Genomic DNA, 57,226 nt, shown 5'->3' on the forward strand with positions numbered 1-57,226 from the left:
GGGGCGCCCCACCGCGGCCGCCCGGCCGCGCGGGGGAGGGGGGGGGGGCCCCGCGGCCCCGCCCCCCCCCCCCCCCCCCCCCCCCCCCACAAGCCTCCTATGCCTCGCGGGGGACGCGCCGTCAGCCGAGCGGCTCGATGCCCCAGGTGCGGGTGACCGACTGCCCGGGCTCCAGTCGCACCAGCGCCTCGCCGGTGGCCAGCGCGTTGGGCGGGCAGGTCATCGGCTCCACGGCCAGCCCGCGCCGGCGCCGGTCGCCGGGGATCGTGTCGCCGGTGTAGAGCTGCAGGTAGCCGTAGCCGGCGTCCATCCAGACGGCGGCGCCGCGGCCGTCGGGGCCGGTCAGGCGCACCCACGCCCGGCCGTCCTCGTCCCGCTCGAGGTCGGTGAACGCCGCGTCGACCACGAGGTCGCCGATCGTCCGGCCGGCCCGCAGGTCGTAGGCGGTGCCCTCGACCGGCTCGGTGCCGGTCGGGATGCCGCGCTCGTCGGCGGCCAGTCGGGTGCCGCCGGGGGCGACCAGCCAGCAGTCGTCGACGTGCGCGCCCGGGCCGGCGGCCAGGTAGGGGTGCCAGCCCTCCCCGTAGGGCAGCGGGACGTCGCCCTCGTTGGTGGCCGTGGTGGTGACGGTGAGCCCCTGCTCGTCCAGCCGGTAGCCGACCTGCAGCCGCAGCGGGAACGGATAGCCCGGCTGGGGGTGCAGGAGGTGGCCGAGGGTGATCGCGTCGTCCGAGCGGTCGAACACGGTCCAGGCGACGTGGCGCACCAGACCGTGGATCGCGGTGCCCTTGGCCGGCTCGGTGAGCGCGAGCTGGTGCTGCGCGCCGTCCCAGGTGTAGACGCCGTCGCGCACCCGGTTCGGCCAGGGCGCCAGCAGGTGGCCGCGACCGTCGTCGGCCGTCTCGTCCTCGGCGAAACCGTCGAGCAGGTCCCGGCCGCCGGCGGTGTAGCCGCGCAGCCCGCCGCCGACCTCGACGACGGTCACCTCGGCGCCGGGACGGCGGAGCACGTACTGCTCTCCGGTGGGACGGACGGGCACGCGGCCTCCTCGGCAGACGGGAATCGGGCGGCGGCCGCGGCGGGTCGCCGTCCCGAACCTAGACTCGACCAGGCCCCGGCGACCCGGGAGCCGGGTTCCGAACGAGGAGTGTGCATGGCCGTCCGAGCCATCCGGGGTGCGACGCAGGTGGACGCCGACGACCGGGAGCAGGTGCTCGACGCCACGCGCGAGCTGGTCAGCACGGTCATGGAGCGCAACGGCCTGACCGCCGACGACATCATCAGCATCCTGTTCACGGCCACTCCCGACCTGGTCTCGGAGTTCCCGGCGCTGGCCGCCCGCGAGCTGGGCCTGGGCACCGTGCCGCTGATGTGCGCCACGGAGATCGACGTGCCGCACGCGCTGCCGCGGGTGCTGCGGCTCATGGCGCACGTGGAGACCGACCGCCCCCGTGACGAGGTGGCGCACGTGTACCTGCGGGGTGCGGTCGCGCTGCGCCGGGACATCGCGCAGTGAGCGGCCCGGTGACCGGTTTCCGGGGGCAGGTGACCCTCGACGGGCCGTCGGGCACGGGCAAGTCCAGCGTCGCCCGGGCGGTGGCGACCCGGCTGGGCGCGGCCTACCTCGACACCGGCGCGATGTACCGCGCCGCCACCGTCGCCGTGCTCGACGCCGGTGCCGACCCCGAGGACGCCGAGATGGTGGCCCGGGTGGTCGGTGCGGCGCGGATCGAGGTCGGGACGGCGGCCGACACCGAGGTCGTGCAGGTCGACGGGGTGGACGTCGCGGTGCGCATCCGCGGCGCCGAGGTGACGCGGGCGGTGTCCGCGGTCTCGGCGGTGCCCGCCGTGCGCCGCCAGCTGGTCGACCAGCAGCGCGCGCTGGTGGCCGCGGCCGACGCCGTCGTCGTCGAGGGGCGCGACATCGGCACCGTCGTCCTCCCCGAGGCGACCTGCAAGATCTACCTGACCGCCGCGCCGGAGGCCCGCGCCCAGCGCCGGGCCGCCCAGCTGGGCGTCAGCGACCCCGCCGAGGTGGCCGCGCTCGCCGCGGACCTGCGGCGGCGCGACGAGTACGACAGCAGCCGGGCCGACAGCCCGCTGCGCCCGGCGGCCGACGCGGTCGTCGTCGACAGCACCGATCTGGACCGGGAGGCCGTCGTCGACCGCGTCGTCGCGCTGGCCTGCTCGGCGGTCGGGGTGGGGGAGAGCTCATGAGCGAGGGCACCGGCGGGCCACTGCCCGTCGTGGCGATCGTCGGCCGGCCGAACGTGGGCAAGTCGACGCTGGTCAACCGGATCATCGGCCGCCGCGCCGCCGTCGTGCAGGACATCCCGGGCGTCACGCGCGACCGGATCTCCTACGAGGCGCTGTGGAACGGCAAGCGCTTCACCGTCACCGACACCGGCGGCTGGGACCCCAAGGCCTCGGGCCTGGGCGCGTCGATCAGCCGGCAGGCCGAGTTCGCGATGAAGACCGCCGACGTCATCGTGTTCGTCGTCGACAGCTCGGTGGGAGCCACCGACACCGACCTGGCCGCCGCCCGCATCCTGCGGCGCAGCGACCGGCCGGTCATCGTGGTGGCCAACAAGGTCGACGACGAGCGCAGCGAGGCCAACGCCGCGGAGCTGTGGTCGCTGGGCCTGGGCGAGCCGCAGCCGGTCAGCGCGCTGCACGGCCGCGGCAGCGGTGACCTGCTGGACCTGGTGCTCGACGCGCTGCCGGAGGCGCCGCGCGAGCAGGAGGAGGAGGGCGGCCCGCGCCGGGTGGCGCTGGTCGGCCGGCCCAACGTCGGGAAGTCCAGCCTGCTCAACCGGCTGGCCAAGGACGAGCGGTCGGTGGTCGACTCCGTCGCCGGCACCACCGTCGACCCGGTCGACTCGATCGTGCACCTGGGCGGGGAGGACTGGCGGTTCGTCGACACCGCCGGGCTGCGCCGCAAGGTCAACACCGCCAGCGGCACCGAGTACTACGCCAGCCTGCGCACCGAGGCCGCCATCCAGGCCGCCGAGGTCGCCGTCGTCCTGCTCGCCGCCGACGAGGTGATCAGCGAGCAGGACCAGCGGGTGATCACCCAGGTGATCGAGGCCGGCCGCGCGCTGGTCATCGCGATCAACAAGTGGGACACCCTCGACGAGGACCGGCACGCCCAGCTGGAGCGCGAGATCGAGCGCGACCTCGCCCGGGTCAAGTGGGCCAGCCGGGTCAACATCTCCGCCGCCACCGGCCGCGGGGTCGGCAAGCTCGCCGACCACCTGCGCGAGGCGCTGGCCTCGTGGGAGATGCGCATCCCGACCGCCGAGCTGAACGCCTACGTGCGCCAGCTGGTGCAGGAGACGCCCCCGCCGGCCCGCGGGGGGCGCGCCCCCAAGATCAAGTACGTGACCCAGGCCGACATCCGGCCGCCGCGGTTCGTCGTCTTCTCCACCGGCTTCCTCGAGGCCGGCTACCGCCGGTTCCTGGAGCGCAAGCTGCGCGAGCGGTGGGGTTTCGGCGGCACGCCGATCGACATCTCGGTCAAGGTGCGCGAGGGCCGGGACAGCGACCGGCGCAAGGGCTGACCGGTCGTCGGAGCGCCGGAGCGGGTGCGGTAACCTGCTCCTGCAGCGATCGGGCGGTGCGAGCCGCCTGACGCTCGGGCTGTAGCGCAGCTTGGTAGCGCACTTGACTGGGGGTCAAGGGGTCGCAGGTTCAAATCCTGTCAGCCCGACGTAGAACCGCAGGTCAGAGGCGGGTCGACGAACGAGTCGGCTCGCCTCTGACGTGTTCTGCGTCCGGTGCGCCGGGCGCGTGCCCTGCCGCCGGGGTCGCCGCCGGAGTCGAATGTGGGGGACAGCGGTCGACAGGGCACCTCGCGATGTCCTCCCCCTCCGGAGTTCGAGGCCCCGGTCGGGGCGGCCAACCTCGCCGGCGATGGTCGACGTGTCTGGCGGCTGAGTAAAGCAATGCCGTCATGGCGTCGGATCTGCCGGCGGCCCCTGTGACACCGAGCACGCCTGCACCGGAGGCCCCGAGCGAAGCTGTCCTTACGGCTCCGGATGCCCCGACGGCGCGAACCATCGCGCAGGCCACCGGGCAACCAGTCGAGATCCTGGCTGAGCGGTCGGAGACTGCATCAACCTGGGTTCGGCCTGATGGGACCTATACGCGGAGTACCTACGGGGGCGGGGCGTCTCTCGCGTCGCTCTGCCCGCGCTCGGTCAGACCTGGATCGACGTACGGTGCTCTACTGTTCGACCTACGCAGGGATGGCAGCAGCATCCGACCACAGGGATGTCGACACCGAGGGTCATCGTCTTCGCTGTGGTCCGACTACGACGGTGCAGGCGGCGGGCGGATCTCGTGCATCCGCGGTCAAGGGATGGACGCCTCAGCACCGGCCGCGGACGGACGCCGATGTTCGACCTCGGCACGGAGTACGGCGTTGAGCGTCCGGACGGCGTCGACGTTCCCCGCCACGTCGTGCACGCGGACCGCCCAGGCCCCGGCGCGCGCCGCGAGGACGGTCGTGGCCAGGGTCGCCGCGTCACGCCGGGCGGGGTCGGGGAAGAGTTCGTCGGAGTCGGCGAGCACGGCGCCGAGGAAGCGTTTCCGGGAGGCGCCGACGAGCACCGGCAGCCCGAGCCCGACGAGCGAGTGCAGACCGGCCAGCAGGGCGAGGTCGTGCGGCGGGTGCTTGGCGAAGCCGAGGCCCGGGTCGATCACGAGCTGGTCGGGTGCCACCCCAGCGGCCACCGCGTCGTCCACCCGGGCCAGCAGCTCACGCCGGACCTCGTCGACGACGTCGTCGTAGTAGGCGGCGGCGTACATCTCCCTGCTGTGCCCCCGCCAGTGCATGAGGACCCACGGGACGCCGGTCCCCGCAACCACCGAGGCCATCGCCGGGTCGGCCAGTCCACCGCTGACGTCGTTCACGACGACGGCGCCGGCGGCGATCGCCGCCTCGGCGACTCGCGCGCGTGTGGTGTCGACGCTCACCGCGACCCCCGAGCGGGACAGCTCCCCCACCACGGGCAGCACGCGGCGCAGCTCCTCGTCCACCGGGACCCGCCCCGCTCCGGGGCGGGTCGATTCGCCGCCGACGTCGACGAGGTCGGCGCCTCGAGCGGCCATGTCCAGCCCGTGGGTGACGGCCCGGGCGGTGTCGTCGTAGCGGCCACCTTCGGAGAAGGAATCGGGCGTCACGTTGAGAATGCCCATCACCCGGCAGCGGTCGACGCCCGCTCCGCGGGCCGGTGTGCCGACGGTGGGCGCCGTCAGCGTCACTGCAGGGCTTCCAGTCCCTGCTGGCGCCGGGCGGCGGTGAGCGTGTTGGCCAGGAGCAGGGCGATGGTCATGGGCCCGACTCCGCCGGGGACGGGCGTGATGCGCGCGGCCACCTCCGCGACCGCGGCGGTGTCCACGTCGCCGCGCAGCCCGTCGTCGCCGCGGTGGATGCCGACGTCGATGACGGTGGCATCGGGCTTCACCGCCTCCGGGCCGATGAGGCCCGGGATACCGGCCGCGACGACGAGGACGTCGGCGCGGCGGGTCACCTCGGCGAGGTCGCGGGTGCGGGAGTGGGCGACCGTGACCGTGGCGTTGCGTTCGAGCAGCAGCTGGGCCATGGGTCTGCCGACGAGCACCGAGCGGCCGACGACGACGGCCTCGGCGCCGGAGAGCGCGACGTCGTGCCGGTCGAGGAGCGCCATGACCCCCGACGGGGTACAAGGGCGCAACCCGGGCCGGCCCTGGGCAAGCAGACCGGCGTTGGCCGTGGTCAGCCCGTCGACGTCCTTGTCCGCGGGGATGCGCGCCAGCAGCGCCTCGGAGTCCAGGTGGCCAGGTGTGGGCAACTGGAGCAGGATGCCCGACACAGCGGGGTCGGCCGCCAGGTCGTCGATCAGCTCTGCCGCCTGCCTCTGGGAGATGTCGGCGGGCAGGTGGCGGTGCAGGTCGGCCATGCCGGCGGCGGTGCACGCCCGGCGCTTGTTGCGCACGTAGACCTCGCTCGCCGGGTCGTCCCCGATCAGCACGGTGGCTAGACCGGGGGCGGTGCCCCCTGCGGCGACGAGTCCGGCGACGCCCGTGGCGACGTCCTCGCGGACCTGCCGGGCGATGCCGGTGCCGTCGATCATCTGCGCGGGCACGGCGACCTCAGAAGACGACGCTGGTGTTGCCGTGGACGGCGACGCGGTCCTCGAGGTGCCAGCGCACGGCGCGGGAGAGCACGGCACGCTCGACGTCGGCGCCCAGGCGTACCAGATCGGCGGTGGTGTGCCGGTGATCGACGCGGACGACGTCCTGCTCGATGATCGGGCCCTCGTCGAGGTCGGCGGTCACGTAGTGGGCCGTGGCGCCGATGAGCTTCACCCCGCGGTCCTTGGCCTTCTGGTACGGTCCGGCGCCGATGAAGGCGGGGAGAAACGAGTGGTGGATGTTGATCAGCGGACACCCCACCCGGTCCAGGAACTCCGGAGTGATGATCTGCATGTAGCGGGCCAGCACGACCAGGTCGACGTTGCCGCGCAGCAGATCGAGGATCCGGGCCTCGGCCTCGGCCCGGTTGTCCCGGGTGGCCGGGATGTGGAAGTAGGGCACCCCGAACGGGCGTACGGCATCGGCCAGGTCGGGATGGTTGGAGATGACCATCGCGATGGTCATGTCCAGTTCACCGCGGCGGTGACGCCACAGCAGGTCCAGCACGCAGTGGTCGGTCTTGGAGACCATGATCGCGACCCGCTTGGGGATGTCGGCCTGGGTGAGCCGGAAGGTCATGCCGAACTCTTCTGCGACCTGCGTGGCGAAGGACCGTTCCAGCTGGTCGCGGGCGGCGGCCAGGCCGGGCAGGTGGAGCTCGGTGCGCTGGAAGAACTCCCCGCCCTCCTCGGCAGTGGAGAACTGGTCCAGGGCGACGATGTTCGCACCGGCTGCGGTGAGGAAAGTGCTCACCGCCGAGACCACCCCGGGCCGGTCGGGGCACTGGATGAGCAGTCGGCCGTGGTCGGTGTCGTGCCGAGCGGCGGGCGTCGCGCGTGGCAGCGCGGTGGCGGTGGTGGCCAGCGCGGTCATGAGTCCTCCCGGATGGGCTCCCGGCAGGGGCCGGGCATGTGTCTGCGGAGCGGGGGGGGGGAGCCGATATCCCTCGGCTGTCGCGTCGGCCGTGTCCACGGACGCACCGACGGACGACCCCGACCTCGATGCAGGCTCAGCGAGCTGAGGGGGCTCCGGGGCGGGGCCGCCGTCCTCATCGAGGGGGCGTGCTCGGTGCGTCCGTGGTGGACTACTCGGCCGCGACTCCGGACGGGATCGCGTCGATGTCGAAGTCCTTGTTGCTCGCCATGTCCAGGTAGGGGAACCGCTCGACCGTGGCGCGGATGGGCTTGATCCGCCCGCCGTGGTCTCCCCAGTGCACGACGACCTCGGTACCGATCGCGGCGTGCTCCAGGTCGATCGTCGAGTGCGAGAGCATCTCGCGGTAGTGGTAGGAGTACACCGCGACCGAAGACACGCCGACCGGCCGGCCGTCCTTGGTCACCAGGTCGGCGTGGTCCCCGGCCGGTGACTGGGGCGTGGTCGGGAACTCGAAGTGCTTGTACTCCTGACCGGGCTCGAACTGCGAGGCAAAGACGTCGACGACGTCCTCCTTGTTCCACCGCAGCACCACGGTCTTGCGGCGGGGGTCAGCGGCCTCGGCCTCCAGGGCCGCACGGCCTATGAAGTCGTGGTCGAACTTGGCCATCCACCCCCAGTTGACCTCGAACGGCGTCCGCAGCCGCGCGTCCATGTCCGTCGGGTCGATGCTCCCCCGCAGTGCACCTCCGGTCTGCCCGGGCGGGAGCGCAGCCCCGAAGACCGGGTGGGACACGAAGCCCGGGTCGGCGAAGGCCGCCGGGAGGAACGTGCACCCCTGCTGGGGAAAACCCCCCTCGGTGTGGTTCACCACGTAGGTGCGCCAGCCGAGTCGCTTCAGTCCGAAGTCCTTGCCGGCCTGGAACACGGCATCGAAGACCGCCGGGCCGTGCTCGAGTGGCCCACGCAGTTCATAGGCCAGGGTGCCGGCCATGCCGATCCGGGACAGCTCGATCTCCACCGACGCGTCGATCCCCGGGATGGCGACGCGCTGCACCCCCAGGAACGCCAGTCCGCGGAGCGGCTGTCCGAGGAGCCGCTCGAGGACCTGCACAGACGTCGGTCCCGCGACCTGGAAGAGGAAGATGTCCCGCAGGCCGATCTCGACGTCCAGCCCGAGGGACGGGGCCTTGTACAACGGCCACGGCATCGCAGCCATGTGCCGGAAGGAGTCCTCGCTGTCCCGCACGGTCAGGCCGTGGTTGGCGATGTAGCCGCGGTCGTCGAGCATCACGAGGTGCTTCGACGTGCCCACCGGCCAGCGGTGGACGTTGTTGATGCTCAGCCGGGACAGGAACTCTTGTGCATGCGGACCGCTGAACGTGAACTCCGGCAATCCACTCAGGTTCGACGCGAGGTACGCGGTCGTCTTCCACGACAGGGATTCCTGCTTCCAGCCGTCGCCTTCCCAGATGTGCAGGCCGCCCAGGATGTTCAGATACGTCGGGACGTCGGGATAAGCCGGGACGTCCCGCACGGTCGCCGGACCGGGCAGTCCCGCACCGACGGAGCCCGACCGCGCATCCGGAGGAGCCGGCATGCCGTCCACCTCCGCGATCGCCGTGCCCAGCGCGGTCCCAGTGACGCCGTTGTCGCTCATGGTCGATGTACCTCTCTGGTCGTTCGGGATCGTCGACCGCCCGGATGGGCGCGACGACTGGGTTGTGCTGCCCGGGGACTGGACGGGCCGGTCGATGGCGAACGACGCGGTCGCCGGTCTGGAGCGGCCTCGGTGTCCACGGGGCGAGGCGTCAGACCAGTTCGTCGATCTGGTCGTATCGCACCGACTTGACCCGCTCCATGACCGACCGCAGCGCCTCGGGCGCCCGCCCGGTCAGCTGCTCCACGTGCCGGGACAGCAGCGCCTGGTGGCCGCCCGCGACCGCCAGGTCCGCGGACACCAGCTCGTCGCTGGCCCACCGGTGCCCCTCCGCACTGGGCGGTAGATCCGGGTCGTAGGTGCGAGGGAGCCCGACGCTGTCGAAGAACGCCAGCCGTTCCTCCTCCGTGACCGGCTGGTAGGCGATCGGCACCCCGTACACGTCGGAGCCGATGCGCACGATCTCTTCCATGCTCAGGAGTTCGGGCCCGGTGATCTCGTAGACGGCGCCGGCGTGCCGGTCAGGTTCACGGAGCACCGCAGCAGCGCTCGCGGCGACGTCTCGCTTCGCCACGGGGGACAGCGAGCCGTGTCCCGTCGCCATCTCCAGGCGACCACTGGCGGCTGCCGGGGCGATCCAGATGTTGCTGACGATCTCCGCGTACAGGTGATTGCGCAGGAATGTGTACGCCATGCCCGAAGCCCGGAGATCCTGCTCGCTTTGGTAGTGGTCCTTGGCGGACAGGGCGGGATTGTTTGGCTGCTCGCCGCCGCCGACCGAGGTGTAGACGATGTGGCGGACGCCTGCCGCTTCCGCCGCCGCGATGGCGTTGCGGTGCTCGGAGATGCGCCGGCCCAGGTTCAGCCCGCTGATCAGGAACAGGATGTCCGCACCGCGGTACGCCTCGTCGAGCGATGCCCGGTCCTGGTAGTCGCCGCGGATCACGCGCATGCCCTGCTCCGAACGGTCGGCGAGTTGCCCCGGTGTCCGGGTCACGAGGGTCAGCTCGAGGTCGGGAGCCTCGCTCACGAGCAGTCGGGTGACCCGGCGCCCGAGGTCGCCCGAGGCGCCGCTGATGGCCACCCGGGTCATGAGGCGCTCCGGGTCGCGTCCCGTCGAGGGCTCGGGCTGCAGTGGGTCTGCGGTTCCCGGATCGGGCCTTCGAAGTCGTGGGGTCGCTCGTGGGCGAGGGACATCTCTCTCCTCTGCGGTCGCGTGACTGGCGTCACGAGGAGCTGAGGATGCGGTTCCGGGTCGCACGGTGACCAGACCGGAATCTTCGGACCTGCTATGCACCCGACGCATGAGACGTCGCGGTCGGCACTCCATGCGTCGGGTGCATGACGAGCTCGAACTACGTGCCGTTCTCCGGGCGCTGCGCGGTACGCCAGGATGCTGCGGCCGGGAGAGCGCCCGCCATCCTCGGGCTTCCGCCACGCGGCCACCGGGCGTCGCCCGTGTCGCGTCAGACGTGACAGCCGCTGACGGCGGCGTCCTGATCCATGGAGTTCGATCATCCGTACCTCCCAGTCACGCAATGCGCCCCCGGACCGTGGGCGAACGACCCTCGCTCGCTCGGTCGGGTCGTCCGGCGCCCGATGCGCCTTGCCGTCTCCCAACCTGCGAGCGCAGGCATGATGCGGCGGTCCAGGAGCCCCCGGCCGTCGCCGTTCCGGAAGGTGCTGGTGGCCAATCGTGGTGAGATCGCGGTGCGGGCGTTCCGGGCTGCTTACGAGCTGGGTGGGGGCACGGTGGCCGTGTTCCCCTGGGAGGACCGCAACTCGGTGCACCGGCTGAAGGCCGACGAGAGCCACCGGATCGGTGAACTCGGTCATCCGGTACGGGCGTATCTGTCGGTCGAGGAGATCGTCGGCGCGGCGCGGCGTGCGGGCGCGGATGCGGTCTATCCCGGATACGGGTTCCTGTCGGAGAACCCGGAGCTGGCCGAGGCGTGCGCGCGGGCGGGTATCGCCTTCGTGGGTCCTCCGGCCGCCGTGCTGGAGCTGACCGGGAACAAGGCGCGGGCGATCGCGGCAGCCCGGGACGCGGGACTGCCGGTGTTGGCCTCGACCGAGCCGAGTGCGGACCTGAGCACGGTCGTGGCCGCCGCGAACGTCATCCCGTTCCCCGTGTTCGTCAAGGCCGTCGCGGGCGGCGGGGGCCGGGGGATGCGGCGGGTGCACGAGCCTGCGGACCTGCCCGGTGCGGTGCAGGCGGCCATGCGCGAGGCGGAGTCCGCTTTCGGCGACCCGACGGTGTTCGTGGAGCAGGCTGTGGTGGAACCGCGTCACATCGAGGTGCAGATCCTGGCCGACGCGGCGGGGAACGTGGTGCACCTGTTCGAGCGCGACTGCTCGTTACAGCGGCGCCACCAGAAGGTGATCGAGTTGGCGCCGGCGCCGAACCTGGATCCGGCCCTGCGGGCACGGATCTGCGCGGATGCCGTGGCCTTCGCCCGATCCATCGGCTACGTCAACGCCGGCACGGTGGAGTTCCTGGTCGACGCCGACGGCAGGCACGTGTTCATCGAGATGAACCCCCGGATCCAGGTCGAGCACACCGTCACCGAGGAGGTGACCGACATCGACCTGGTTTCCGCACAGCTGCGGATCGCGGCGGGGGAGACGCTGCCCGATCTGGGCCTGACGCAGGAGTCGATCATCCTGCGCGGCGCCGCGCTCCAATGCCGGATCACCACCGAGGACCCGGCCAACGGCTTCCGCCCGGACACCGGCCGGATCACCACCTACCGCTCCCCGGGAGGTGCCGGGGTCCGGCTGGACGGCGGCGCGTCGCTGGGCGGGCTCGTGGAGGCACACTTCGACTCGCTGCTGGTCAAGCTCACCTGCCGGGGACGGGACCTCGAGACGGCGGTGGCGCGGGCACGGCGAGCGGTGGCGGAGTTCCGCATCCGCGGTGTGGCCACGAACATCCCGTTCCTGGCGGCAGTGCTGGAGGATCCCGACTTCCGGGCGGGGCGGGTGACGACGTCGTTCATCGAGCGGCGGCCGCAGCTGCTGTCCGCCCGCAGTTCGGCCGACCGTGGTACCAGGTTGTTGAGCTACCTGGCCGACGTGACCGTCAACCGGCCGCACGGTGAGCGGCCGCGCCTGGTCGACCCGGTGGACAAGCTGCCCGCAGTGGACCGCACGAGCGCGCCACCGGAGGGCTCGCGGCAGCGACTGCTCGCCCTGGGACCTGAGGCATTCGCCGCGGAGCTGCGTGGCCAGCGGGCGCTGGCGGTCACCGACACGACCTTCCGGGATGCGCACCAGTCACTGCTGGCAACCCGGATGCGGACGAAGGACATGCTGGTCGTCGCACCCGTCCAGGCGCGGACGACGCCCCAGTTGCTGAGTCTGGAGTGCTGGGGCGGGGCGACGTACGACGTGGCCTTGCGCTTTCTGCACGAGGACCCGTGGCAGCGGCTGGCCGCGCTGCGCGAGGCCGTGCCCAACATCTGTCTGCAGATGCTCCTGCGCGGCCGCAACACGGTCGGCTACACGCCCTACCCGGAGACGGTGACCGACGCCTTCGTCGCCGAGGCCGCCCGCACCGGCATCGACGTCTTCCGCATCTTCGACGCGCTCAACGACGTAGGACAGATGCACCCGGCCATCGATGCCGTGCGGGAGACCGGGACGGCGGTGGCCGAGGTGGCGCTGTGCTACACCGGCGACCTCAGCGACCCGGGTGAGGACCTCTACACGCTGGACTACTACCTGCGGCTGGCCGAGCAGATCGTCGACGCCGGTGCGCACGTGCTCGCGATCAAGGACATGGCCGGCCTGCTCCGGCCGCCGGCTGCCGGTCGTCTGGTCCGGGCGCTGCGGGAGCGCTTCGACCTGCCGGTGCACCTGCACACGCACGACACCGGCGGGGGACAGCTGGCCACGCTGCTGTCGGCGTGGCAGGCCGGCGTCGATGCCGTCGACGGGGCGGTGGCCGCCATGGCGGGCAGCACGAGCCAGCCGTCGCTGTCGGCGATCGTCGCAGCCACCGACCACACCGACCGGGCCACCGGCCTGGACCTGGCCGCGGTCAACGACCTCGAGCCCTACTGGGAGGCGGTCCGCCGGGTCTACGCGCCGTTCGAGTCCGGCCTGCCCGCGCCGACCGGGCGCGTGTACGCCCACGAGATCCCCGGTGGGCAGCTGTCCAACCTCCGCCAGCAGGCCATCGCCCTCGGTCTGGGTCAGCGTTTCGAGGAGGTCGAGGACGCCTACGCCGCTGCCGACCGGCTGCTCGGCCGCCTGGTCAAGGTCACCCCGAGCTCGAAGGTCGTGGGCGACCTGGCCCTGCAGCTGGTCGGCTCCGGCGTCACGGTCGCCGACTTCGCGGCCGACCCCTCCGCGCACGACCTACCCGACTCGGTGATCGGTTTTCTGCGTGGCGAGCTCGGCGACCCCCCCGGGGGATGGCCCGAACCCCTCCGCAGCCAGGCGCTGATGGGACGCCGGCCGGCCAGGCCTCCCGCGAAGCTGACCCGGGACGACGTCGCGGCCCTGTCGGAACACCCCCGGGCCACCCTGAACCGGCTGCTGTTCCCCGCTCCGAACGAGGACTACGAGGCCCACGTCGCGACCTACGGCGACGTCTCGGTCCTGCCGACCGAGGAGTTCCTGTACGGCCTGCGCCCCGGTGACGAGCACCCCGTCGACCTCGAACCCGGGGTCACCCTGCTCCTGGGGGTCGAGGCCATCGGCGACCCGGACGACCGGGGCATGCGCACCGTCATGTGCACGCTGAACGGGCAGCTGCGACCGGTCACGGTTCGCGACCGGTCCGTCGATGCCCGCGTTCCCACCGCCGAGAAGGCAGACCGCCGCGATCGGGGACACGTGGGTGCCCCGTTCGCCGGGGTCGTCACCCTCGCGGTCAGCGAGGACGACCCCGTCGAGGTCGGTCAGACCGTCGCCATGATCGAGGCGATGAAGATGGACGCCGCCATCACCGCACCCGTGGCAGGCGTGGTGCGACGGGTCGCCGTCGGGCGGGTCCAGCAGGTGGAGGCCGGCGACCTCCTCCTGGTGCTCGTGGACGCCCAGGAGGACCGACTGCGGGCCTGACCCGGTCGCACCGCTCCGGCCTGCCCGAGGCGCGTGCCGAGCGCGGACACGTTTGACCGCGCCCGCCGGATGCGTGGTGGATGCCGCCATGCGCCCAGCGCATGGAGTCGCCGAACGGGCGTCATTGGCCAGCGCAGCAGTTCTCCGCCACCGTTGATCCGGGTCGGCGACATGGCGAACGTCGATCTGGAGGAGGAGTGAAGTGCAGGATGAGCGACAGGTCGTGATCGTCGGGGCCGGGCCCACCGGGCTGGTGACCGCGCTCGGACTCGCGCAGCAGGGCATCGAGGTCACGGTCGTCGAGCGCTTCTCCGAACTGCAGGACGCCCCGCGTGCCGTCGTCTACCACTGGTCGACCCTCGACGGACTGGAGCGGCTCGACCTCTACGACGACGCTGTGCGGGCAGGCTTCCTGAAGCAGGACTACGCCTACCGGATCCGCAGGACGGGCGAGATCATCCCGTACCGCCTCAAGGCGCTCGAGGGCCGCGTCAAGCATCCCCACAACCTCCACCTCGGGCAGGGGTCTCTCGCCAAGGTCGTCCTGGCCAGGCTGGAGGCCCTGCCCAACGTCGAGTTCCGGTGGGGCAGCGAGGTCACCGCCGTCGTCCAGGACGAGGCCGCTGTCGAACTGAGGCTGGGCGGTGAGGCTGGGGAGAGATCGGTCCGGGCTCGCTGGGTGGTCGGCGCCGACGGCGCAGGCTCGCGGGTCCGTGGCGCCTTGGATCTCGGCTTCCACGGGATGACGTGGCCGGAACGCTTCGTCGCCACCAACGTCCGCTTTCCCGACGACAGGGCGGGCTGGGCTCAGTCCACCTTCTACGTCGATGACGTGTTCGGTGCGATCATCGCCAAGATCGACGAGTCGGGCGACCACGGACTGTGGCGGTACACGTACATGGAGGACGCCGAGCTGCCCGTCGAGAGCGTCGGGGCGCGACTTCCGCACTTCCTGGCCAACGTCTTCGGCGATGACGTCGCGCGGCAGGTCCAGGTGGAAGCCGTCTCGCCGTACCGCATGCACCAGCGCAGCGCCTCGACGTATCGGGCCGGTCGCGTCCTGCTGGCGGGTGACGCCGCCCACGCCACGAACCCCTGTGGCGGCCTGGGGCTCACCATGGGCCTGTTCGACTCCTACGCGCTGATCGAGACCCTGGGAGCCGTGGCTCACGGGCGGGCCGACGAGAGCATCCTCGACACCTATGCCCATCTGCGCCGGGCGGCTTTCCTCGAGAAGGCGAGTCCCCGCGCTTCGGCGAACAAGCGTCTGATCTTCCACTCCGCCGACCCCGCGAAGCTCGAGCGCGACCTCGAGATGTTCCGCCGGCTGTCCCGCGACCCCGACCTGGCCGCCGAGGTCCTCTCCTTCACCAAGACCCTCGAGAGCCCGTCGCTCCTGGCCGTCTGAGGGCCCCCTCCCGCCCCGGAGCGGCCCGGTCGACGGAGAGCTCGTGGCCGGCCGGCCCGACGAGCCGGGAGTCATGCGTCTCCTGCATGGAGGCACGGAACTTCATGGCGTTGTCCGGGGCACGGCGAACCGTGACGCTGGCAGGACGGTGATGGGCGTCTCGTTCTGCACCCGCCGAGCCCGGCCCGGCGCCCCCCGTCGCCGACATCCCTCGCAACTCGTGGAAGACCGACCACCCCTGGCGACGCCGTCGCTACCAAGGAGATGACATGTCCCTCACCGTCGAGCGACCCAGCAGCCTGGACCGCACCCGGTTCTTCATCGACGGCGCCTGGGTCGACCCGATCGCCGGGCGCATCCACGACCAGACGGAGGCAGCGACCGGCCGGGTCATCGGTGCTGCAGCGCTCGGTGGTGAGGCGGACATCGACACCGCCGTGCGAGCCGCGCGACGAGCGTTCGACCTCGGGCCGTGGGGGCGCACCACGCCGGCTGAGCGCGCCGCGGCCCTGCGTCGGCTCGCCGATGCCCTGGAAAGCCGCGGGGAGGGGACGTCCACCCTCGTCAGCCGTCAGAACGGCATGCCGATCGGCTTCTCGCAGCAGGTCAACGGCATGCTCCCCGGGGCACTGCTGCGGATCTATGCCGACGTCATCGAGAACCTGGTCCTCGAGCGGCCGCAGCCCAGCATGGTCGGGTCCACGATCGTGCGGCGGGAACCCCTCGGCGTGGTGGCCGCGATCGTCCCGTGGAACTTCCCGCAGGCCCTGGCCGCTTTCAAGATCGCGCCCGCGCTGGCCGCTGGGAACACCGTCGTCCTCAAGCCCTCGCCCGAGACGTCGCTCGACCCCTACGTCTGGGCAGAGGCCGCCCAGGAGGCGGGGCTCCCCGACGGCGTGCTCAACGTCGTGGTGGGCGACCGGGATGCCGGCGCAGCCCTCGTGTCACACCCCCTGGTGGACAAGATCGCCTTCACCGGCTCCACGGAGGCCGGCCGGCAGATCGGCGCCGAGGCCGGCCGGCTCATCCGCCCGGTCACCCTCGAGCTGGGCGGCAAGTCGCCGGGCATCTTCCTCGAGGACGGCGATGTCCAGGCGTTCGTGGCCGCGCTCGACGGTGCCTCCTTCCTGAACAGCAGCCAGACGTGCACCACGCAGTCACGCGTCCTCGTGGCGCGATCCCGCTACGACGAGGTGGTCGCCGCGCTGGCCGACCACGCGAGCTCGCACTTCACCATCGGCGACCCGTTGGACCCATCCGTCACGCTCGGTCCGATGGCCTCGCAGCGGCAGCTGGACCGCGTCCTGGGCTACATCGAAGCGGCGAAGGCGTCCGACGCGCGCCTGGTCGCCGGCGGTGGTCGGCCGGCCGGGCTCGACCAGGGCTACTTCGTCGAGCCGACCGTGTTCGCCGATGTCGCCAACAGCGACAAGCTGGCGCGCGAGGAGGTCTTCGGGCCGGTCATCGCGGTGATCCCCTTCGGTGACGAGGCCGAGGCGATCCAGCTCGCCAACGACACGAACTTCGGTCTCGCCGCCGTCGTGTACAGCGCGGACGAGGACCGTGCGCTGCAGGTCGCCCGGCAGATCCGGTCCGGCACCGTCGGCCTGAACTACTACCTGCTCGACATCGGTGCCCCCTACGGGGGCTATAAGGAGTCGGGGCTCGGCCGCGAGCTCGGCGGCGAGGTCGGTCTCGAGGGCTACCTGCAGTACAAGTCGATCTACGCCTCGGCCAAGTACCTGCAGGGCTGAGGGCCAGCCAGATGAGCTCTCCCACGCAGATCGTGGAGGCGTACTTCGCCGGGGTCACCGCCGGCGACGTCGATGCCGTCGCGGCCCTGTTCGCCGAGGACGCGACCCTGCAGAACGCGGCGGGCACCCTCCATGGATCAGAGGCGATCCGGCGGATGTACCAGAACGGTCTCAAGCCCGGCGCGATGCGCCCCCGGCCCAAGGTCCTGGTGACCCACGGCGACGACGTCGCCGTCGAGATCGACCTCGACACCGGCGGCACCACGGTCGCCCTCGCGGACTTCTTCACGGTCCGCGACGGCCGGATCCGGCGACTGGCGATCTACAGCCTCACCCCGACCGGCGGCCGGTTCCTCGACAAGGTCGGCGGCGATCCCGGCACCGACTGACGCCGGTGGCCCGGCCGGTCTCGCCGGCCGAGCCACCACAGCACCTCCGTCCCAGACGTCGACAGAGAGCGAGCAAGGAGAACCATGAAGGTCGCAATCTTCGGACCGGATCGCCGGGTCGGCATCGTCGAGGGCGACTCGCTCGTCGACATCGGTGCTGCCTACGCGAGCTACCTCGGCGGGTCGGATGCCGCTGGCAGCCCCTCCGACGTGCCCACCTCCCTCAACGCGTTCATCGAGGCGGGGGAGACCGCCCTGGCGGGCGCCCGGGCCGCGTTGGACCACCTGGCCGCGCAGCCGGACGAAGCCACCGGCGTGGACGGCGAGCCGCTGCGGCACCGGTTGAGCGAGGTGACCCTCCACCCGCCGATCGAGGGTGCGTCGCGGATGTTCGCCGCACTCGCCAACTTCGCCGACCACATGCAGGCGGCGGCGCAGAACACCGGTGACGCGGGCGCCCAGTCGACGCTGAACCGGCTGCAGGCCGGGGGGCCGAAGTACTTCATGAAGGACGCCCGGTGTGCCTCGACCGACGGTGACCAGGTCCGCTACCCGGCCCGCACGAACCTCCTCGACTACGAGGCCGAGATCGCCGTGGTCATCGGCAAGCCGGGGCGCGACCTCGACGGCAGGGACTTCGGGTCCCACATCTGGGGCTACACCCTCGCCAACGACTGGTCGGTCCGGGACAACGTCTCCTTCGGACCGGACTTCCAGTACTCGAAGAACTTCGACACCGCGGCCGGGCTCGGGCCGTGGATCGTCGTGGCCGGGGACATCGACCCCCAGGACATCCCGATCGAGTGCCGCGTCAACGGCGAGCTCCGTCAGAGCGGGAACACGCGGTCGATGATCCACGGCTTCGCCGCTCTGGGCGCGTTCCTCTCGCGGGACACGACCCTGTACCCGGGCGACCTGATCCTCTCAGGCACACCGAAGGGCACTGCAGTCGACTCCAGTAAGCGGCTCGACGACGGCACCTTTCCCGACGAGTCCCGCTTCATCCGGCCGGGCGACGTGGTCGAGGTGTCGTCCACGCTGCTCGGCTCCCTCACCAACGAAGTAGTCAAGCCCAGCTGAGAGGCCCAGCCATGAGCACGAAGTACGACGTCGGCGGTGTGCTCTACGACCGCCCGTTCAAGATTCGCCGTCTCAACCACTTCGGCATCTCGGTGCAGGACACCGGCGCGGCGCTGGCGTTCTACCGAGACCTGCTCGGGTTCAAGGTCTCCGAGGTCATCGACACGGCAGTCACCGACCCGGGACCGTGGCACGACGGCCTGCCCGACACCCGGATCTACATGCTGCGGCACAACAGCGACCACCACACCCTCGTGCTGATGCCTCGGCCGTGGATCGAGCACATGGAGCAGCCGGCACGCGACGACATCACCGTCAACCAGATCACCTGGCAGGTGAGCTCCCTGCGGGAGGTGGTCGAGGCACGCAGGTGGCTCGAGTCGCGGGGGCGGGATATCGACCGGTACGGCCGCGATCCGGGGTCGAACTGGCACACCTACTTCCCGGACCCCAGTGGCCACACCAACGAGCTGGAGTACGGCATCGAGCAGGTGGGCTGGGACGGCCTGAGCAAACCGCAGGTGATGTGGCCCTGGCGCCACGACCACCCGGAGCTGCCCTACAGGGCCGAGGCGACCGAGGTCGTCGAGGCGGTGGCCGAGGGGATCGACCTGAACTCCGGTCACCGGTGGATCGACGAGTCGGACAAGACCTTCGACGTCGGCGGGGTGCTCCTGGGGCGGCCGTTCACCCCGGTACGCCTGGGCCCGGTGAGCCTCTTCGTGGAGGACGTGGAGGAGTCGATCGATTTCTACACCGAGACCCTGGGCCTGGTCCTGAGCGAGGAGACCGAGGTCCAGGGCCACCGCGCGGTCTTCCTGCGCACCAACACCGAGCACCACAGCGTCGCGCTGTTCCCGCTCCGGCTGCGCGAGGCCCTCGGCGTGAGCAGCGAGACGACGCTGCTGTCCTTCGGCATCCAACTCGGCTCCTACTCCGAGCTCCGCGCGGCGCGGTTGTTCCTCGAGGAGCGGGGCGTCAAGCTCATCGACCTGCCGCAGGAGATCCACCCCGGCATCGACTACGTCGTGCATGCCGTCGATCCTGCGGGGCACGTCCTGCAGCTCTACTACTACATGGAGCAAGTCGGCTGGAACGGTGCCGTCCGGGCGCCCGCCCAGCGCCGTCAGGTCACCCCCGGTGTCTGGCCCGAGGCGTTGGAGCCGCTCTCGGACACCTACGCGGGGGAGACCTTCTGGGGCCCCGTCGGCTGAGCCGCCGCCGTCCGACGGGGGTGTCGAAACCAGCGATGACTGAGGAGCTTGGAGTGCGCAGGCGCGTAGCGGCGGTCACCGGGGCCGCTCAGGGGCTCGGTGCCGAGATCGCCGTCCGGTTGGCGGCCGACGGCTTCGACCTGGTCCTGCTCGACCTTCGGGAGAGCGGTCTGGCCACGACCCGGACCGCGGTCGAGGTCCACGGCGTCGAGGCCCTGACGGTGGCCGTCGATCTGACCGAGGAGCCGGCGGTGGTCGATGCCTTCCGGCGGCTCGACGACCGCTTCGGTCGTCTCGACGTCCTGGTCAACACCGCCGGCGGGAGCGGCACGGACGTGATCCGGTCCCTGGCCGATGTCACAGCCGACATCTGGCGTCGGGTCGTGGACGTCAACGTGACCACGGCATTCCTGTGCGCCCGGCAGGCCGTTCCGCTGATGGAGCGCCACGGCTACGGCAGGATCGTCAACTTCTCCTCGGCCGTGGCCAACGGCAAGGCCGGGCCCTCCGGAACGGTCGGCGCACGCCTGCCGTATGCGACGTCCAAGGCGGCAGTCAACGGGCTGACCAAGCAGCTGGCGAAGGACCTGGGGCGATCCGGTATCACGGTCAACGCCGTCTCGCCAGGGTTGATCCTGCCCACCGAGGGCCGGATCCGCGACACCTTCGAAGCGCTTCCCGAGGCCGCCCAGACGGCCACTCGCGCCGCGATCCCTGCCGGGCGTACCGGCACCGGTACGGAGGTCGCCGCGGCCGTCGCCTACCTCGTGTCCGAGGACGCCGGCTTCACGACCGGCGCCATCCTCAGCGTCGACGGCGCTGAGTCCTGACCTCTTCACCACATCGAGAGGAGCACGACGTGGCGAGACTCTCACTGGTGCTCGTTCCCGCCCTCGGGTCCGACGAGAGACTCTGGCAACCGGTCGTCGAGCAGCTCCAGGAGGCCGTCGACTGCGTCGTCATCCGCGGTGAGGGCGCCTCCATCGCGGCCATGTCCGACGACATCCTGGCGCGCGCTCCCGGCGAGTTCTACCTGGCCGGCATCTCCATGGGCGGCTACGTGTGCCTGGACCTGGCGCTCCGGCGGACCGGCCGTCTCCGGGGCGTCGCCCTGCTCAACACCTCCGCCATCGCGGCGCCACCCAGCAGGCGCGAGAACTCGCTGAAACTCATCGAGATGGCCGATGCCGGTGACTTCGACCGTGCCGTTCAGGTCATCTCCGCTGCGGTAGCCCCACGCCGGCCCGACGTCACCGCCCTCGCGGCGACCATGGCACGTGATCTCGGCCCGCGCGTGTTCCGCGACCAGCAGACGGCCGTCCTCAACCGTGCTGATCGCACCGAGGAACTGGCCCGCGTCGACGTCCCTGCCATCGTGATCGTCGGTGACGCGGACCCGATCACACCGCGCACGCTGGGGGAGGACCTCGCGGCCGGCCTGCCGCATGCCGAACTCACCGTGCTCGACGGCGTGGGTCACCTGTCGACGCTCGAGGACCCGGCCGGCGTGGTCACGGCACTGCGGAGCTGGCTCGCCCGCCTCGACGGTCAGCCCGCGTCCTGACCGGTCGGGTCGCCGGCCGCCGGCCCCGTACCGGCGCCCGGGCAGGTGGCTGCAGCTCCTGCCGTCCCCGTCTACGCACGCGCTGATACGCCAGGCGCATGGGAGCGGTCAAGTTCCTGGCGTTGTGCCGCCGGAGTCCCCTCGTCAATATTTGCTGGGTCACCTGCTTGTGAGTCCGACCACGACGGGATGGCATCCGGTCCGAGAACGAGAGAGCTCCCATGCCACCACTGGCCAGTGCGCTACCGACCGTCGGCGACATCTCGATCCCCGACGCGGACGTGGTGGCGCGCGCCACAGCGCTCGTGCCGCTGATCCGTGAGCACGCCGCCCGGAACGCGGAGGCGCGACGCATCGCGCCGGAGGTCATCACGCACCTCGAGGACGCCGGGCTGTTCCACATGATGGTCCCCGAGCGCCTCGGCGGCGGCGGTGTCACCCTGCGCACGGCGATCGAAGCCACCGCGGAGATCGCTCGTGGCGACGGGTCCACGGGTTGGGTGACCGCGCTGATGGCGATCGGGACCGGCTTCGCCAGCACCTGGTCCGAGCCGGCCCAGGACGACCTCTTCGGCGCCGGGAAGAGGCCCAGGATCTGCGGCATCTTCTCGCCGGGGGACCGGAGCGAGCCGGTGGAGGGCGGCTACCGGGTCAGCGGCCGCTGGCCCTACGCGTCCGGCTCGTTCGCCGCCGACTGGGCCAGCCTGACCATCACCCTCGCCGACGGCACGCCCGGCCTCGCCCAACTGCCCCGGGAGGCCTTCACCATCGAGCCCACCTGGTTCGTGGCCGGCATGCAGGGCACCGGCAGCGACACGGTCGTCGTCAAGGACAGCTTCGTGCCGGAGTACCGCATCCAGCGCGTCCCTGACATGTTCGCCTCCAGGTTCCGGTCCCCCTACACCGGCGACCACGTCGCCAACCTGCCCTTCAACGCCGTCGCGGTCGCCATCCTGGTGGCGCCCCAGATCGGGCTCGGACGCCACGCGCTGGAGCTGACCCGCCAAAGACTGTCGGACAAGCCGGTGGCCTACACCGCCTACTCCGCGGCGAAGGACTCCCCGACCCACCAGCTGGCGGTGGCCAGGGCAGCGACCAACCTCCACCTCGCCGAGCTGCTCATTGCCCGGATCTGTCTCGACATTGACACCGCCGCGGTCACCCGGCAGCTGCCGGCGCCCGAGACCCTCGCCCGCCTGCGCAACGACACCGGCGTCGTCGCGGAGTTGGTGAAGGAGGAGATCGATCTCCTCCTGACCGCCAACGGTGCCGGGTCCTTCGCCGATGCCAACGTCCTGAACCGGGTGTGGCGCGACTCGGAGACCGCGAGCCGGCACGCGCTCGTCACCCCCGAGATCGGCCGCGAGCAGTACGGCCGGCTGCTCCTCGGCAACGAACAGCCGATCGTCGCCCTCTAGCGGCCACGGCACCCGCGCCCCGGGTCGGCGGCTGCCGCTCCGGGCCCGCCATGCCCGTCGGACCCGCACGCCCCCTTCCCGGGCATCGGCCGACCGGCTCCGCACGGGGCGGGAGCCGGACGGCAGTGCCCGCAGGCGACCTCGAGGATCGAGAAAGGAAGCGCACCATGGGCAGATCGATCACCGAGATCCTGGCCTCGCACTGGGCCGGGTTGCAGTACGGCGACATCCCGGACGAGGCGATCGCAGGCATCAAGGACCACATCCTCGACACCCTCGCCGTCGCGATGTACGGCCAGCAGACACCGGAGGCGCGCAACGTCATCCAGGCCCTGGCCGAGATCCAGGACACCACGTCGGGGAGCTTGGTGTGGGGCACCGGCATCCGCCTCGCTCCCGCGCAGGCCGCCCTCGCCAACGGCACGTCGGCGCACGCCCGCGACTTTGACGACGGTGGCGGTCCGGGCCACGGCGGTTCCACCGTGCTGCCGGCCGCCATAGCCGTCGCGGAGGCGGTCGGGGGCACGGGCCGGGCACTGATCGCCGCGACCATCGCGGGTTACGACATCAGCTACCGGGCGCTGGCCTCGCTGGGCGGGTTCGCTGCGCACACCGACCGTGGCTGGCACTCCAGCGGCACCATGGGCAGCATCGCGGCTGCTGCCGCCGCAGCGAAGTGCCTCGGCCTCGACGCGGAGCGGTTCACCAACGCCCTCGGCATCGCGGGCTCCTTCACCGGCGGCATCTGGGCGTTCAAGGACGACGGTGCCATGACCAAGCGGCTGCATCCCGGCAAGGCCGGGGAGACCGGCGTCGACGCGGCGATCCTCGCGCGGGCGGGCATCACCGGTCCGCATCGCGTGTTCGAGGCGCACTGGGGTGGGATCTACGCGACCTACAACAGCGGGCAGGGCTTTCCCGAGGTGGCGGTGAAGGACCTCGGCGTGGACTTCAACGTGGCCAGTTCCTATCTCAAGCCCTACGCCTGCTGCCGGGGCTGTCACTCTGCCATCGACACGGTGATGGCTCTCCTGGCAGCCCGTCCCATCACCGCCGAGGACGTCCGCAGTGTCCGCGTCGTCGCGGGGAGGACGGCGATCAACATGCTGTCGGTCGAGCGCATCGAGACCGTCTTCGACGCCCAGTTCAGCCTGCCGTACGCCATCGGCCTGGCGCTGTGCGGTGGCCGCCTCGGATTGGACGAGTACGAGCCGCTCCGACTCGACGAGCCGCGGATCCGGGAGGCGGTCGCGAAGGTCTCGATGGAGGTCGACCCCGGAATCCAGATCGAGGACGGTCCTCGGCTTGAGGTCGAGCTGACCAGCGGCGACACGCTCGTCCTCGAGGCCGGCAACCCGACGAACGCCAAGGGCTCCGCCGTCAACCCCATGTCGCACGAGGAGGTCGTGGCGAAGGCCGTGGCCCTGGTCGGCCCCCTCGGCGCCGGCGCCGCCGAGGAACTCGTCTCGGCGGTCGAGCGCCTCGACGATGCCCCGGACCTCTCCGAACTGCTGCACGCGCTGCGCGCGCGGTGAGAGAAGTGGAACAGATGACGACCACTGACACGATCGAGCGCACCGAGGTCATCGCTGCCGAGCCCGCGGAGTCGCTGGCGGCGATGCTCGACATCGACATGCCGCACGCGGCCGGCGACCTCCTGGCGCCGCTGTGGCACTGGACGTACCTGCTCGAGCGGGGACCCGAGCGGGACCTGGGGGAGGACGGCCATCCCCTCGTCGGCATCCCCGCTCCGCCGGGGGAGGGGCGCCGCCGCATGTTCGCCGGTGGCCGGGTGACCACGCTGGGTGCCCTCAGGATCGGAAGGGAGGCAACCAAAATCACCTCGATCGCCCGGTCGGTCGAGAAGCAGGGCCGCACCGGACCTCTCACCTTCACCACCGTCCTGCAGGAGATCTCCCAGGCCGGTCGCCTGGTGATCCGGGAGGAGCAGGACATCGTCTACCGGGCGCCCGGTTCCACCGCCCTGCCGACCCCGCCCGCGCCGTCGGCACCGCCGCCGGGACCCACGCTGGAGATGTCGGCCGACGAGCGCCTGCTGTTCCGATTCTCCGCGCTGACCTACAACGCGCACCGGATCCACTACGACCTCGACTGGTGCCGGCGCGAGGGCTACGACGGACTGGTCATCCACGGTCCGCTCCTGGCCTTCATGATGGGCGAGCACCTGCGGCGCCAGGGCATCGACCTGACCGGCAGGGTGTTCGCCTACCGCCTGGTCTCGCCGATGACCAGGCCTCAGACCTTCTCGATCGTGCCGGGCCAGGACGGGTTGGAGAAGGGTGCCGAGGCCCGCAGCGCAGCTGGCACCGTGTGCGCCATCAGCACGCTCGCGGAGGCGTGACGTCATGGCCGACCGATCGTCCGACATCGTCATCGTCGGCGGCTCCGTGGCGGCGACCAGGGCCGCCGAAGCCGCGCGACGGCACGCTCCGTCCCTGAGCATCACCGTCGTCACCGACGAGCCGCACCTCCCGTACGAGCGGCCGCCGCTGTCCAAGCTGCCGGTCGCCGGCCCGGTCGACCTGGACCGGCTGACCTATCCGGCTGCCCGCGCGCTTCGCGACGACGGCGTCGACTTCATGCTGGACACGCGGGCAGAGGCTCTCGACCTCGGGGCCCGAGAGGTCCGCACGAGCCACGGTGTCGTCGGGTATCGGGCACTGGTCATCGCTACCGGTTGCGAGCCACTGATCCCCCCGCTGTTCCGCGACGTCCCCGACGTCTACGCACTGCGCCGGTACGAGGACGCGGTCGCGTTGCGGGCCGCGGTGGCGGACCCCAGCCGGTCCGTCGCCATCGTCGGAGCCGGGTTCATCGGCGGGGAGTTCGCGGCGACCCTGGCCAAGGAGGGCCGGCGAGTCGCCCTCATCGACCTGGCCCACCGGCCGCTGGGCCGCTTCGGCCACGCGGTGGCCGACCGCTACGAGTCGCTGCACCGGGCGGGGGGGGTGACGCTGCACCTCGGCAGCGCGGCCGTCGGCGTCAGCGAGGGGGCGCGGCGCTCGGTCCTGCTGTACGACGGCACGGCGGTCCCGGCCGACGTCATCGTCGTCGGTGTCGGCGTCCGGCCCTCGCTCGACTGGCTGGGGAGTGCCGGCCTCTGGCTGGAGGACGGGATCGTGTGCGACGCCACGCTCAGCGCTGCCGGCGGCTCGGTTTACGCCGCCGGGGACGTGGTCCGCTGGCCGAACGCCCGGTACGGCGCCACGATGCGGATCGAGCACTGGACCACTGCCGCCGAGCAGGGACGCGTCGCCGGCATCAACGCCGCCAACGCGCTCCTCGGCAGACCCGCGATCGACTGTTTGACCGTTCCCTACTTCTGGTCCGACCAGCACGGCGTCCGCATCCAGTTCGCCGGGTACCGCACCGGTGACGAGGAGATCGTCGAGCACACCGGGGAGGAGGGGTCCCTCTTCGTCTACCGACGCGGCGACGACGTCGTCGGCGTGCTCGCCTTCGAGCAGCGCCCGGTGTTCGTGCGCCTGCGTGCGGCCCTGCGCACGTCCCTGTCGTGGCCGCAGGCCCAGGACATCATGGGCCTGGACCCCGCGGCGTCCCCCTGACCCTCCGATCGACCGCCGGGCCGGCGTTCGGGTGACCCTGCGACGTCAGGGCTCGCCGGGGGAGTCCTGATCACCGTCGACGAGTCCGCCCCCGCCGAGCCCCGTCCACCTCACCCCGCTGCGAGAGGACCAGACGCCGTGACTCGGGTGTTCACCTACACCGCGCTGCCCATGCGGGTCCGGTTCGGGCCCGGGTCGCTGGCCGCGCTGCCCGAGGAGGTCGCCGCGCTGGGGCTGACCCGGGTGCTGGTGCTCTGCTCGCCCGAGCAGGCCGACACCGGGCGGCTGGTGGCCGGCGCCCTGGGTGACCGGGCCGCCGGGGTGCTGCCCGAGGCGCGGATGCACGTGCCGGTCGAGGTCGCCCACCGCGCCCGGCAGCTGGCCGCCGAGCTCGGCGCCGACGGCTGCGTGGCCGTCGGCGGCGGCTCGGCCGTCGGCCTGGGCAAGGCCATCGCGCTCGCGCACGGGCTGCCGGTGATCGCCGTCCCGACGACCTACGCCGGATCGGAGATGACCCCGGTGTGGGGGCTGACCGAGGGCGGCGCCAAGCGCACCGGCCGGGATCCGCGCGTGCTGCCGGTCAGCGTCCTGTACGACCCGGAGCTCACGCTCACCCTGCCGGTGCAGATGACGGTGACCAGCGGCATGAACGCGATCGCCCACGCCGTCGAGGGCCTCTACGCCCCCGATGCCAGCCCGATCGTCTCGCTCATGGCCGAGGAGGGCGCCCGGGCGCTGGCCGCCGCGCTGCCCGCCATCGTCGCCGACCCCACCGGCCTCGACGCCCGCGGCGAGGCCCAGTACGGCGCGTGGCTGTGCGGCGCCGTCCTCGGCGCCACGACCATGGGCCTGCACCACAAGCTCTGCCACGCCCTCGGCGGCACCCTCGACCTGCCGCACGCCCCGACCCACACCGTCGTCATCCCGCACGCCCTCGCGTACAACGCCCCCGCCGCACCGCAGGCCGTCACCGCGCTCTCCCGCGCCCTCGGCGGCGTCGACGACCCGGCCCGCGCCCTGTGGGACCTCGCCGGCCGGCTCGGCGCGCCCCGCTCCCTGCGCGAACTCGGGATGGCCGAGGACGACGTCGACCGCATCGCCGAGGCAGCGGCGGCGGATCCGTACGCGAACCCCCGGCCGGTCACCCGCGACGGCGTCGCCGCGCTGCTCCGGGCCGCCTGGTCGGGCACCGTGCCCGGCCGGTAGTCCCGGCGGGCTCAGCGATAGCGGCGGCGTCACGCCGGATACGCAGCGCGCATGGCAAAGGCCAACTTCTTGGCATTGTCCGGCGGCCGGCGGCTGCCGATAGTAGCCACGACCTCTTGTGGTGCCCATCACTGCCCGAGCGACATCGGGTCCGAGCACGAGAGACGAGACCATGACACTGCTGACCAACCCCGGATCGACTGACGTCACGAACATCGGGAGCCCGGACGTCGAGCTCGTCTCCCGAGCCACCGCCCTCGTGCCACTGGTCCGCGAGCACGCGGCGCAGGGGGCGGAGGCGCGGCGGGTCGCGCCCGAGGTGATCGACGCGATCGACGAGGCCGGGCTGTTCCACATGATGCTCCCCGAGCGGCTGGGCGGGGCCGGCGCGACCCTGCGGACCGCCATCGAGGTGACGGCCGAGATCGCCCGCGGCGACGGCTCCACCGGGTGGGTCACGGCCCTGATGGCCCTCGCCACCGGCTTCGGTGCCACGTGGCCCGAGCAGGCCCAGGAGGAGGTCTTCGGCCGGAACCCGCGCGCCAGGACCTGCGGCGTCTTCTCTCCTGGCGACCGGAGCGAGCCGGTCGAGGGCGGCTACCGGGTGAGCGGCCGGTGGCCCTTCGGCTCCGGCTCGTTCGCGGCCGACTGGGCCAGCCTGACCATCACCACGGCCGGCGGCATCCCCGGCATGGCCCTCATCCCACGGGAATCGATCACGATCGAACCGACCTGGTACGTCGCCGGCATGCAGGGGACGGGCAGCGACACGATCGTCGTCGAGGACCAATTCGTGCCGGAGCATCGCGTCCAGCTCGTCCCGGACATGTTCGCCTCCAGGTTCCGTTCGCCGTTCACCGACGACCACATCGCCGGGCTGCCCTTCAATGCGGCCGCAGCCGCAATCCTCATCGCGCCCCAGATTGGCCTCGGTCGGCACGCGCTCGAGCTCACCCGCGCCAAGCTCCCGACGAAACCTGTTGCCTACACCGCCTACAGCCAGGCCAAGGACTCGCCCACCCACCAGCTCGGTGTGGCAAAGGCGGCCACCAAGCTGCATCTCGCGGAGCTGCTCACCGCGCGGATGTGTCTCGACATCGACGCGGCTGCGGTCACTCGTGTGCAGCCGGTGCCCGAGACGCTCGCCCGGTTGCGCAACGACACCGGTGTGGTGGCCGAGCTCGTGAGGGAGGAGATCGACCTGCTCCTCACGGCGAACGGTGCTGGGTCGTTCGCGGACGCGAACGTGCTGAACCGCATCTGGCGCGACGCCGAGACAGCCGGGCGCCACGCGCTTGTGACCACCGAGATCGGCCGCGAGGTCTACGGCCGTCTCCTGCTGGGCAACGACCAGCCTACTGTCGCCCTCTGACGGCCGGCCCGGAGTCCAACGATGATCGTCGAGATCGCCGAGTTCCGTGTGCGCACCGGTGCAGGGCCGCAGTTCGAACAGGCCTTCGCCGACGTCAGGCAGAGGCTGCTCGACGCCCAGGGATGCCGGGACGCGCAGCTGTGGCCGAGCGTCGATCTTGCCGACACCTACCTGCTGCAGGTCCGGTGGGATCGGCTGGAGGACCACATCGAGGTGTTCGCGGGCACGGAGACGGCGGCTGAACTGGTCGCGACCCTCGGACCGCATTGCGACGAGCCGCCCCGGGTCGTCCACTACGAGGCCCCCACGCGGTGAGGCACCAGGCCCGGACCGCACAGCCTGCGGCTGACCCGCGAGACGTGGTCCCCCGGCTGCCCTTCCGCCGACCACGAGAAACGGAGTGCCCTCCGATGAGCCAGCCGACCGGGAACGAGACCGGTGTCGTGAAGACGGTGACATCCCGGCCCGAGGGGGACGGCGAGGCGGAGCTACGCGACCGCTTCCGTGAGGTGATGGCCGGAGTGCCGACCCCGGTCTCCGTCGTCACGAGTTTTCACGAGGGCTTGCCGCACGGGACGACGGTGAGCGCATTCGCCTCGCTGTCGATGGACCCCCCGATGGTCCTGGTGTCGCTGGACCGGACGTCGGACCTCCTCGCGGTGGTCCGCGAGTCGAACCGATTCGGTGTCAACGTGCTGGCCGCGCACCAATCCCGCCTGGCGCTCGCCTTTGCCAGGAAGGGCGGCGTCGGCAAGTTCTCCGGCGCCCGCTGGGACATGGACGACGGCCTCCCGCGACTTCCGGGGAGTTCCGGCTGGCTGGCTTGTGAGGTCGCTGCTCTCGTGGAGGGGGGCGATCACGTGGTCGCGCTGGGGACGGTGGTCGCCGCCGAGGCGACCGTTGCTCAACCACTGACCTACCACGGTCGGGTGTTCGGCACCCACGCCGCGCTGGAGGCGGAGTGACCGCCCGGCGGGCGGTGGCCGAGTCGGTGCAGCGCGCGGTCGCTGCGCTGGCGACCGGGGGCATGGTGGTCGTGACCGACGACGCCGATCGGGAGGACGAGGGCGACCTCGTGGTCGCCGCCGAGCTCGTCACTCCCGAGCAGATGGCGTTCATCGTCCGGCACACGACGGGTATCGTCTGCGTCCCCATGAACGGTCGGCGAACCGATGCACTGGGTCTGCCGCAGATGGTGGGCGAGAACACCGATGCCCACGCCACAGCCTTCACCGTGTCGGTCGACGCGGTGTCCGCGGGAACCGGCGTCTCCGCCGTCGATCGCACCCTGAGCGTGCGCGCACTCGCCGATCCAGCGACCGCGCCGAGCCATCTGCGGCGTCCCGGACACGTCTTTCCGCTGCGCGCCCGGGACGGCGGCGTGCTGGTGCGCGCGGGCCACACCGAAGCAGCCGTAGACCTAGTCACCATGGCCGGCCTGTCCGGGGTCGGGGTGATCGGGGAGATCGTCGACGAGGACGGCTCAATGCGCCGTGGCGAGTCGCTGAGCCGGTTCGCCGCGGAGCACGACCTGCCGGTGCTCGCCATCGCCGACCTGATCCGGTACCGGCGCGCGACGGAACGGCTGGTGGAGTTCGTCGCCAGTGCCCAGATGCCCACGGAGTTCGGCGATTTCCGGGCGCTGGCCTACCGCAGCGTCACCGACGGGATCGAGCACCTGGCCCTGGTCATGGGGGACGTCGCTGCGGCCGGAAGCAGCCAGGCCGGTGCGCTCGTCCGCGTGCACTCCGAGTGCCTCACCGGGGACATCCTGGGTTCCCGGCGGTGCGATTGCGGAGCGCAGTTGGAGCAGGCGCTGCGGGCGATCGCCGACGAAGGCGTCGGCGTCGTCGTCTACCTCCGTGGTCACGAGGGCCGCGGCATCGGGTTGGCCCACAAGATTCGCGCCTATGCCCTACAGGAGGAGGGACTCGACACGGTCGATGCGAACACCGCCCAGGGCCTGCCCTCGGACTCCCGGACATATGGCGTGGGCGCACAGATTCTCGGCGACCTCGGCATCACCCGCATGCGGCTGATCACCAACAATCCGGCCAAGTACGGCGGCCTCGACGGTCACGGGCTCTCGATCGTCGAACGGGTGGCCCTGCCCACCTCGGTCACCCCCGACAACGTGCGCTACCTGCGCACCAAGCGCGACCGCATGGGACACGCCCTCGGCCTGTCGGCCACCGGCCCCGGCTGATCCGTCCCTTCCGGCGATGCAGGCGGGCGACGAGCGGAGTGCTCCACCACACCGCCACTCCCGGATCAGAGGTCCAGGACCAGCCGCTCACCCGCACAACGGGAGACGCAGATCATCATGCAGTCGCCGGCAATCCGCTCCTCCGCCGACAGGATCGCGTCGCGGTGCTCTGGCCGTCCCTCAAGCACCATCGTCTCGCAGGTCCCGCATGTGCCCTGCCGGCACGACGACGGAACGGAGACGCCCGCCTCGCGGACGACGTCCATGACACTGCGGTCCGCCGGGACGTGCACTTCCTTGCCCGACTGCGCCAGGACGACGTCGAAGGCTCGCGCGGGCGCGTCGATGCACGGCGCGGCGAACCGTTCCACGTGCAGGGATCCCGGTGGCCACGAGGCGACCCGCTCCTCGACCGCGCGGAGCAACCCCTCTGGCCCGCAGCAGTAGACCACCGTGCCGTCCCCTGGTTCCGCCAGCAGCATGTCGAGGTCCGGCCACTGGCCTTCGTCCTCGGCCAGCACGGTCACGCGCGGGTCGGCAGGCAGGCTGTCGACGTACGCCATGCTCGCGCGGGAACGCCCCCCGTAGACCAGGGTCCAGTCGGCACCCCGGGCGCGCACGGCGTCCAGCATCGGTCGCAGTGGTGTGATACCGATGCCCCCGGCGATGAACAGGTACCGCGGTGCAGTCACCAGGGTGAACTGGTTGCGCGGGTCCGACACCAGGAAGGAGTCCCCGACCTGGGCTTCGTCGTGCAGGTAGCGTGAGCCGCCCTGTCCGTCCGCCTTCCGAAGCACGGCGATCGTCAACCGGTCGCGGTCGTCGGGATCACCGCACAGGGAGTACTGGCGCACGAGTCCGCCGGGGAGGTGGATCTGGATGTGCGCACCGGGCTCCCAGCGCGGAGCCAGGCCCTGGTGCGGTTCGAGTTCCAGCTCCACCACGTCGTCGGCGACGGTCCTCCTGGCGGCCATCCTCATGGGGAAGGTGGCGGCGACGACCGACACGTCGCTCGGGATCATCCAGCTCGGCAGGCCGGTGGTCATCGCTGCGCCTCGCCACCCTCACGAGGCCCGGGGGTGAAGCGCACCGGCAGCGTCGGGATGTGCGCGTAGTCGCCGCCGCTGAAGACGTACTCGGGCTCGGCGACCTCCAGGGTGAGGTCGGGGACCCGGCGGAGCAGCTCCTCCAGGACCACGCGGAGCTCCATCCGCGCCAGCGGAGCCCCGGGGCAGCTGTGCACGCCGAAACCGAAGCTTACGTGGCGGTTGCGTCCGCGATCCAGCCGGAACTCCTTCGGCTCCTCGAACACCGCGGGGTCGCGGTTGGCCGCGGCCCACGCGAGGTAGACGTCATCTCCCGCGAGGATCTCGGCGCCGGCCACCTCGGCGTCCTGCAGAGCACGGCGGAAGAACCCGAAGAAGGGCGGACGCAGGCGCAGCACCTCCTCCACGGCGACGGGTGCCAGCCTCGCGGGGTCCTCGGCGACCCGGGCCCGCACGGACTCGTTGCCGAAGACCTCCGCGACGAGGCTGCCGATGGCGGAGGTCGTGGTGTGGTGGCCGGCGCCCAGGAAACCGACGAGCACGGCGATGACTCCCTCGTCGCCCAGCGGCTCGCCATCGACCTCCACGTTGGCCAGATAGGTCAGGTAGTCGTCCCGGGGGGTTCCCCGCCGGCGATGTGTCTCGGCCTGGGCGACCTGGGCGAAGCCCTGCACGCGCTGGCCGAACCGGACCGGGTCACCCAGGGCCGAGAACATCTCGACGGCACGGTTGCGAACCTCGGGCACCAGGTCGTCGTCGATGCCGACGAGTCGGCAGATCGCCTCGGCGGGGACGGGCTCGGCCAGTTCCGCCACCACGTCGGCGGTCCCGCGCTCGATGAAGGCGTCGATGTGGCGAGTGACGTCCGCCCGGACGACCGGCTCGATGACCGACACCGTGTGCGGTGTCACCGCCTGGTCGAACAGCGCCCGCCAGTGGCGATGCTGGGGCTCGTCCATCTCCAGTGCCGCGAAGGGGGCGCGCGGCACCACCGGGCGCACGACCTGCGACGCCGACGAGAACACCTGGTCGTTGCCTGCGGCCCGCTTCACCTCGGCGTGTCCCAGCAGCAGGTGGAAACCGTCATGCTCATCGCTGTGCGCGACCGGGCAGCGCCGGCTCGCTGCCTCGAAGAGGGCGAGTGACCGCTGCGGAGAGGTCGTGTGGGCGCTGAAGTGCGCGAGTTCCTCGTCGGGTCGCGCGTCGGGCGCGTCGGAGGGGGCAGACATCGGGGGGCCTCCAGGGTGGTCGAGGGGGGAGTGGTCCGTCGAGGGCGACGCGCGGGCTGCGCGCGACCGCAGTGCGGGTGGTGCCGTCAGGACACCGAGGCATCGATCTGGTCGTAGCGGACGGACCGGACCTTCTCCATGACCGAGCGCAGGGATGCCGGCCGGCGGCCGGTGATCTGCTCGACGTGGTCGGAGAGCAGCGCCTGATAGCCCTCGGCGATGGCGACCTCGGCCGACACCAGTTCATCGCTGGCCCACATGTGGCCGTCGGCGCTGGCGGGCATGCTCGGGTCGTAGGTGCGCGGAATGCCGATCGAGTCGAAGAAGGCCAGGCGATCGGCGGCGGACACCGACCCGTACTCGATGGCCGTGCCGTAGACGTCGGCGCCCATCGCCGCGATCTGAGCGAAGTCGAGGAGCTCCGGGCCGGTGATCTCGTAAACGGCTCCGGCGTGGGCGTCCGGGTCGAGGAGGCAGGCCGTCGCCGAACGCGCGACGTCGCTCTTCGCGACCGGCGCGAGGCGGCCGTGACCGGTCGCCTGCGCCATGACGCCGACCGTGGCCGCCGGCGCGACGAGGACGTTGCTGACTATCTCGGAGTACAGGGCGTTGCGCAGGAAGGTGTAGGGGATGCCCGATGCGCGCAGGTCCAGTTCGCTCTGGTAGTGGTCCATGGCCGAGAGCGCGGGGTTGCGGGGCTGCACCCCTCCCACGGACGTGTAGACGATGTGACGAACGCCGGCCTTCTGCGCTGCGGCGATGACGTTGCGGTGCTCGGTCACCCGACGCCCCAGGTTCAGCCCACTGATGAGGAACAGGGTGCTGGCACCGGCATAGGCCGCTTCGAGCAGGTCGGGGCGCTGGTGGTCACTGTGGACGACAGTGACTCCGCGGACGGCCTGCTCGGCGAGGTCGGCCGGGGAGCGGGTCGCCAACCTGAGCTCGATGTCAGGGGCTTGCTGGAGCAGGAGGTCGGTGACACGGCGGCCCAAATCCCCTGATGCGCCGCTGATGACGATTCCGGCCATGAGTACTCCTCGTGCTCGGCGGGTCGTGGAACTGCGGATGTGCCGCAGCCCGGAGGCCGGCCTCCTGGGCGCGGCGGTGAGGCAGAACACATCGTGGGGCAGCTGAGGGGACGGTCACAGGGCCACGAACTTCGGCGTCCTCATGCGCTCGGTGCATGGGGAGCCGCAGCCGTCCCGACCCGACGTCGGGCCGGCTCCACCCCGGAGGCGGCGCGGAGGAGCCAGCCACGCGCCGAGGCGCCATGCACCCGGCGCATGGACTCGCGCAAAGTCCTGGCCGTTCCCGCAGGATGCGGCACACGTCACCATTCCCGGAGTTCACCGCCCAGGGCGGTACGACGACCGGAGGGCTGCGCCTGTGCTGGAACTGGACGACGTCTCCGTCACCTACGGCGGGGTCGTCCCTGCGCTGCGCGGCGTCTCGATGGTGGTCCCCGACGGTGCCTGCGTCGCGATCCTGGGCAGCAACGGAGCGGGCAAGACGACGGCGCTGCGGGCCGTCTCGCGGAACATGTCCCGCCACGGGGCGAAGCTGGTCCGGGGGCGGATCGCCTTCGACGGAGCCGACCTCGCTCGCTCTTCCATGTCGGACGTCGTCGCCCGCGGCATCGTGCAGGTGCCGGAGGGACGCCGCATCCTCGGGCGTCTCACCGTGGAGGAGAACCTGCGGATCGGTGGTGTCCGGCGCGGTCGTCGGGCAGCTGCGCAGTCGAGGGACCGTGTCTTCTCGCTCTTCCCGCGGCTCGCCGAGCGGCGTTCCCAGCGCGGGGCGCTGCTCTCCGGGGGAGAGCAGCAGATGCTCGCGATCGGCCGAGCCCTGATGGCGGCGCCGCGCCTGCTGATGCTCGACGAGCCGTCACTCGGGCTGGCCCCCGTCGTCGTCGCGCAGGTCGCGGACGTGATCCGGGGGATCAGTGCTGAGGGGACGTCCGTCCTGCTCATCGAGCAGAACGCAGCCATGGCGCTCTCCGTGGCCTCTTCGGCCTACGTGCTGGACCTGGGCCGGGTCTCGCTCGCCGGTGCCGCCGAGGAGCTGGCCGCAACCGACACCATCCGTCATCTGTACCTGGGGCACTCCGGCGGCGACATCTCCCGGTCCACGCTCCAGGCGATCACCCCGCTGCAGCCGTGGACCGCCGGGCGGGCGTCGTGACGGGCGAGGAGCTTGAGGTGCGGTCGGTCTCGGTCCGGTTCGGTGCGGTGGCCGCACTCGAGGACGTGTCCTTCCGCGTCGCGCCCGGTTCCATCCACTCGGTCATCGGGCCCAACGGGGCGGGCAAGTCGTCGCTGCTCAACGTGTTGTCCGGTGTGTACCGGCCCACGACGGGCGAGGTGTACTGGAACGGCACGCCGTTGACCACCCGCCGCCCCGACCAGATCACGCGTCTGGGCGTGGGGCGCTCGTTCCAAAACCTCGGGTCCGCCGCCGATCGCAGCGTCCGCGACCTCGTCATGCTGGGGCGACACGCCCTGATGCGGCACGGCATGGCGGCCAACGGCCTCGGACTGCGGAGCGCGCGCACCGAGGAGCGCGTGCACCGGCAGCGGGTCGAGGAGATCGCGGACTTCATGGGCCTGGGCCCGTGGCTCGACGCACCTGTGTCGACGCTCTCCTACGGCCACCAAAAGCGCGCGGACATGGCCCGCGCCCTCGCCGCCGAACCTCGTCTGCTGCTGCTCGACGAGCCGGCCGCGGGGATGAACGCGGGGGAGAAGCGCGGGATCGGTGAGCTCGTCCTCTCCGTGGTCGCGTCGCTCGGGATGACGGTCCTGCTGGTGGAGCACGACATGGAGATGGTGATGGGTCTGTCGGACCGGATCACCGTGCTCAACTTCGGGCACGTGATCGCGGAGGGGAATCCGGCGGAGATCCAGGCGGACCCACGTGTCGTCGAGGCCTACCTCGGCCGGGTCGAGGAGAGCCGGTCGTGAACCTCCTCCCCACCCTGGTGACCGGCCTGTCGCTGGGGTGCACCTACGCGCTCGTCGCGCTGGGCATCGTGATCCTCTATAAGGGGTCGGGTGTGCTGAATCTCGCGCACGGCAGCATCGCGGTGCTCGGCGCGTACGTGACCGCGCGGTTGGCGGGCACCTTCGGCTTCTTCGGCGCGGCCATCGCCGGCATCATCGCCGCGGCCGGCGCCGCGATGCTCATGGAGCGCCTCCTCGTGGGGCGGATGCGTCACACACCCGTCGTGTCGCTGGCGATCATGACCATCGGCGTCGAGGTGCTCCTCCAGACCGAGCTGACCCGGCAGATCGGCATCGACATCCTGCAGCTGGGTCAGCCGTGGGGGACCGACTCCGTCGAGCTGCTGGATGTCGTCGTGCCGTGGAACCGGCTCGTCACGATCGCCGTCGCCGTCGTCGCGATGGGGGTCTTCGTGCTGACGCTCCGGCTGTCGAACTGGGGGGTGTCGATGCGGGCCGTCGCGGAGGACCGGGAGGCCTCCGAGCTCGTCGGGCTCCGGCTGGGCACCGTCGCGATGGTCACCTGGGCGACGGCCGGAGGTCTCGCGGCGCTGGCCGGGATCCTGCTCACCGGTGCACCGGCGGCAGGCCTGTCACCTGCGCTCTCGCTCGTCGTGCTCCGCGCGTTCGCCGCCGCGCTGATCGGTGGGCTGGACTCCGTCGCGGGTGCTCTCGTGGGCGGCCTGATCGTCGGGATGGTCGAGGCCTTCGTCATCACGTTCCAGTCCGACCTGGCCTTCCTCGGGCTCGGCCTCAGCGACGTGGCCGCCTTCCTCGTCATGTTCGTGGTCCTGCTCCTTCGGCCCCAGGGTCTCTTCGGCCGCAAGGAGGTCGCTCGTGTCTAGCCTCCGCGTGGCCGCGCCCCTGCCGACGGCACGACACCAACGGCTGCTGACCGGCGCCGCGCTCGCGGTCGTGGCGGTGGTGGCGCTCGTCCTGCCGCTCTACCTGTCGGTGTTCTGGCTACAACTGGCCGCGTCCGTGTGCGCGCTGGCCGTCGGGTGCGTCGGACTGACCATGCTGACGGGGGCGGGCCAGCTCTCACTCGCCCATCCGTTCTTCATGGCGATCGGCGCGCTGACCTACGTGGCTCTCGGCGCCACACCGGATGCCTCCGGAGAGCTCGTCGGACTCGGCCTGCCGCCAGTGCTGGCGGCGGTCGCCGGCGTCCTGGCGGCAGGCGTCGTCGGTCTCGCCTTCGCCCCGATCGCGTCACGGCTCCAGGGCATCTACCTCGGCATGGCCAGCCTCGGCCTGGTCCTGCTGGGCACGCACGTCTTCAACAACGTGACCGCGCTCAGCGGCGGGTTCAACGGTCGGCGCGCCCCTGACTTCGAGCTCTTCGGCGTCGTCTTCGGACGCTCGCCCGACCCCGTCGTCGTCCTCGGGGTTCCCTTCGGCCGGCTGGAATGGCTGTGGTACCTGGGCATCCTCTGCCTGGCTGCCGTCGCCGTGTTCTCCCGCAACGTCCTGAGGTCGCGCCCCGGGCGGGCCCTGGGCCTGATCGCGACCGGTGAGCTGCCCGCTGCGGTCGCCGGCGTCAACGTGAAGGCCTACAAGGCGCGGATCTTCTTCCTGTCCTCGCTCTACGCGGGACTGAGTGGGGTGCTGTACGCACTGGCGATCGGGAGCATCGCGCCCACCACCTTCGGCTTCGACCTGTCACTGCAGTTGCTGGCGATGGTCGTCATCGGGGGAGTGGGATCGGTCGGCGGGGCGATCGCGGGCTCGACCTTCGTCGTCTGCCTGCCGGTGCTCGTGCAGCTGGCTCTCGCCGGTTCATCCCTCACGTCCGGGGCGCTCACCGCCTCGTACCTGTCGAGGTACGTCTACGGCGCCGCGATCATCGCCGTCCTCGTGTTCCGGCCCACGGGGCTGGCGGGGGTGTGGCACTCCACCGCCTCGGCGCTCCGCCGTCGCACGAAGAGGATCCACACCACGGGAAGGGAGTAGGAATGCTCAGGTCAAGGAAGAGCTCCGGGCTCCTCGCCGCCGTCACGGTCGCGAGCGTCGCCCTGGCTGGTTGCACCACCAAGGGCAGCCAGGACGGAGGGAGCGGCGAGGGGGCCGTCACCACGGGAGTCGGCATCTCCGGCACGACGATCAACCTCGGCGTCGTCTCGGACTACACCGGCCCGTTCTCGCCGCTGGCGACCGACGCCCTGAGGGGGATCGAGCAGTACTGGGAGGCGAACAACGCCGACGGCGGTGTCTGTGGCACCTACGACGTCGAGCTCGTCGTAAGGGACCACCAGTTCAACGTCCAGCAGGCGGTGGTGGTCTACCAAGAGCTCGCCCAGGACGTCCTCGCCTTCCAGGACTTCTCCGGTGCCGCGCAGATCGCGGCCGTCCTGCCGGACCTCGAGGCCGACAGCCGGCTGGTGATGGCGAACTCAGCGACGCAGCAGCTCGTGGACAGCCCCATGGTCATGATCCCCGCCGCCCACATCGGGACCGACGCGCAGCTGACCCTGCAGTGGCTGCTGCAGAATGACACGATCGCGGCCGGCGACACGGTCGCCGTCGTCTACCAGGAGACCGACTTCGGTGAGCAGGCCAAGGAGGGCGTCGAGGAGGCCGCCGCCGCGAACGATCTGACGGTGCAGCCCTACCAGGTGAAGCCCACCGACACCGACATGACAGCAGCGGTCAGCGACGCGCTCCGGCAAGGCGCCGACGCGATCGTGGCGGCGGTGGCGCCGGCGCAGACCGCGTCCATCGCCACCGTGCTGCAGAGCGAGGGAGCAACGACCCCCATCGCGGGGGTCTACTCGAGCTTCAGCCCGGCGCTCCTCCAGTCCCCGGCGGCCGACTACCTCACGAGTCACTACACCCTGACGTCCTACGTGGCCACGTTCGAGACAGGGGCCGGCGCAGAGCTGTACGACATCCTGTCATCGGCACGTCCGGGCGAGACGATCACCGCGAATGCGGCGCTCGGATACAACGAAGCCGTGTTGATGGACGCGCTGCTGGAGGCTGCCTGCGAGGTCGGCGACCTCACGCCGGAGGGGCTGGCCGCACAGCGCGCCGAACTCGGCCCGATCGACTTCGACGGGTACAAGGTTCCCTTCGACTACACCGAGGTGGGGGAGTCACCCACCGACGAGGCGTTCGTTGTCCAGCCCGACGCCTCGGTGCCCGGGGGGCTCCGCACCGTGTCCGACGGACCGTTCAGCCTGGGGTCCTGACGGGAGCGCGAGGGGCCGCCTCGATGTCGCGGCCCCTCGCGCCCCCATGCCCGCCCCAGCGGTGACGTTTCATCACAGACGTCATCCCGTCTAGCACGCGAGAGCGGTAAGCCATACATCGATTGTATGGACGCCACGCAGAACCGATATTTGTCGTATTGGAGTCGGGGCGGCATCGTGGTCCATACAACGGAGTTGGAGGAATTCTCGATGATCGAGGTCACGGTCGACTTTGCCCGGTGCGATGCGAACGGCACCTGTGCCGCTCTCGTCCCGGACGTGTTCCGCATAGGCAGCGACGGTCTGTTGGAGCTCGTGACGGGCTCCGTGGACGATGACCGCGAGGGCGATGTCGAGGAAGCGATCCTCTGCTGCCCGGTCGGAGCCATCTCCCGGTCATGACCACCACGCTGCCCGCTTTCGAGTTGTTCTCACCCGACGCGTTCGACCACCCCGGCGGCGCCCTGCCGGGCGGTCCGCTGGCCGTCGGCACCGAAGGCCACGCCGTCCTGAGCTACGACCTTGCCGCTGCCGTCCTCCGTGACCGGCGTTTCCAGAACTCCGCGCTGCGGTTGATGGAGGACTTCGGCATCACTGCCGGCCCGGTCCACGAGTTCCGCGCACGCAGCATCATCATGGTCGAGGGAGCTCCGCACCTGAGGCTGCGGACACCCTTGGCGCGGTTCATGAGCCCGGTGACCGTGGAGAAGACGCGGCAGGCCCTGCGCGACATCGTGGCGAGCATCGTCGGACACCTCGACGACGGCGCCCCGGTCGACTTCCACGCGGCGGTCGACCGGCGCCTGCCGTCCCTGGTGTACTGCCACCTCGCCGGCGCACCGGCCACCGACGCGCCCCAGGTCCAGAGCTTGTCCGAGCGGACTCTCTCGCTGCTCAGCAGGGACCGCCGCCTGGCCTCGTCGATCCTCCAGGCCTACGACGAGCTGTTCGACTACCTCGCCCGCCTCATCGCGGACAAGCGGGAGCGCGGCCTGGGTGATGACATGCTCGCCTACCTCATCGAGGCGCACGACGCCGGGGCGCTGACCGAGCCCGAACTGCTCGCCGAGGCGACGTCGATGCTCGAGGCCAGCTCGGTCAACACCGCGCACCAGATCGGTCTCGTCGTCTGGGTGCTGCTGCGCGACCGCGCGGTGTGGCAGCGCCTGGTGCAGGACCCGTCGCTGATCCCGGCCGCTGTGGTCGAGGCCCTGCGCCTGTATCCGCGTACCGGTGTGGTGAGCAAGATCGCCACCGAGGACGTCGAACTGGCCGGTGTCACCATCCCGAAGGGCTCGGACGTGCACGTGGCGGTGTGGTCGGCCAACCGCGACCCCGAGCGCTTCGCGGCTCCCGCGCAGTTCGACCTCTCCCGCGAGCGCAACCAGCCGCTCACCTTCAGCACCGGGCCGCACAACTGCCTGGGGCAGGGGCTGGCCAAGGTGGAAATGGAGGAGGTTGTGCGCTTCCTCGCGGAGAACCACCCGGATGCCGCGGTCGTCGAGGACGGGACAAGGATCGGGCGGGTCGCCGGCAGGTGGCATGTCGAGGCACTGACGGTGGACCTGAAGCCGTAGGAGGCGGAGGGGCGGACGCGCGGGTGTCCACTACGACGTCGGAGGACTTCGCGCGCCGTGCCTTCCGCCTGGGCGGCGCCCGGCCGTCAGGCCGTCGCGAGGTCGGCGCCGTGGCGGAACAGGTTCGCGAACCGTTTCGCGATCGGAGTCACGATGCCGTCCTCGCGACGGACGAGTCCGAGCGGCAGCTCGGGCCAACCGCCTACCACCGGTACGCAGCTCAGGCCGGGGTCGTGCTCCACCATCTCGCTGCTGACCAGGGATATCCCTACGCCGGCAGCGACGAGGCTGGCTGCGGTCTGCACGGTCGGGACCGAGATGACCCGGCTGGGGCCGAGGCCGGTCGAGGCGAACCGGTCGTCGACGAGCCGCGACAGGCTGCGCGCGCCGGGCATCCTGGCGGGTAGCACCCAGGTCTCGTCGCGGAGGTCGCCCAGCTCGACGGGCCGGCCGCTGCCCAGGTTCCGGCTGCGCGGGGCGATCAGGGACATCGGGAGCGACGCGACCACTTCCACGGTGAAGGACTCGCCGTTCACCGGGGGAAGCGGCTCCTGCGGCAGGACCGGGATGACGGCGAGGTCCAGGTGGCCGTTGGCGAGGTTCTCGATCAGGGTGCCGGGGGCGGCGTCCATCAGCTCGAGCACCACCTTGGGGTGCTGCTCGAGGAAGTCCGCGATCGTCCGGCTGACCGTCCGCCAGAGGCCCATCGGCTCGGCGCCGACGCGGAGCTCGCCTTCCAGGCCGCGTCCCATCGACCGCAGCGTCGAGGACAGCCGCTGCTCCTCGGCGATGAGGCGGCGCCCGGCGGCCTGGAGGTACCGGCCGGCGGCGGTGAGGACGATGCCCCGGGGCAGCCGGTCGAACAGCGACACCCCGAGCTCCGCCTCGAGCTTTGCCATGGCCGCGCTCAGCGGAGGCTGGGAGAGGTGCAGGGTCTTCGCTGCCTCGGTGATGGACCCGGCCTCGGCCACCGCCATGAAGTACCTGACGTTCCGGATCTCCATGCGCGGAGTGTATGGCGGTGCCCAACGACCGGTATTGGAGTTCCGGGGCGCCGTCCACCATCGTAAGTGGGGGCTCTCTCGGCGTACCCGTGAGGGCCTCGACAGGAGGAGACGTGCCGGACGAGCAGCAGGTCATCGTCGTCGGCGGGGGGCCGACGGGACTGCTCACCGCGCTCGGCCTGGCGCAGCAGGGCATCGAGGTCACGGTCCTCGAGCGGGCGGCCGGACTGCAGCAGGCGCCCCGGGCCATCGTGTACCCCTGGCCGACGCTGGACGGGCTCGAGCGGCTGGATCTCCTTGAGGAGGCGTCCCGGGTCGGGTCCCTCGAGCAGGACTACGCCTACCGGGTACGCAAGACCGGCGAGGTGATCGAGTACGGCTTGCCGGCCCTGGATGCCGACACCCGTGCTCACTCCTCCGTCGGGAAGGCGAGTCCTCGCACGGCGGCGAACGAGCGACTGCTGTGCCACTCGGCCGATCCGATCCGCCTCGATCGAGAGCTGGAGCACGTCCGCTGCACGTCACGCGACCGTGAGCCGGCCGCCGAGGTCCTGCCCTCCACGAAGACCCTGGAGAGCCCGTCGTTGATCGGCATCTGACTCCGGCCTCGGGTCGTGCAGTCGTGTGCTCCGCCGTCGGTCCGTCATGGGCTCGACTTCCCACCAGCCAAGGAACTCGAATGAAGCCTCTCAGCGAGCTCACCGTCGTCGCTGTCGAACAAGCCGTCGCTGCACCGTTCGCCACCCGCCAGCTGGCCGACCTAGGCGCACGCGTCATCAAGATCGAGCGGCCAGGGGTCGGGGACTTCGCACGTGGCTACGACGAGACGGTCCACGGACTGGCCAGCCACTTCGTGTGGCTCAACCGGTCCAAGGAGTCAGTGTGCCTGGACCTCAAGACGGACGCGGGACGGGCCGCTGTGCAGGCGCTGGCGCGTCACGCCGACATCTTCGTGCAGAACCTGGCTCCAGGGGCGGCCGAACGGCTGGGTCTGGGAGCCGCCGAGCTGCGGGCCGCCGACCCGGGGCTGATCCACGTGTCGGTCTCCGGCTACGGGCCAGGCGGCCCGTATTCCGACAAGAAGGCCTACGACCTCCTGGTGCAGTGCGAGGCGGGATTGGTGTCGATCACGGGGACCGCGGAGGAGCCATCCAAGGTCGGCATCTCGATCGCGGACATCGCCTCGGGCATGTACGCCTACTCCGGCATCCTGACCGCGGTCATCCGGCGGCAGCAAACCGGTCTCGGCGCGACCATCGAGGTCTCCATGCTGGAGGCCCTCGCGGAGTGGATGGGATATCCGCTGAACTACACCCTCTACGGAGGCACCCCACCGCCGAGGACAGGTGCCGGGCATGCGTCGATCTACCCCTACGGGCCGTTCCGGTGTGGCGACGGCACCTCGGTCTTCCTGGGGCTCCAGAACGAGCGGGAGTGGGCGGTCTTCTGCGAGCGGATCCTGCGGGCCCCCGAGCTCGCGCGGGATCCGCGGTACGTGCGGAACTCGCTCCGTGTGGAGAACCGGGACGACCTACGGGCCGAGATCGAGCGCTCCTTCGCCGGCGACACCGCGGAGACGGTGATCGCCCGACTCGAGGAGGCAGGCATCGCCAATGCCCGGCTGCGTGACGTGCACGGCCTGGCGAGCCACCCTCAACTCCAGGCCCGTGATCGGTGGCGGACCTACGACTCACCTGGGGGCCCGCTGCGCGCGCTCATCCCGCCGGCGACGCCGGTGGGGTCCGAGCCGGTCATGGGGCCGGTTCCGGCGGTCGGGCAGCACACCGAGAGCGTCCTCGCGGAGTTCGGCATCGCCGTCGCCGACACCCCGGCCGAGGTGTAGTGCGGTGGCGCCGGCGACCGTGGCCGATGGTCATGAGGTGGTGCGGTCGGCCCGATCGCTCCTCTTCGTTCCGGGGCACCGGCCGGACCGGTTCGGGAAGGCCGCGCGGTCGGGTGCCGACCTGGTCGTCCTCGACCTCGAGGATGCGGTGCCGGCTGACAGGAAGGACCTCGCCCGGGAGGAAGCCGCCGCCTGGATGGCGAACGGCGGCCGGGCGTGCGTCCGTATCAACGACGCCGCCCACCCGGTGCACCGCAGCGATGTGGCGGCCTTGGCCGGCCTTCCCGGCCTGCTGGCCGTCATGCTCGCGAAGGCCGACGACCCGGCACAGGTCGCGGGCGTCGCCGTCACGGCGGGAGTGCCGGTGATCGCGCTGGTGGAGTCGGCACTGGGGGTGGCGCGCTCCGCCGAGATCGCAGCCGCTCCCGGTGTCGCCCGGCTGGCCTTCGGGCATCTCGACTTCGCCCTGGACATCGGTGCCGAGCCCACGTCCCGGTCGATGCTGCACGCGCGCTCGACGCTCGTGCTCTCCTCGGCAGCGGCCGGTCTGCCCGGACCGCTGGACGGCGTGACCACGAATCTGGACGACCCCGACGTCCTCCGGACCGACGTGGCGCATGCGCGATCGCTCGGCATGCGGGGAAAGCTGCTCATCCATCCACGGCAGGTGGCTCCGGCCCACGCCGCGATGCGACCGGGGGACGAGGAGATCCGGTGGGCCGTCCGGATCGTCGAGGCGGTTGACGGGCCGGAGGCTGCGCGGATCGACGGGCACATGGTGGACGCGCCCGTGCTGGCCCGGGCCCGCACCGTCCTACGGGACGCCGATCGCGACGCGCCGGTGGGGTGATCCTGTCGGGACGCCTCCCGAGACGGCGACCCCGCCACTGACGTCGAGCCGGCACCGCCCGACGTCACCTGGCCGAACCGGCCGAGACGAAATCGAGGAAGGCCCTGGCGGCTTGCCCGGTCGGACCGTACCGCTGGGTGATCGCGCCGTAGGTACGGAAGGCGTTCGCGTCGGTGAGCGGGATCATCGTGGTGGAGGTCGTCTCGCCGCCCGGCGGGACGGGGACGATCGCGATCCCGGACCCGTGGCGAACGAGTGCTCGCAGTGTCGACAACTCGGTCGCCTCGATCCTGATGCGCGGAACGATCCCGGCGTCGGCGAACAGCCGGTCGACGGCGTGCCGCAGGCCGTACTCCGGCCCCAGCGCCACCATCGACCGCTCGGACAGCTCCGTGATCGAGATGCTCGCCCGTCCCTCGAGCTCGTCGCCCGGAGGCACCTCGAGGCACAGCAGCTCCCGTCCGAGCGGTACCCACTCGACGTCCTCCGCGGTGGGCTGCGGAGCCACGAACCCGACATCGACGCGACCGCTCCGCACCGCCTCGACGATGAAGTCCGCCGCGCCCCCCTCCAGCTCGAAGGTGACGCTGGGCGCCAGCCTGCGGTAGCGATCTAGCAGGGACGGGACCAACCAGCCGCCGAAGGAGTGCAGGAACCCCAGCGACACGACGCCGCGCGCCGGGTCGACCAGCGTGCCGATCCGCTCCGCCCCCTGGGCGAGCTCCCTGATCGCTCGGGCGGCGTGGGCCTGGAAGACCTCGCCGTACTTGTTGAGGCGGAGACGGTTTTGCTGGCGGTCGAACAGGCGGACCCCCAGCTGCCGTTCCAGCCGCCCGAGCGCCCGGGAGAGGGTCGGCTGGCTGATGTGCAGTTGTTCGGCGGCGTTGGTCACGTTCGCGGTCCGGGCCAGCGTGATGAACCACTCGAGCTCGCGTACCTCCATGGCAGGGCCTACGAGACCCTGAGGCCGGTCGACGGCGGTGAGGCGTCGGCGAGCACGAGGTCGAAGGTGAGGGTGCGGAACGGGTTGGCCAGCCCGACCTCGGCGGCGCGGGCGGGGTCGTCGACGGTGCCGACCTCGCGGATCAGGCTCTCCTTGACCCCGAAGACGGCGTCGGAGTCCAGATAGGGGGAGTCGGCGACGAACACGTGCGTGGTCACCGGCCGGTGCCCCGGCGCGGTGACGATGAAGTGCAGGTGCGCCGGGCGGTTGGGGTGCCGCCCGGTCGCGGCCAGCAACTGGCCGACCGGGCCGTCGTCGGGGATCGGGTAGTAGCGCGGCACCACCGAGCGGAACCAGAACCGGCCCTGCTCGTCGGCGGTGAACAGCCCGCGCAGGTTGCCCGGCGGCTGGACTTCGGGCTGCTGGACGTCGTAGAAGCCGTCCTCGTTGGTCTGCCAGACGTCGACGGTCGCGCCGGCCAGCGGCTCGCCGTCGGGCCCGGTGACCTGACCCGACACCAGGCAGGGGGTGCCCTTGCCGTCCAGCGCGATGTCGTCGCCCAGCTGCCGGGGCGGGGACTCGACCATGTGGAAGGGCCCCAGCACGGTGGACTCGGTCGAGGTGCCGCCGGTGCGGTGGTTGACCGTCTCCACCAGCATCGACACCCCGAGGACGTCGGACAGCAGGATGAACTCCTGCCGCACGTCGTCGCTCATGTGCCCGGTGCGGGTGAGGAAGTCGATCGCGAACGCCCACTCCTCCTCGGTCAGCTCCACGTCCTTGACGAACGCGTGCAGGTGCCGCACCAGCGACGTCAGCACCTCCCGCAGCCGCGGATCCGGCGTGTCCGCGAAGCTCGCGGCCACCACCTCCGCCGACCGCTCCTCGCTGAACAACTCCCGTGCGCCAAGGCCGATGCCCATCACCACTCCTCGGAGCTGCTGACGCCTACGCCGACAAATATGAGTGACAGTTCATACTCTGTTGTGACGCACGTCAACCCCTCACGTAGGGTCGGCCCGTGAGCATCGAGCCCTTGCCCGTGCCACCGGCCCGTCAGGCCCGGAGTCGTGTGACGCAGGACCGCATCCTCGTCGCGGGGACCCGGCTGCTCGAGGAAGGAGGACCCGAGGCCCTCACCGTGGCGGCGGTCGCGGAGGCCGCAGGAGTCGCCGTCGGGAGCGTGTACACGCGATTCGGTGACAAGGAGCGTCTACTGGGTGCGATCCAGGTCCGCTTCACCGAGGAGTTCAGCGACGAGTTCCGTCAGCGGGTGGCCGTGGCCGGACTGACTTCGGCCACGTCGCCCGCCAGGGTGATCGCCACAGCGGTGCGCGGCGTCGGTGAGACGTTCGCAGCACATGAGCCGCTGTTCAGGGTCTTTCTTCTGCTCGGGACGCGGAGCCAGATGGCCTTCGACGTGGGTGCGAGAGCCAGCGTCGAGGGTGGGCGCGCCTTCCGGGACTTCGTGATGCTGGCCGCTGCGTCGCTCCGGCACCATCCCGACGTCGAGGTGGCGACCGACTTTGCCTTCCGGCTCACCTTCGCTGCTTGTGCCCACCGTGTCGTGCACGGTGCGCACCTGGAGTCCGCCCGCCCTCTGAGTTGGGAGGAGATGATCGACCAGCTGTGCTTCGCGGTCGCGGCATACCTGCTGACGTCGGCCGACCTGATCGACGGCGGTGCCGTCGTCGGCGCGACGTTGCGCGATTAAGGCGTGCTACCCCAGACATGAACGGTCGCTCACGTTCGTGGCCGCCCAGATCCAATCGTCGATCAACCGCGGTCTGCTGCGTCCCGCGTATCTTGGTTCCGGCCGCTTACTGGCCACCAGCTGAGCCCGGCGTCCGGTTCCGTCCCCTCGAGGCCGAGGGATGGCGTCGTCAGTCGAGTTGACGAACGAGCGCGAAGGTCCCGTACAGCAACCGGTACAGCAACGTGGCGCGGACGGCGGCGGACCGGCCTCAACTGCGAAGAATGCGCCCAGTCGCTGACCTGCGCGAATGGCGTAGCGACGGACCTCGACGGACCCCGCGGAGCAAGCTGGGGGTCAAGGGGTCGCAGGTTCAAATCCTGTCAGCCCGACAGAGCAGGACGGAGGCGGGTCACCCGAGGGTGGCCCGCCTCTCGCGTCTGTGGAGCAACGGGCGTATGACGACCCTTCTGGGCGAGCCTGGGACGGGTGGGGTCACAGCCGCCGCAGCTCGCACGAGGTGCCACTCGACCGCGCCCCGGTACGGGTGCGGTGCGGCCGGAGTACTTCGACGGTCACCTCGCACCGACCAGGTGCGGCGCTCCCGTCGTCTCACACGGCGGCGGGCGCGATGACCGCCGCGTCCAGGGCGGCCTTGGCCTCGGTGTACTCGCGGGTCAGCCGGGCGACGAGCTCGGCGGCGGGGACGACGGCGTCGACGACGCCGATGCCCTGACCGGAGCCCCAGACGTCGCGCCAGGCCTTGGCACCGCCGTCGGAGCCGAAGCTCATCGCCGAGGGGTCGGACGTGGGCAGGTCGGCCGGGTCGAGGCCCGCCGCCACGATGGACCCGGCCAGGTAGTTGCCGTGCACGCCGGTGAAGAGGTTGCTGTAGACGATGTCGGCGGCGGAGCTGTCGACCACCATCTGCTTGTAGCCCTCGGCGGCCTGCGCCTCGGTGGTGGCCAGGAACGCCGAGCCGACGTAGGCCAGATCGGCGCCGGCGGCCTGGGCGGCGAGCACCGACGAGCCGTGTGCGATCGCGCCGGACAGCGCCAGCGGCCCGTCGAACCAGCGGCGGATCTCCCGGACCAGCGCGAACGGCGACGTCGTCCCGGCGTGGCCGCCCGCGCCGGCCGCGACGGCGATCAGGCCGTCGGCGCCCTTGTCGATCGCCTTGTGCGCGAACCGGTCGTCGATCACGTCGTGCAGCACGATGCCGCCGTAGGAGTGCACGGCGTCGTAGACGTCCTCGCGGGCGCCGAGCGAGGTGATCACGATCGGCACCTCGTGCTCGACGCACAGCGCGACGTCGTGCTCGAGCCGGTCGTTGGAGCGGTGCACGATCTGGTTCACCGCGTACGGGGCCACGGTGGCGCCGGTCGCCCGGGCCGCGGTCAGCCGCTCGTCGATCTCGGTCAGCCAGTCACCGAGCTGGGCGGCCGGGCGGGCGTTGAGCGCCGGGAAGGAGCCGACGACGCCGGCCGAGCACTGGGTGACCACCAGGTCGGGGCCGGAGACGATGAACATGGGCGAGGCGACGACCGGCAGGCTCAGCCGGCCGCGCAGCACGTCAGGAAGGCTCACGGCGGGGCTCTCCTCGGGGTTCTCGGGACGGCGGGGGCGGCGGGAACAGCGGCTCCCGGCCGACGGGGACCGGGGAGCTGTCGGCTGGTGTCGGCTGCGCACCGGGGCCGGTGCAGCCACGAGCTCCGCAGCCGGCCTCGCGTCGGCGCCATGGCTCCGCTACAGGTCGAGGACCAGCCGTGGTCCCCGGGCGCGGGACACGCAGATCATCATGGTTGTCCCTGCGCTCTGCTCGGCCGGGGTGAGGACCGAGTCGCGGTGGTCGACGTCGCCGGCGAGCACGGGTGTCTCGCAGGACCCGCAGGTGCCCTCCATGCAGGAGGTGACGACGGCCACCCCGGCGGCCTCGACGACGTCGACGATCGACTGGTCGGCCGGCACGGTGAGCTGGAGGCCGGACCGCCTGAGCTCCAGGTCGAACCTCGATGTCGGTCCGGCGAGGGCGTCCTCGTCGGCCGAGAAGCGTTCGAGGTGGAGGGCATCGGCCGGCCATGCGGTGGTGTGGTGGCGTACGGCGTCCAGCAAGGGTCCTGGCCCGCACGCGTACACGACCTCACCGGGGTGCGGGTCGGTGAGGGCTTGCGCGAGGTCGAGCAGTCCGTACTGGTCCTGGGGGCGCAGGACCACGCGGTGGCTCCCGTAGCCGTGCAGTTCGTCGCGGAAGGCCATCGAGTCGCGGGTGCGTCCGCCGTAGAGAAGGGTCCAGTCCGCTCCACGGCGCTCGAGGAACTCGATCATGGGCAGCACGGGGGTGATGCCGATGCCGCCGGCGATGAACCGATAGCGCGAGGCCGCGACGAGGGCGAAGTTGTTGCGCGGCGGGCTGACCGGTAGTCGTTGCCCGGGCTGCAGCCGGTCGTGGACGTGGACCGAGCCGCCGCGTCCGGTGTCCTCCCGCAGGACGGCGACGGCGTAGCTGGACCGGTCGGTGGGGGAGGAGCAGAGGGAGTACTGGCGGATGCCGATGTCCTGGCCGAGGTGCAGGTCGATGTGGGCTCCGGGTTCCCAGCGTGGCAGGTCCTCGCCGCCGGGGTGGGCCAGTTCGACGAGCACGACGCCCTCGGCCTTGGGGGTCTTGCTGCGGACGGTCAGCTGGAGCAGACCGCCGGCCGGGTCGGTTGCGGTCATCGGGTGGCCCGCCGGTGCTCGCCGATGCGGGTGTACTCGGCCAGCAGCTCGGGTCGGTCGACCGATTCGGGTTGGACCGGCTCCGGGTGGCCGGAGAGCAGGTTCTTGACGGGGACCTCGAGTTTCTTGCCCGTGTGGGTGTGCGGGATGCCGGACACCTGGATGACGTCGTCGGGGACGTGGCGGGGGGACACGGTCGTGCGGACGGCGTCCTCCACCGCTCGGGTGAGGGCGGCGTCGAGGGTGGTGCCGTCGGTGAGGGTGACGAAGAGGGGCATCCAGTAGCCGCCGTCGGGCTCCTCGATGCCGACGACGAGGGCCTCGCGGATGCCGGGCACGCGTTCGGCGGCCTCGCAGATGTCGGCGCTGCCCATGCGGATGCCGTGCCGGTTGAGGGTGGCGTCGGAGCGGCCGTGGACGACGACGGTGCCGCGGCTGGTGAGGGTGATCCGGTCACCGTGGCGCCAGACGCCGGGGTACTGGTCGAAGTAGGCGGCGAGCAGCCGGTCGCCACCCGGGTCGTCCCAGAAGCCGACCGGCATCGAGGGCATCGGCGAGGTGATCACGAGTTCGCCGACCTCGTCGACGACGGGGTGGCCGTCGGCGTCGAAGGCGTGCAGATCCACCCCGAGGCACCGGACGGCGATCTCGCCGACGGGGACGTCCACGGTGGGCACCGCGCCGACGAAGGCGCTGACGACGTCGGTGCCGCCGGAGGTGGAGGCGACCACCACCCCGGGCCCCAGCACCGAGGTCGCCCACTGCTGCACGGTGGGGGTCAGCACCGATCCGGTGCAGCCCACCATCCGCAGGGCAGCCAGGTCACCTGCCGCGGTGGGGTCGAGGTCCTGCTGCCGGGTGGCGGCGAGGAAGCCGGGGCTGACGCCGAGGTGGGTGATGCCGGCCCGGCCGGTGAGCTCCCACACGGCGGCGGGGGTGGGTGCGCCGTCGAAGCAGTGGATGGTGGCGCCGCGCAGCAGGGCTCCGGTGCGGAGGTTCCACAGCATCCAGTTCAAGGTCGTGTACCAGAAGAACTGATCCCCGGGCCGGACGTCGAGGTGGATGCCCAGGGTCTTCAGGTGTTCGACGACGACACCTGCGTGGCTGTGCAGGATGCCTTTGGGCACGCCCGTGGTGCCGGAGCTGAACAGCACCCACAGGGGGTGGTCCGCCGGCAGCGGCGTCGGGTCCAGGCCGTCGTGGGGCGCGCCGACCGCATGCGCCCAGGCCACCGTGTCGGGGAGGTCCGCGGGGGGACCCACCAGCACGGTGCTGCCCAGGTGGGGCAGTGCTGACCGCAATGCCTCCACCTGAGGTGTGCGGTCGACCCAGGAGCCGCGGTGCCGGTGTCCGGACGCGGCCACCAGCACCCGAGGGGAGAGCTGGGCCAGGCGGGCGATGGCGGCGTCTGCCTCCAGGTCGGTGCCGCAGCTGGCCCAGACCGCCCCGAGGCTGGCCGCGGCCAAGAAGGCCACGACCGCTTCGGGACGGTCGGGCAGGTAGCCGACGACGCGGTCGCCGACGCGCACGCCCAGGTCGGTGAAGGTGGCGGCCATGGCGGCGACCTGGTGCTCGAGGTCGGCCCAGCTCAGCTCCACCCTGCCGCCGTCCTCGTCGTGACCGACGACGGCTGCACCGGTGCGACGTCGACGGAAGACCTGGCGGGTGTAGTTGAGCCGCCCGCCGGGGAACCACCCGGTCGCGGGCATGGGTGCGTCGTCGCTGACCCGGTCGGGTGTCCGGGCCCAGTCGACGTCGAAGAACTCGGCGACGGCGGCCCAGAACTCGTCGCGGTGCTGCACCGACCAGCGCCACAGGGCGTGGTAGTCCTCGGTCGCCGAGGGACCGCCGCGGCGCGCTGCGAACTCGGCGAAGTCGGTGACGACGGGGCGCGGGGCACTCATGTCGGGCGCACCCAGGTGCGTCCGGCGCGGACCAGCCCCGTGCGGGCCGGCGGCACCGGGTGCGGGTCGACGCCGGCGACCACGGTGTTGGAGACCCGGCCGATGCCCTCGGCGACGAGGGTGACGACGTCGCCGGGGGCCAGCGGCGGCGGTTGGTCGGTGCCGGTCTGGGCCCAGTGCTCCAGCAGGGACCCGGCCCCGCACGTCCCGGACGCGAGCACGTCACCGGTCCTCAGCTCGGCGCCGCGGGAGGCGAAGGCCACCATCTCCTCGAACGACCAGGACATGTTGGCCGAGGTGTCGTCCCCGCCGGGCAGCGGCGTGCCGTTGAGCTCGCCGTGCAGGCGCAGGGCCAGCCGGTCTCCGCTGCGGTAGGGCTCGAGCTCGTCGGTGGTGACGATCCAGGGACCGAGGGTGTTGGCGAAGTCCTTCCCCTTCACCGGCCCCATCCCCACCGGGATGACCGGTGCCATCAGGTCCCGGGCGGACCAGTCGTTGAACAGCGTGTAGCCGGCGATGTGGTCGGCGGCCTGCTCGACGGTGAGGTTCTTGCCGGGCCGTCCGACGACGGCGGCGAGCTCCACCTCGAAGTCCAGCCGGTGGCAGCCCGGGGGGACCTCGACGTCGTCGTCGGGACCGACGACGGCGTTGGAGTTGGAGAAGTAGAACAGCGGCTGGTCGTACCAGGCCGGCGGGGGTTCGGGATGGCTGAGCAGCTTCAGGCTGCCCTGCAGGTGCTCTTCGAAGGTGAGGAAGTCGCGCAGCGTGGGCGGCTGGACGGGGGCGAGCAGCCGTACCCGGGACAGGGGGATCCGGGTGTCCCGGTGGTCCCCGACCAGGGTCTGCCTCTCGGACGGGGTCGCGGCGAGCAGCTGTTCCACCGTGGTGCCTGGGGTCAGCAGCTGGACCTCGTCGTCCTCGACGATGCCGACGCGGGTCGCGCCCTCGTGCAGGATGCGGGCGATCTTCACGACGCGGCTCCTCCGCGGGCCTGGGCGCGGTGCAGGGCCATGTGCTCGAAGTGCTCCAGCCGGGTGGTCGGTGGCCGGTCGGGGTCCAGCTCCTCGTAGACGCTCACCACGTTGGTGGCGATGCGTTCGTGCTCGACCATGTCGGCGAACGGGGCGAGGTCGATGTCGGCGACCGCTTCCTCGGCCGACATCCCGGCCCGGAACCGCGTGGTCGCCTCCCGCAGGACGTAGTCGAGGTAGTCGCGGACGCGCCGGACCCCCGTCACGTCGGTCACCGGCCCGTGACCGGGGACGACGACGTCGGGCTCGAGGGCGACGATCGCGTCGCAGGCGGCGATGCACCGCGACAGCGGCCCGTGCCAGACCAGCGGCGCCGCGCCGGCGAAGACGATGTCGCCGGTGAAGACGACGGCGGCGTCGGGCACGTGCACCAGCAGGTCGCCCTCGGTGTGCGCCGGCCCCACCTCCAGCAACCGCACCCGGCGACCGCCGACGTCGAGGTCCAGCTGGCCGGTGAAGGTGCGGGTGGGGGGAGCAGGGCTGATGCCGGACAGGTCGAAGGTCCCGCAGACCTCGCGCACGAAGTCGCCGATCCGGTCACGGCGCTGCCACAGGGTCGCGAAGGTCGTGACCGAGTCCGGTGTCATGACCGCGGCAGCGGCCTCGGTGGCGATGACGTCCACGCCCGGGCTGGCGGCCAGTTGGTTGCCGAACCAGTGGTCGCCGTCGGAGTGGGTGTTGACCACGGTCCGGATGGGGCTGTCGGTGGTGTACGGCTGGAACCCCTGCAGCATCGTCGCGGTGTGCAGCAGGTCCATGTGCGTGTCGACGAGCAGCGACTGCCCCTGGCCCACGACGAGGCCGCAGTTGTTCTCCCCCCAGTGCCCAGCTCCCAGCAGCCAGGCGTGGCAGTCACCTCCCAGCGCGCGGATCCCACCCCGGCGGCCGGTCACCGGGCACCGTCGGCCGGGACGAGGCGGACCGGCAGGGAGCTGAACTTGCGGACGGTCTGGCTGGGGTCGCGGACGGCGTCCCCGGTCCGCTCGAACCGGGCGACGTGGTGGCTGAGCTCGGTGAGGATCGAGGTGACCTCCAGCCGGGCCAGGGGCTGACCCAGGCACAGGTGCACCCCGGTGCCGAAGGAGGTGTGGGTGCGGGCGTTGTCCCGGGTGATGTCGAGGTCGTCGGGGTCGGAGAACTGGGCCGGGTCGCGGTTGGCGGCGCCGAACAGGACACCCACCGACGCCCCGGCCGGCAGGGTGGTGCCGGCGATGTCGACATCGGTGCGGGTGTGGCGGTAGAAGACGCGGAACGGCGCCTCGTAGCGCAGCAGCTCGTCGACCGCGTTGGGGATGAGGTCGGGCCGGGCGCGCAGCAGCTCCCACTGGTCGGGGTGGTCGATGAACGCGTTGATGGAGTTGCCCAGCAGTGCCCCGGTGGAGTCGATGCCGGCCAGCCAGATCGACCCCAGCGTCATCAACCGCTCGGCGCCGGCCGCATCCAGCGCGCCTCCGGCCCCGCCCTCGTCCATGATGAGCCGCCCCAGGCAGTGCGCGGGCATGCCCGGGATGCCCTCGGTGACCATCCAGCCCAGGGCTTCACCCAGCAGCTCGCTGTGCCGCGGGGTGCCGGCCGGCTCCTCCGCGCGCACCACGGCGTCGCTCCAGTCGACCAGCATCTGCGGGCTGGGCGGGGTGAGCCCGGTCAGCAGCTGCATCGCGCGGTCGGGCATGGGCTGGGCGATGGCCTGCACGACATCGACGTCACCGGCCTGCACCGCAGCGCCGACGATCGCCGTGGCGGCCTCACGGATCGCCGGCCCGAACGCGTCGATGGGCCCCTTGGCGAAGGAGGGCTGCACGGCTCGCCGGATGCGGGTGTGCTCCGGGGGATCGCTCTCTAGCAGCGGGAACCGTTCGGTGCGGACCGTGGCGCCGGAGTAGGTGACCCCGTCCCCCGAGACGAAGTCCGCGTGCCCGCGCAGGACCTTCGTGGCCGCGGCATGGCTGGTGACGTACCAGGCATCGCGTCGGGGCACGTAGACCAGCGGGCCCTGCTCCCGCAGCCGTGCGTAGAACGGGTACGGGTCGGCCAACGCGTCGGGCCCGTAGGGGTCGAGCTCGACCTCTGCGGACGTCGGCGTCGCTACGTTGGTCATGGCAAACCTCCCGGATGGTGTGTTGCACTGGAGTGCAGCAGCGGAAGTTTGCACTGGGGTGCAAAATGTGTCAACGGTCATAAGGAGGCGCGTTGAGCGAGTCCGCCGAGCCGGATCGGGCGCGGTCACGTGCGTTGGCGACCCAGGACCGCCTCTACCGGGCCGCCGCCGACCTGTTCGCCGAGCGGGGCTACGAGGACACGACGATGGCGCAGATCGCCGACCGCGCCGGCACCTCCCGACGCACGGCCTTCAACTACTTCCCCAACAAGAGCGACATCCCCATGCTGTGGGTGCGGCGGCTGGCCGACGTCGCCGTGCGGGTCGTCGCCGAGGACAGGACCAGCGGGGGACTCGACCGCATACGCGCGTTCTTCTCGCTGATCTGCCGCATGGTCCAGGACGAACCCGACGTGTCGCGCCAGATGATGATCGGCTGGACCGCCGCCACCGGACCCATCAGGTACGAGTCCGCCTTGCTCGTCGACCTCTGCCCGCTCATCGACGCCGGCAAGGCCCGCGGGGAGATCGCTGGTGACCTCGACACCGCGACGGTGGCGCGAACCCTCAGCGACGTCCTCCTCGGCGCCGTCTTCCGCTGGGTCCGCGAATACGACCGATCCACCTCCGTCGCCGCGCACGTGGACGCCGGCATCGATGTGGTCCTGCGAGGCCTACGGCCGAGCGACGCCTGAGCTCTGGACGCGGTGCGCCGGTCGTGTGGCCACCGGTGCAGCAACGCTGCTCGGACCAGGGTGCTCGCTCCCGAACGTCAGCGAGTGCCTCTGACGTGTCCAGGCAAGCGAGTGCGGTCACAGGGGTGCTGTACCGCCTCCTCCGGCGGTCCGGACCCCGTGTGCCGCTCGACCGGCCGTCGGATCAGTAGCCGTCGCTGGTCATGACCCGGATCGGCGCACCGGCACGGAACGCCCGGATGTCGTCGACGATGTCGTCGTAGAACACCTGCATCGTCTCGGTGGTGACGTAGCCGATGTGCGGGGTGACGACGGTGTTCGGCAGGGAGCGGAACGGATGGTCGACGGGCAGGGGCTCCTGGCGGAACACGTCCAGGGCGGCTCCGGCGATCTGACCGGAACGCAGCGCGTCGGCCAACGCGTCCTCGTCGACGAGCTGCCCCCGTGAGGTGTTGACCAGCACCGCGTCAGGACGCATCGACCGGATCTCCGCACGCCCGACGAGGTCGTGGGTCGTCTCGCCGAGGACCATGTGGATCGTCACGACGTGCGAGGTGGCGAACAGCTCCTCCCTGGACGCCAGCCGGACGCCGTGCTCGGCGCACCGTTCGGCGGTGAGATGTGGGCTCCAGGCCTGGACGTCCATCCCGAACGCGAGGCCGACCCGGGCCACGGCGGCTCCGAGGCGTCCGAGCCCGACGATCCCGAGCGTCTTGCCGGTCAGGCCGGTGCCGACCGTGTGTTGCCATCCACCGGACCGGATCGCGGCATCCTCGGCGGGGATGCGCCGGACGAGCGAGAGGACGAGGCCCCAGGTCAGTTCCGCCGTGGGGAGGAGCAAGCCCCCGGTGCCGCAGACCGTGATCCCGAGGTCCGCCGTCGCGGTGAAGTCGATCGCCTGGTTCACCATGCCCGTCGTCACGATCAACCTCAGCCGCGGCAGCTCCTCCAGGACCTCCCGCGTCAGCGACGCACGCTCGCGCATGGCGACGACGACGTCCGCGCCCTGGAGGGCAGTCACGAGGTCCTCTCCCGCGAGGTGCGTGGAGAGGGACTCGACGGAGACGTCCCCGCCGAGGGTCGACCACTCACCCATGTCGCGAGCGAGACCCTGGTAGTCGTCCAGCACGACGACGTGCACGTAGGTGCCTCCGGGTGAGCGAGGTGGGCCGACGAGGGCCAGGGGTCAGCCGGACCACTCGGACGGGCCGGAGCGGGATGGGCAGGAGCGGCCGACGGCGTCCGCGAGCGGCCGTTCCCCGTACTGGCCGCAGCGTCGTCACCGGTCCTGACCCTGTCAAGGTGCCGGGACGACGTGCCCTGGATCGCCGCGGCGCGGATGACCGATTACCTGCCGAGCGCTCGCGAATCGCTCAGGAGCGGGGTGTTCCGGCCGAGCGGTTCCCCGCCCGGCACGGGCCTCAGCCAGC

At 71.4% G+C, this 57,226-nt stretch carries 51 protein-coding genes and 1 tRNA gene; 33 read left to right on the top strand and 19 right to left on the bottom strand.

Annotated elements, in window-relative coordinates; all coding sequences use genetic code 11:
• Positions 1-121: 121 nt before the first annotated feature.
• Positions 122-1,039 carry an aldose 1-epimerase family protein gene (locus ACI79R_RS05455; RefSeq protein ID WP_456572563.1) on the bottom strand — a complete coding sequence of 306 codons (918 nt, stop codon included), beginning with the start codon at positions 1,037-1,039 and terminating at the stop codon, positions 122-124.
• A gap of 114 nt (positions 1,040-1,153) precedes the next feature.
• Here ACI79R_RS05455 and aroH point away from each other — a divergent pair, with 114 nt between their 5' ends.
• The 4 genes from aroH to ACI79R_RS05475 all read left to right on the top strand — a co-directional run bounded on the left by aroH (position 1,154) and on the right by ACI79R_RS05475 (position 3,709).
• Positions 1,154-1,516, top strand: coding sequence for a chorismate mutase (gene aroH, locus ACI79R_RS05460; RefSeq protein WP_456572564.1), 363 nt, complete (start codon positions 1,154-1,156; stop codon positions 1,514-1,516).
• Between the two features lie 8 nt (positions 1,517-1,524).
• The gene (gene cmk / locus ACI79R_RS05465) at positions 1,525-2,217 is read left to right on the top strand and encodes a (d)CMP kinase (RefSeq protein WP_456572565.1); all 693 of its coding nucleotides are present in this window, start codon (positions 1,525-1,527) and stop codon (positions 2,215-2,217) included.
• Entirely contained in the window at positions 2,214-3,560 is a 1,347-nt protein-coding gene (gene der / locus ACI79R_RS05470; RefSeq protein ID WP_456572566.1) for a ribosome biogenesis GTPase Der, read from the top strand. The genes cmk and der overlap by 4 nt, the downstream gene beginning before the upstream one ends.
• Positions 3,561-3,635: 75 nt before the next feature.
• A tRNA-Pro gene (locus tag ACI79R_RS05475) sits at positions 3,636-3,709 on the top strand.
• A 644-nt stretch (positions 3,710-4,353) separates the two neighbouring features.
• Here ACI79R_RS05475 and folP read toward each other — a convergent pair.
• The 5 genes from folP to ACI79R_RS05500 all read right to left on the bottom strand — a co-directional run bounded on the left by folP (position 4,354) and on the right by ACI79R_RS05500 (position 9,803).
• Positions 4,354-5,265: a dihydropteroate synthase gene (folP, locus tag ACI79R_RS05480; protein WP_456572567.1), complete on the bottom strand. Its 912-nt coding sequence runs from the start codon at positions 5,263-5,265 to the stop codon at positions 4,354-4,356.
• On the bottom strand, positions 5,262-6,128 hold the full coding sequence (gene folD / locus ACI79R_RS05485; protein ID WP_456572568.1) for a bifunctional methylenetetrahydrofolate dehydrogenase/methenyltetrahydrofolate cyclohydrolase FolD: 867 nt from the start codon (positions 6,126-6,128) through the stop codon (positions 5,262-5,264). Before folD ends, folP begins: the two co-directional genes overlap by 4 nt.
• Before the next feature lie 7 nt (positions 6,129-6,135).
• A complete protein-coding gene (gene purU, locus ACI79R_RS05490; RefSeq protein ID WP_456572569.1) occupies positions 6,136-7,050 on the bottom strand; it encodes a formyltetrahydrofolate deformylase in 915 nt (304 codons plus the stop codon).
• Between the two features lie 211 nt (positions 7,051-7,261).
• Positions 7,262-8,710: a hypothetical protein gene (locus ACI79R_RS05495; protein WP_456572570.1), complete on the bottom strand. Its 1,449-nt coding sequence runs from the start codon at positions 8,708-8,710 to the stop codon at positions 7,262-7,264.
• 151 nt (positions 8,711-8,861) lie between these two features.
• The gene (locus tag ACI79R_RS05500; protein WP_456572571.1) at positions 8,862-9,803 is read right to left on the bottom strand and encodes an SDR family oxidoreductase; all 942 of its coding nucleotides are present in this window, start codon (positions 9,801-9,803) and stop codon (positions 8,862-8,864) included.
• A 593-nt stretch (positions 9,804-10,396) separates the two neighbouring features.
• Here ACI79R_RS05500 and ACI79R_RS05505 point away from each other — a divergent pair.
• From ACI79R_RS05505 to ACI79R_RS05585, 17 genes are all read left to right on the top strand, one after another.
• Positions 10,397-13,780, top strand: coding sequence for a pyruvate carboxylase (locus tag ACI79R_RS05505; protein WP_456572572.1), 3,384 nt, complete (start codon positions 10,397-10,399; stop codon positions 13,778-13,780).
• A 202-nt stretch (positions 13,781-13,982) separates the two neighbouring features.
• Positions 13,983-15,188, top strand: a complete 1,206-nt coding sequence (locus tag ACI79R_RS05510) for an FAD-dependent oxidoreductase (protein ID WP_456572573.1) — start codon at positions 13,983-13,985, stop codon at positions 15,186-15,188.
• A 269-nt stretch (positions 15,189-15,457) separates the two neighbouring features.
• Positions 15,458-16,942: an aldehyde dehydrogenase gene (locus ACI79R_RS05515; RefSeq protein WP_456572574.1), complete on the top strand. Its 1,485-nt coding sequence runs from the start codon at positions 15,458-15,460 to the stop codon at positions 16,940-16,942.
• Positions 16,943-16,953: 11 nt separating this feature from the next.
• Positions 16,954-17,331, top strand: a complete 378-nt coding sequence (locus tag ACI79R_RS05520; protein ID WP_456572575.1) for a nuclear transport factor 2 family protein — start codon at positions 16,954-16,956, stop codon at positions 17,329-17,331.
• 84 nt (positions 17,332-17,415) lie between these two features.
• Positions 17,416-18,411, top strand: coding sequence for a fumarylacetoacetate hydrolase family protein (locus ACI79R_RS05525; protein ID WP_456572576.1), 996 nt, complete (start codon positions 17,416-17,418; stop codon positions 18,409-18,411).
• An 11-nt stretch (positions 18,412-18,422) separates the two neighbouring features.
• Positions 18,423-19,625, top strand: a complete 1,203-nt coding sequence (locus tag ACI79R_RS05530) for a VOC family protein (protein ID WP_456572577.1) — start codon at positions 18,423-18,425, stop codon at positions 19,623-19,625.
• Positions 19,626-19,678: 53 nt separating this feature from the next.
• Entirely contained in the window at positions 19,679-20,455 is a 777-nt protein-coding gene (locus ACI79R_RS05535) for an SDR family NAD(P)-dependent oxidoreductase (protein ID WP_456572578.1), read from the top strand.
• A 47-nt stretch (positions 20,456-20,502) separates the two neighbouring features.
• The gene (locus tag ACI79R_RS05540; RefSeq protein WP_456572579.1) at positions 20,503-21,189 is read left to right on the top strand and encodes an alpha/beta fold hydrolase; all 687 of its coding nucleotides are present in this window, start codon (positions 20,503-20,505) and stop codon (positions 21,187-21,189) included.
• A gap of 221 nt (positions 21,190-21,410) precedes the next feature.
• Positions 21,411-22,607, top strand: a complete 1,197-nt coding sequence (locus tag ACI79R_RS05545) for an acyl-CoA dehydrogenase family protein (protein ID WP_456572580.1) — start codon at positions 21,411-21,413, stop codon at positions 22,605-22,607.
• A 167-nt stretch (positions 22,608-22,774) separates the two neighbouring features.
• Positions 22,775-24,142, top strand: a complete 1,368-nt coding sequence (locus ACI79R_RS05550; protein ID WP_456572581.1) for an MmgE/PrpD family protein — start codon at positions 22,775-22,777, stop codon at positions 24,140-24,142.
• A 14-nt stretch (positions 24,143-24,156) separates the two neighbouring features.
• A complete protein-coding gene (locus tag ACI79R_RS05555; RefSeq protein WP_456572582.1) occupies positions 24,157-24,969 on the top strand; it encodes a hypothetical protein in 813 nt (270 codons plus the stop codon).
• A 4-nt stretch (positions 24,970-24,973) separates the two neighbouring features.
• Positions 24,974-26,194, top strand: coding sequence for an NAD(P)/FAD-dependent oxidoreductase (locus ACI79R_RS05560; protein WP_456572583.1), 1,221 nt, complete (start codon positions 24,974-24,976; stop codon positions 26,192-26,194).
• Positions 26,195-26,332: 138 nt separating this feature from the next.
• Complete coding sequence (locus tag ACI79R_RS05565; protein ID WP_456572584.1) at positions 26,333-27,400, top strand: maleylacetate reductase; 1,068 nt, start codon at positions 26,333-26,335, stop codon at positions 27,398-27,400.
• A 172-nt stretch (positions 27,401-27,572) separates the two neighbouring features.
• Positions 27,573-28,772, top strand: a complete 1,200-nt coding sequence (locus tag ACI79R_RS05570; RefSeq protein WP_456572585.1) for an acyl-CoA dehydrogenase family protein — start codon at positions 27,573-27,575, stop codon at positions 28,770-28,772.
• Between the two features lie 21 nt (positions 28,773-28,793).
• A complete protein-coding gene (locus ACI79R_RS05575; protein WP_456572586.1) occupies positions 28,794-29,087 on the top strand; it encodes an antibiotic biosynthesis monooxygenase family protein in 294 nt (97 codons plus the stop codon).
• Between the two features lie 95 nt (positions 29,088-29,182).
• Complete coding sequence (locus ACI79R_RS05580) at positions 29,183-29,737, top strand: flavin reductase family protein (protein ID WP_456572587.1); 555 nt, start codon at positions 29,183-29,185, stop codon at positions 29,735-29,737.
• On the top strand, positions 29,734-30,978 hold the full coding sequence (locus ACI79R_RS05585) for a bifunctional 3,4-dihydroxy-2-butanone-4-phosphate synthase/GTP cyclohydrolase II (protein WP_456572588.1): 1,245 nt from the start codon (positions 29,734-29,736) through the stop codon (positions 30,976-30,978). Before ACI79R_RS05580 ends, ACI79R_RS05585 begins: the two co-directional genes overlap by 4 nt.
• A gap of 65 nt (positions 30,979-31,043) precedes the next feature.
• On the opposite strand, the gene ACI79R_RS05590 is transcribed toward ACI79R_RS05585, so the two are convergent.
• The 3 genes from ACI79R_RS05590 to ACI79R_RS05600 all read right to left on the bottom strand — a co-directional run bounded on the left by ACI79R_RS05590 (position 31,044) and on the right by ACI79R_RS05600 (position 34,281).
• Positions 31,044-32,024, bottom strand: a complete 981-nt coding sequence (locus tag ACI79R_RS05590; protein WP_456572589.1) for a PDR/VanB family oxidoreductase — start codon at positions 32,022-32,024, stop codon at positions 31,044-31,046.
• Positions 32,021-33,253 carry a cytochrome P450 gene (locus tag ACI79R_RS05595; RefSeq protein ID WP_456572590.1) on the bottom strand — a complete coding sequence of 411 codons (1,233 nt, stop codon included), beginning with the start codon at positions 33,251-33,253 and terminating at the stop codon, positions 32,021-32,023. Before ACI79R_RS05595 ends, ACI79R_RS05590 begins: the two co-directional genes overlap by 4 nt.
• 86 nt (positions 33,254-33,339) lie before the next feature.
• A complete protein-coding gene (locus tag ACI79R_RS05600) occupies positions 33,340-34,281 on the bottom strand; it encodes an NAD(P)H-binding protein (protein ID WP_456572591.1) in 942 nt (313 codons plus the stop codon).
• A 358-nt stretch (positions 34,282-34,639) separates the two neighbouring features.
• Between ACI79R_RS05600 and ACI79R_RS05605 the strand changes: the two genes are divergently transcribed.
• The 7 genes from ACI79R_RS05605 to ACI79R_RS05635 all read left to right on the top strand — a co-directional run bounded on the left by ACI79R_RS05605 (position 34,640) and on the right by ACI79R_RS05635 (position 41,020).
• On the top strand, positions 34,640-35,434 hold the full coding sequence (locus ACI79R_RS05605) for an ABC transporter ATP-binding protein (RefSeq protein ID WP_456572592.1): 795 nt from the start codon (positions 34,640-34,642) through the stop codon (positions 35,432-35,434).
• The gene (locus ACI79R_RS05610; protein WP_456572593.1) at positions 35,410-36,213 is read left to right on the top strand and encodes an ABC transporter ATP-binding protein; all 804 of its coding nucleotides are present in this window, start codon (positions 35,410-35,412) and stop codon (positions 36,211-36,213) included. Before ACI79R_RS05605 ends, ACI79R_RS05610 begins: the two co-directional genes overlap by 25 nt.
• Complete coding sequence (locus tag ACI79R_RS05615) at positions 36,210-37,097, top strand: branched-chain amino acid ABC transporter permease (protein WP_456572594.1); 888 nt, start codon at positions 36,210-36,212, stop codon at positions 37,095-37,097. Before ACI79R_RS05610 ends, ACI79R_RS05615 begins: the two co-directional genes overlap by 4 nt.
• Before the next feature lie 7 nt (positions 37,098-37,104).
• The gene (locus tag ACI79R_RS05620) at positions 37,105-38,205 is read left to right on the top strand and encodes a branched-chain amino acid ABC transporter permease (RefSeq protein WP_456572595.1); all 1,101 of its coding nucleotides are present in this window, start codon (positions 37,105-37,107) and stop codon (positions 38,203-38,205) included.
• A gap of 2 nt (positions 38,206-38,207) precedes the next feature.
• Positions 38,208-39,443, top strand: coding sequence for an ABC transporter substrate-binding protein (locus tag ACI79R_RS05625; RefSeq protein ID WP_456572596.1), 1,236 nt, complete (start codon positions 38,208-38,210; stop codon positions 39,441-39,443).
• 126 nt (positions 39,444-39,569) lie between these two features.
• On the top strand, positions 39,570-39,845 hold the full coding sequence (locus ACI79R_RS05630) for a ferredoxin (RefSeq protein ID WP_456572597.1): 276 nt from the start codon (positions 39,570-39,572) through the stop codon (positions 39,843-39,845).
• On the top strand, positions 39,842-41,020 hold the full coding sequence (locus ACI79R_RS05635) for a cytochrome P450 (RefSeq protein ID WP_456572598.1): 1,179 nt from the start codon (positions 39,842-39,844) through the stop codon (positions 41,018-41,020). The genes ACI79R_RS05630 and ACI79R_RS05635 overlap by 4 nt, the downstream gene beginning before the upstream one ends.
• Positions 41,021-41,106: 86 nt before the next feature.
• On the opposite strand, the gene ACI79R_RS05640 is transcribed toward ACI79R_RS05635, so the two are convergent.
• Complete coding sequence (locus tag ACI79R_RS05640; protein WP_456572599.1) at positions 41,107-42,024, bottom strand: LysR family transcriptional regulator; 918 nt, start codon at positions 42,022-42,024, stop codon at positions 41,107-41,109.
• Positions 42,025-42,137: 113 nt separating this feature from the next.
• On the opposite strand from ACI79R_RS05640, the gene ACI79R_RS05645 reads away from it, so the two are divergent.
• The 3 genes from ACI79R_RS05645 (at position 42,138) to ACI79R_RS05655 (ending at position 44,717) form a co-directional block, all read left to right on the top strand.
• Positions 42,138-42,623: an FAD-dependent oxidoreductase gene (locus ACI79R_RS05645; protein WP_456572600.1), complete on the top strand. Its 486-nt coding sequence runs from the start codon at positions 42,138-42,140 to the stop codon at positions 42,621-42,623.
• Between the two features lie 80 nt (positions 42,624-42,703).
• Entirely contained in the window at positions 42,704-43,867 is a 1,164-nt protein-coding gene (locus ACI79R_RS05650) for a CaiB/BaiF CoA transferase family protein (protein WP_456572601.1), read from the top strand.
• 4 nt (positions 43,868-43,871) lie between these two features.
• A complete protein-coding gene (locus tag ACI79R_RS05655) occupies positions 43,872-44,717 on the top strand; it encodes an HpcH/HpaI aldolase/citrate lyase family protein (protein WP_456572602.1) in 846 nt (281 codons plus the stop codon).
• Between the two features lie 64 nt (positions 44,718-44,781).
• Here ACI79R_RS05655 and ACI79R_RS05660 read toward each other — a convergent pair whose 3' ends face one another.
• Together ACI79R_RS05660 and ACI79R_RS05665 are read right to left on the bottom strand one after the other, a co-directional pair.
• Positions 44,782-45,660: a LysR family transcriptional regulator gene (locus ACI79R_RS05660; protein ID WP_456572603.1), complete on the bottom strand. Its 879-nt coding sequence runs from the start codon at positions 45,658-45,660 to the stop codon at positions 44,782-44,784.
• 8 nt (positions 45,661-45,668) lie between these two features.
• Entirely contained in the window at positions 45,669-46,583 is a 915-nt protein-coding gene (locus ACI79R_RS05665; protein ID WP_456572604.1) for an intradiol ring-cleavage dioxygenase, read from the bottom strand.
• Between the two features lie 98 nt (positions 46,584-46,681).
• Here ACI79R_RS05665 and ACI79R_RS05670 point away from each other — a divergent pair, with 98 nt between their 5' ends.
• A complete protein-coding gene (locus tag ACI79R_RS05670) occupies positions 46,682-47,374 on the top strand; it encodes a TetR/AcrR family transcriptional regulator (RefSeq protein ID WP_456572605.1) in 693 nt (230 codons plus the stop codon).
• 591 nt (positions 47,375-47,965) lie between these two features.
• Here the strand turns inward: ACI79R_RS05670 and ACI79R_RS05675 are convergent.
• The 6 genes from ACI79R_RS05675 to ACI79R_RS05700 form a co-directional block, all read right to left on the bottom strand.
• A complete protein-coding gene (locus ACI79R_RS05675) occupies positions 47,966-48,940 on the bottom strand; it encodes an NAD(P)H-dependent flavin oxidoreductase (RefSeq protein ID WP_456572606.1) in 975 nt (324 codons plus the stop codon).
• 159 nt (positions 48,941-49,099) lie between these two features.
• Positions 49,100-50,068, bottom strand: a complete 969-nt coding sequence (locus tag ACI79R_RS05680; RefSeq protein WP_456572607.1) for a PDR/VanB family oxidoreductase — start codon at positions 50,066-50,068, stop codon at positions 49,100-49,102.
• A complete protein-coding gene (locus tag ACI79R_RS05685; protein WP_456572608.1) occupies positions 50,065-51,972 on the bottom strand; it encodes an acetoacetate--CoA ligase in 1,908 nt (635 codons plus the stop codon). Before ACI79R_RS05685 ends, ACI79R_RS05680 begins: the two co-directional genes overlap by 4 nt.
• Entirely contained in the window at positions 51,969-52,943 is a 975-nt protein-coding gene (locus tag ACI79R_RS05690; protein ID WP_456572609.1) for a fumarylacetoacetate hydrolase family protein, read from the bottom strand. The genes ACI79R_RS05685 and ACI79R_RS05690 overlap by 4 nt, the downstream gene beginning before the upstream one ends.
• Positions 52,940-53,896, bottom strand: coding sequence for an MBL fold metallo-hydrolase (locus ACI79R_RS05695; RefSeq protein WP_456572610.1), 957 nt, complete (start codon positions 53,894-53,896; stop codon positions 52,940-52,942). The genes ACI79R_RS05690 and ACI79R_RS05695 overlap by 4 nt, the downstream gene beginning before the upstream one ends.
• Positions 53,893-55,101: a cytochrome P450 gene (locus ACI79R_RS05700; protein ID WP_456572611.1), complete on the bottom strand. Its 1,209-nt coding sequence runs from the start codon at positions 55,099-55,101 to the stop codon at positions 53,893-53,895. Before ACI79R_RS05700 ends, ACI79R_RS05695 begins: the two co-directional genes overlap by 4 nt.
• 92 nt (positions 55,102-55,193) lie before the next feature.
• Here ACI79R_RS05700 and ACI79R_RS05705 point away from each other — a divergent pair, with 92 nt between their 5' ends.
• On the top strand, positions 55,194-55,796 hold the full coding sequence (locus tag ACI79R_RS05705) for a TetR/AcrR family transcriptional regulator (RefSeq protein ID WP_456572612.1): 603 nt from the start codon (positions 55,194-55,196) through the stop codon (positions 55,794-55,796).
• Between the two features lie 184 nt (positions 55,797-55,980).
• Here the strand turns inward: ACI79R_RS05705 and ACI79R_RS05710 are convergent, their stop codons facing one another.
• A complete protein-coding gene (locus ACI79R_RS05710; protein ID WP_456572613.1) occupies positions 55,981-56,937 on the bottom strand; it encodes a D-2-hydroxyacid dehydrogenase family protein in 957 nt (318 codons plus the stop codon).
• Positions 56,938-57,226: the final 289 nt, after the last annotated feature.

The organism is Blastococcus sp. SYSU D00820, from assembly GCF_054050695.1.

What these genes read in the sequence shown, in the direction of transcription:
- ACI79R_RS05570 (WP_456572585.1), top strand. Translation starts at nt 27,573, where the DNA reads ATGACACTGCTGACCAACCCCGGATCGACTGACGTCACGAACATCGGG.
- ACI79R_RS05530 (WP_456572577.1), top strand. Translation starts at nt 18,423, where the DNA reads ATGAGCACGAAGTACGACGTCGGCGGTGTGCTCTACGACCGCCCGTTC.
- ACI79R_RS05660 (WP_456572603.1), bottom strand. Translation starts at nt 45,660, where the DNA reads ATGGAGGTACGCGAGCTCGAGTGGTTCATCACGCTGGCCCGGACCGCG.
- ACI79R_RS05600 (WP_456572591.1), bottom strand. Translation starts at nt 34,281, where the DNA reads ATGGCCGGAATCGTCATCAGCGGCGCATCAGGGGATTTGGGCCGCCGT.
- ACI79R_RS05495 (WP_456572570.1), bottom strand. Translation starts at nt 8,710, where the DNA reads ATGAGCGACAACGGCGTCACTGGGACCGCGCTGGGCACGGCGATCGCG.
- purU (WP_456572569.1), bottom strand. Translation starts at nt 7,050, where the DNA reads ATGACCGCGCTGGCCACCACCGCCACCGCGCTGCCACGCGCGACGCCC.
- ACI79R_RS05545 (WP_456572580.1), top strand. Translation starts at nt 21,411, where the DNA reads ATGCCACCACTGGCCAGTGCGCTACCGACCGTCGGCGACATCTCGATC.
- ACI79R_RS05555 (WP_456572582.1), top strand. Translation starts at nt 24,157, where the DNA reads ATGACGACCACTGACACGATCGAGCGCACCGAGGTCATCGCTGCCGAG.
- ACI79R_RS05520 (WP_456572575.1), top strand. Translation starts at nt 16,954, where the DNA reads ATGAGCTCTCCCACGCAGATCGTGGAGGCGTACTTCGCCGGGGTCACC.
- ACI79R_RS05680 (WP_456572607.1), bottom strand. Translation starts at nt 50,068, where the DNA reads ATGACCGCAACCGACCCGGCCGGCGGTCTGCTCCAGCTGACCGTCCGC.
- ACI79R_RS05665 (WP_456572604.1), bottom strand. Translation starts at nt 46,583, where the DNA reads ATGGGCATCGGCCTTGGCGCACGGGAGTTGTTCAGCGAGGAGCGGTCG.
- ACI79R_RS05625 (WP_456572596.1), top strand. Translation starts at nt 38,208, where the DNA reads ATGCTCAGGTCAAGGAAGAGCTCCGGGCTCCTCGCCGCCGTCACGGTC.
- ACI79R_RS05700 (WP_456572611.1), bottom strand. Translation starts at nt 55,101, where the DNA reads ATGACCAACGTAGCGACGCCGACGTCCGCAGAGGTCGAGCTCGACCCC.
- aroH (WP_456572564.1), top strand. Translation starts at nt 1,154, where the DNA reads ATGGCCGTCCGAGCCATCCGGGGTGCGACGCAGGTGGACGCCGACGAC.
- ACI79R_RS05650 (WP_456572601.1), top strand. Translation starts at nt 42,704, where the DNA reads ATGAAGCCTCTCAGCGAGCTCACCGTCGTCGCTGTCGAACAAGCCGTC.
- ACI79R_RS05500 (WP_456572571.1), bottom strand. Translation starts at nt 9,803, where the DNA reads ATGACCCGGGTGGCCATCAGCGGCGCCTCGGGCGACCTCGGGCGCCGG.
- ACI79R_RS05595 (WP_456572590.1), bottom strand. Translation starts at nt 33,253, where the DNA reads ATGTCTGCCCCCTCCGACGCGCCCGACGCGCGACCCGACGAGGAACTC.
- ACI79R_RS05525 (WP_456572576.1), top strand. Translation starts at nt 17,416, where the DNA reads ATGAAGGTCGCAATCTTCGGACCGGATCGCCGGGTCGGCATCGTCGAG.
- der (WP_456572566.1), top strand. Translation starts at nt 2,214, where the DNA reads ATGAGCGAGGGCACCGGCGGGCCACTGCCCGTCGTGGCGATCGTCGGC.
- ACI79R_RS05560 (WP_456572583.1), top strand. Translation starts at nt 24,974, where the DNA reads ATGGCCGACCGATCGTCCGACATCGTCATCGTCGGCGGCTCCGTGGCG.
- ACI79R_RS05630 (WP_456572597.1), top strand. Translation starts at nt 39,570, where the DNA reads ATGGACGCCACGCAGAACCGATATTTGTCGTATTGGAGTCGGGGCGGC.
- ACI79R_RS05575 (WP_456572586.1), top strand. Translation starts at nt 28,794, where the DNA reads ATGATCGTCGAGATCGCCGAGTTCCGTGTGCGCACCGGTGCAGGGCCG.
- ACI79R_RS05590 (WP_456572589.1), bottom strand. Translation starts at nt 32,024, where the DNA reads ATGACCACCGGCCTGCCGAGCTGGATGATCCCGAGCGACGTGTCGGTC.
- ACI79R_RS05685 (WP_456572608.1), bottom strand. Translation starts at nt 51,972, where the DNA reads ATGAGTGCCCCGCGCCCCGTCGTCACCGACTTCGCCGAGTTCGCAGCG.
- ACI79R_RS05515 (WP_456572574.1), top strand. Translation starts at nt 15,458, where the DNA reads ATGTCCCTCACCGTCGAGCGACCCAGCAGCCTGGACCGCACCCGGTTC.
- ACI79R_RS05550 (WP_456572581.1), top strand. Translation starts at nt 22,775, where the DNA reads ATGGGCAGATCGATCACCGAGATCCTGGCCTCGCACTGGGCCGGGTTG.
- ACI79R_RS05580 (WP_456572587.1), top strand. Translation starts at nt 29,183, where the DNA reads ATGAGCCAGCCGACCGGGAACGAGACCGGTGTCGTGAAGACGGTGACA.
- ACI79R_RS05635 (WP_456572598.1), top strand. Translation starts at nt 39,842, where the DNA reads ATGACCACCACGCTGCCCGCTTTCGAGTTGTTCTCACCCGACGCGTTC.
- ACI79R_RS05640 (WP_456572599.1), bottom strand. Translation starts at nt 42,024, where the DNA reads ATGGAGATCCGGAACGTCAGGTACTTCATGGCGGTGGCCGAGGCCGGG.